This is a genomic window from Ensifer sp. SL37 (assembly GCF_026672675.1).
GTDB lineage: Bacteria > Pseudomonadota > Alphaproteobacteria > Rhizobiales > Rhizobiaceae > Ensifer > Ensifer adhaerens.
Genome location: NZ_JAPPRN010000006.1, coordinates 2,731,263 through 2,788,595 on the forward strand (window position 1 = coordinate 2,731,263; position 57,333 = coordinate 2,788,595).

At 63.7% G+C, this 57,333-nt stretch carries 52 protein-coding genes and 1 riboswitch (2 of these 53 running past the window's edge); of the genes, 35 read left to right on the forward strand and 17 right to left on the reverse strand.

Annotated elements, in window-relative coordinates:
* On the reverse strand, positions 1–354 hold the beginning of the coding sequence (locus OVA00_RS25335) for a LysR family transcriptional regulator (protein ID WP_268089815.1). It extends 864 nt beyond the left edge of the window; only the first 354 of its 1,218 coding nucleotides appear in the window; its start codon is at positions 352–354; its stop codon lies beyond the left edge, outside the window.
* Between the two features lie 215 nt (positions 355–569).
* Here OVA00_RS25335 and OVA00_RS25340 point away from each other — a divergent pair, with 215 nt between their 5' ends.
* From OVA00_RS25340 to OVA00_RS25365, 6 genes are all read left to right on the forward strand, one after another.
* A complete protein-coding gene (locus OVA00_RS25340; RefSeq protein WP_034792145.1) occupies positions 570–2,108 on the forward strand; it encodes an aromatic amino acid ammonia-lyase in 1,539 nt (512 codons plus the stop codon).
* Positions 2,109–2,126: 18 nt separating this feature from the next.
* Entirely contained in the window at positions 2,127–3,494 is a 1,368-nt protein-coding gene (locus tag OVA00_RS25345; RefSeq protein WP_268089816.1) for a dihydroorotase, read from the forward strand.
* A 65-nt stretch (positions 3,495–3,559) separates the two neighbouring features.
* Positions 3,560–4,840, forward strand: a complete 1,281-nt coding sequence (locus OVA00_RS25350) for a Zn-dependent hydrolase (protein WP_113504207.1) — start codon at positions 3,560–3,562, stop codon at positions 4,838–4,840.
* A gap of 1 nt (position 4,841) precedes the next feature.
* Entirely contained in the window at positions 4,842–5,939 is a 1,098-nt protein-coding gene (locus tag OVA00_RS25355; RefSeq protein WP_060515888.1) for a DUF917 domain-containing protein, read from the forward strand.
* A gap of 13 nt (positions 5,940–5,952) precedes the next feature.
* On the forward strand, positions 5,953–6,282 hold the full coding sequence (locus OVA00_RS25360; RefSeq protein WP_268089817.1) for a TfoX/Sxy family protein: 330 nt from the start codon (positions 5,953–5,955) through the stop codon (positions 6,280–6,282).
* Between the two features lie 223 nt (positions 6,283–6,505).
* Positions 6,506–8,164: a urocanate hydratase gene (locus OVA00_RS25365; protein WP_112984957.1), complete on the forward strand. Its 1,659-nt coding sequence runs from the start codon at positions 6,506–6,508 to the stop codon at positions 8,162–8,164.
* A gap of 58 nt (positions 8,165–8,222) precedes the next feature.
* Here the strand turns inward: OVA00_RS25365 and OVA00_RS25370 are convergent, their stop codons facing one another.
* Positions 8,223–8,666 carry a cupin domain-containing protein gene (locus OVA00_RS25370; RefSeq protein WP_029742629.1) on the reverse strand — a complete coding sequence of 148 codons (444 nt, stop codon included), beginning with the start codon at positions 8,664–8,666 and terminating at the stop codon, positions 8,223–8,225.
* 71 nt (positions 8,667–8,737) lie between these two features.
* Between OVA00_RS25370 and OVA00_RS25375 the strand changes: the two genes are divergently transcribed.
* Together OVA00_RS25375 and OVA00_RS25380 are read left to right on the forward strand one after the other, a co-directional pair.
* On the forward strand, positions 8,738–10,366 hold the full coding sequence (locus tag OVA00_RS25375; RefSeq protein ID WP_127889272.1) for a winged helix-turn-helix domain-containing tetratricopeptide repeat protein: 1,629 nt from the start codon (positions 8,738–8,740) through the stop codon (positions 10,364–10,366).
* 126 nt (positions 10,367–10,492) lie between these two features.
* A complete protein-coding gene (locus OVA00_RS25380) occupies positions 10,493–11,299 on the forward strand; it encodes a class I SAM-dependent methyltransferase (RefSeq protein WP_134887532.1) in 807 nt (268 codons plus the stop codon).
* Between the two features lie 92 nt (positions 11,300–11,391).
* Here the strand turns inward: OVA00_RS25380 and OVA00_RS25385 are convergent, their stop codons facing one another.
* From OVA00_RS25385 to OVA00_RS25405, 5 genes are all read right to left on the reverse strand, one after another.
* Entirely contained in the window at positions 11,392–12,153 is a 762-nt protein-coding gene (locus OVA00_RS25385; protein ID WP_268089818.1) for an SDR family NAD(P)-dependent oxidoreductase, read from the reverse strand.
* A 4-nt stretch (positions 12,154–12,157) separates the two neighbouring features.
* Entirely contained in the window at positions 12,158–12,976 is an 819-nt protein-coding gene (locus OVA00_RS25390; protein WP_029742634.1) for an ABC transporter permease, read from the reverse strand.
* Positions 12,976–13,842, reverse strand: a complete 867-nt coding sequence (locus OVA00_RS25395) for an ABC transporter permease (protein ID WP_029742635.1) — start codon at positions 13,840–13,842, stop codon at positions 12,976–12,978. The genes OVA00_RS25390 and OVA00_RS25395 overlap by 1 nt, the downstream gene beginning before the upstream one ends.
* A gap of 230 nt (positions 13,843–14,072) precedes the next feature.
* Positions 14,073–15,233, reverse strand: coding sequence for a polyamine ABC transporter substrate-binding protein (locus tag OVA00_RS25400; protein ID WP_029742636.1), 1,161 nt, complete (start codon positions 15,231–15,233; stop codon positions 14,073–14,075).
* 69 nt (positions 15,234–15,302) lie between these two features.
* Positions 15,303–16,385 carry an ABC transporter ATP-binding protein gene (locus OVA00_RS25405; RefSeq protein ID WP_034792163.1) on the reverse strand — a complete coding sequence of 361 codons (1,083 nt, stop codon included), beginning with the start codon at positions 16,383–16,385 and terminating at the stop codon, positions 15,303–15,305.
* Between the two features lie 244 nt (positions 16,386–16,629).
* Between OVA00_RS25405 and OVA00_RS25410 the strand changes: the two genes are divergently transcribed.
* From OVA00_RS25410 to OVA00_RS25495, 18 genes are all read left to right on the forward strand, one after another.
* Positions 16,630–17,373, forward strand: coding sequence for a helix-turn-helix transcriptional regulator (locus OVA00_RS25410; RefSeq protein WP_164475044.1), 744 nt, complete (start codon positions 16,630–16,632; stop codon positions 17,371–17,373).
* Positions 17,374–17,651: 278 nt separating this feature from the next.
* Positions 17,652–18,617, forward strand: a complete 966-nt coding sequence (locus OVA00_RS25415; RefSeq protein WP_268090368.1) for a sugar-binding transcriptional regulator — start codon at positions 17,652–17,654, stop codon at positions 18,615–18,617.
* Between the two features lie 122 nt (positions 18,618–18,739).
* Positions 18,740–20,182: an extracellular solute-binding protein gene (locus OVA00_RS25420; RefSeq protein ID WP_034792193.1), complete on the forward strand. Its 1,443-nt coding sequence runs from the start codon at positions 18,740–18,742 to the stop codon at positions 20,180–20,182.
* Positions 20,183–20,367: 185 nt separating this feature from the next.
* Positions 20,368–21,291, forward strand: a complete 924-nt coding sequence (locus OVA00_RS25425) for a carbohydrate ABC transporter permease (RefSeq protein WP_034792195.1) — start codon at positions 20,368–20,370, stop codon at positions 21,289–21,291.
* A gap of 11 nt (positions 21,292–21,302) precedes the next feature.
* Positions 21,303–22,160 carry a carbohydrate ABC transporter permease gene (locus tag OVA00_RS25430; RefSeq protein WP_034792198.1) on the forward strand — a complete coding sequence of 286 codons (858 nt, stop codon included), beginning with the start codon at positions 21,303–21,305 and terminating at the stop codon, positions 22,158–22,160.
* Between the two features lie 3 nt (positions 22,161–22,163).
* Complete coding sequence (locus OVA00_RS25435) at positions 22,164–23,282, forward strand: ABC transporter ATP-binding protein (RefSeq protein WP_060582638.1); 1,119 nt, start codon at positions 22,164–22,166, stop codon at positions 23,280–23,282.
* A complete protein-coding gene (locus tag OVA00_RS25440) occupies positions 23,279–24,403 on the forward strand; it encodes an ABC transporter ATP-binding protein (protein ID WP_034792202.1) in 1,125 nt (374 codons plus the stop codon). Before OVA00_RS25435 ends, OVA00_RS25440 begins: the two co-directional genes overlap by 4 nt.
* Positions 24,403–25,980 carry an FGGY-family carbohydrate kinase gene (locus tag OVA00_RS25445; protein WP_268089819.1) on the forward strand — a complete coding sequence of 526 codons (1,578 nt, stop codon included), beginning with the start codon at positions 24,403–24,405 and terminating at the stop codon, positions 25,978–25,980. Before OVA00_RS25440 ends, OVA00_RS25445 begins: the two co-directional genes overlap by 1 nt.
* Positions 25,977–27,014: a 2-hydroxyacid dehydrogenase gene (locus OVA00_RS25450; protein ID WP_268089820.1), complete on the forward strand. Its 1,038-nt coding sequence runs from the start codon at positions 25,977–25,979 to the stop codon at positions 27,012–27,014. Before OVA00_RS25445 ends, OVA00_RS25450 begins: the two co-directional genes overlap by 4 nt.
* 14 nt (positions 27,015–27,028) lie before the next feature.
* On the forward strand, positions 27,029–28,546 hold the full coding sequence (locus OVA00_RS25455; RefSeq protein WP_112974992.1) for a glycerol-3-phosphate dehydrogenase: 1,518 nt from the start codon (positions 27,029–27,031) through the stop codon (positions 28,544–28,546).
* Positions 28,547–28,556: 10 nt separating this feature from the next.
* Complete coding sequence (locus OVA00_RS25460; RefSeq protein ID WP_268089821.1) at positions 28,557–29,609, forward strand: class II aldolase/adducin family protein; 1,053 nt, start codon at positions 28,557–28,559, stop codon at positions 29,607–29,609.
* Complete coding sequence (locus OVA00_RS25465) at positions 29,606–30,892, forward strand: FGGY-family carbohydrate kinase (protein WP_268089822.1); 1,287 nt, start codon at positions 29,606–29,608, stop codon at positions 30,890–30,892. Before OVA00_RS25460 ends, OVA00_RS25465 begins: the two co-directional genes overlap by 4 nt.
* Entirely contained in the window at positions 30,889–31,740 is an 852-nt protein-coding gene (locus OVA00_RS25470; protein WP_268089823.1) for a TIGR01459 family HAD-type hydrolase, read from the forward strand. Before OVA00_RS25465 ends, OVA00_RS25470 begins: the two co-directional genes overlap by 4 nt.
* 14 nt (positions 31,741–31,754) lie before the next feature.
* Complete coding sequence (locus OVA00_RS25475; RefSeq protein WP_268089824.1) at positions 31,755–32,693, forward strand: sugar phosphate isomerase/epimerase family protein; 939 nt, start codon at positions 31,755–31,757, stop codon at positions 32,691–32,693.
* Between the two features lie 100 nt (positions 32,694–32,793).
* The gene (locus OVA00_RS25480) at positions 32,794–33,573 is read left to right on the forward strand and encodes a DeoR/GlpR family DNA-binding transcription regulator (protein WP_127889366.1); all 780 of its coding nucleotides are present in this window, start codon (positions 32,794–32,796) and stop codon (positions 33,571–33,573) included.
* Positions 33,570–34,337 carry a triose-phosphate isomerase gene (locus OVA00_RS25485; RefSeq protein ID WP_113504195.1) on the forward strand — a complete coding sequence of 256 codons (768 nt, stop codon included), beginning with the start codon at positions 33,570–33,572 and terminating at the stop codon, positions 34,335–34,337. Before OVA00_RS25480 ends, OVA00_RS25485 begins: the two co-directional genes overlap by 4 nt.
* 42 nt (positions 34,338–34,379) lie before the next feature.
* On the forward strand, positions 34,380–34,823 hold the full coding sequence (derI, locus tag OVA00_RS25490; RefSeq protein WP_034792218.1) for a D-erythrulose-4-phosphate isomerase: 444 nt from the start codon (positions 34,380–34,382) through the stop codon (positions 34,821–34,823).
* 211 nt (positions 34,824–35,034) lie between these two features.
* Positions 35,035–36,318 carry a low temperature requirement protein A gene (locus OVA00_RS25495; RefSeq protein WP_112771127.1) on the forward strand — a complete coding sequence of 428 codons (1,284 nt, stop codon included), beginning with the start codon at positions 35,035–35,037 and terminating at the stop codon, positions 36,316–36,318.
* A 378-nt stretch (positions 36,319–36,696) separates the two neighbouring features.
* Here the strand turns inward: OVA00_RS25495 and OVA00_RS25500 are convergent, their stop codons facing one another.
* The 6 genes from OVA00_RS25500 to OVA00_RS25525 form a co-directional block, all read right to left on the reverse strand.
* Positions 36,697–37,170: a 6,7-dimethyl-8-ribityllumazine synthase gene (locus OVA00_RS25500; protein WP_268089825.1), complete on the reverse strand. Its 474-nt coding sequence runs from the start codon at positions 37,168–37,170 to the stop codon at positions 36,697–36,699.
* 93 nt (positions 37,171–37,263) lie between these two features.
* Positions 37,264–37,413, reverse strand: a riboswitch (FMN riboswitch).
* 122 nt (positions 37,414–37,535) lie between these two features.
* Positions 37,536–38,597 carry an ABC transporter ATP-binding protein gene (locus OVA00_RS25505; protein WP_090294330.1) on the reverse strand — a complete coding sequence of 354 codons (1,062 nt, stop codon included), beginning with the start codon at positions 38,595–38,597 and terminating at the stop codon, positions 37,536–37,538.
* Positions 38,598–38,608: 11 nt separating this feature from the next.
* Positions 38,609–39,391 carry an ABC transporter permease gene (locus tag OVA00_RS25510; protein ID WP_034792271.1) on the reverse strand — a complete coding sequence of 261 codons (783 nt, stop codon included), beginning with the start codon at positions 39,389–39,391 and terminating at the stop codon, positions 38,609–38,611.
* Entirely contained in the window at positions 39,388–40,269 is an 882-nt protein-coding gene (locus OVA00_RS25515; protein WP_034792273.1) for an ABC transporter permease, read from the reverse strand. The genes OVA00_RS25510 and OVA00_RS25515 overlap by 4 nt, the downstream gene beginning before the upstream one ends.
* Before the next feature lie 183 nt (positions 40,270–40,452).
* On the reverse strand, positions 40,453–41,559 hold the full coding sequence (locus tag OVA00_RS25520) for an ABC transporter substrate-binding protein (RefSeq protein WP_034792275.1): 1,107 nt from the start codon (positions 41,557–41,559) through the stop codon (positions 40,453–40,455).
* 204 nt (positions 41,560–41,763) lie between these two features.
* Positions 41,764–42,642, reverse strand: coding sequence for a MurR/RpiR family transcriptional regulator (locus tag OVA00_RS25525; RefSeq protein ID WP_034792277.1), 879 nt, complete (start codon positions 42,640–42,642; stop codon positions 41,764–41,766).
* Positions 42,643–42,817: 175 nt separating this feature from the next.
* Between OVA00_RS25525 and OVA00_RS25530 the strand changes: the two genes are divergently transcribed.
* From OVA00_RS25530 to OVA00_RS25570, 9 genes are all read left to right on the forward strand, one after another.
* Positions 42,818–43,591 (forward strand): N-formylglutamate amidohydrolase, encoded by a 774-nt coding sequence (locus tag OVA00_RS25530; protein WP_082566243.1) that lies wholly within the window; start codon positions 42,818–42,820, stop codon positions 43,589–43,591.
* Between the two features lie 113 nt (positions 43,592–43,704).
* The gene (locus OVA00_RS25535) at positions 43,705–45,252 is read left to right on the forward strand and encodes an amino acid permease (protein ID WP_268089826.1); all 1,548 of its coding nucleotides are present in this window, start codon (positions 43,705–43,707) and stop codon (positions 45,250–45,252) included.
* A gap of 192 nt (positions 45,253–45,444) precedes the next feature.
* Positions 45,445–46,809: a glutamine synthetase family protein gene (locus tag OVA00_RS25540; protein WP_034792288.1), complete on the forward strand. Its 1,365-nt coding sequence runs from the start codon at positions 45,445–45,447 to the stop codon at positions 46,807–46,809.
* Between the two features lie 84 nt (positions 46,810–46,893).
* Positions 46,894–48,279 carry an aldehyde dehydrogenase family protein gene (locus OVA00_RS25545; RefSeq protein ID WP_112974989.1) on the forward strand — a complete coding sequence of 462 codons (1,386 nt, stop codon included), beginning with the start codon at positions 46,894–46,896 and terminating at the stop codon, positions 48,277–48,279.
* Positions 48,276–49,421, forward strand: coding sequence for an iron-containing alcohol dehydrogenase (locus OVA00_RS25550; RefSeq protein WP_268089827.1), 1,146 nt, complete (start codon positions 48,276–48,278; stop codon positions 49,419–49,421). The genes OVA00_RS25545 and OVA00_RS25550 overlap by 4 nt, the downstream gene beginning before the upstream one ends.
* A 238-nt stretch (positions 49,422–49,659) precedes the next feature.
* A complete protein-coding gene (locus tag OVA00_RS25555; protein ID WP_063891130.1) occupies positions 49,660–50,406 on the forward strand; it encodes a ParA family protein in 747 nt (248 codons plus the stop codon).
* Between the two features lie 187 nt (positions 50,407–50,593).
* Positions 50,594–51,313, forward strand: a complete 720-nt coding sequence (locus OVA00_RS25560) for a ParA family protein (protein WP_034792347.1) — start codon at positions 50,594–50,596, stop codon at positions 51,311–51,313.
* Between the two features lie 269 nt (positions 51,314–51,582).
* Complete coding sequence (locus OVA00_RS25565; RefSeq protein ID WP_268089828.1) at positions 51,583–53,103, forward strand: globin-coupled sensor protein; 1,521 nt, start codon at positions 51,583–51,585, stop codon at positions 53,101–53,103.
* A gap of 170 nt (positions 53,104–53,273) precedes the next feature.
* Entirely contained in the window at positions 53,274–53,852 is a 579-nt protein-coding gene (locus tag OVA00_RS25570; protein WP_268090369.1) for a GNAT family N-acetyltransferase, read from the forward strand.
* A 159-nt stretch (positions 53,853–54,011) separates the two neighbouring features.
* Here the strand turns inward: OVA00_RS25570 and OVA00_RS25575 are convergent, their stop codons facing one another.
* The 4 genes from OVA00_RS25575 to OVA00_RS25590 form a co-directional block, all read right to left on the reverse strand.
* Positions 54,012–54,542, reverse strand: coding sequence for a dihydrofolate reductase family protein (locus OVA00_RS25575; RefSeq protein WP_268089829.1), 531 nt, complete (start codon positions 54,540–54,542; stop codon positions 54,012–54,014).
* Between the two features lie 206 nt (positions 54,543–54,748).
* A complete protein-coding gene (locus OVA00_RS25580; protein WP_268089830.1) occupies positions 54,749–55,066 on the reverse strand; it encodes a hypothetical protein in 318 nt (105 codons plus the stop codon).
* Positions 55,067–55,328: 262 nt separating this feature from the next.
* The gene (locus OVA00_RS25585) at positions 55,329–56,618 is read right to left on the reverse strand and encodes an NAD(P)/FAD-dependent oxidoreductase (protein ID WP_268089831.1); all 1,290 of its coding nucleotides are present in this window, start codon (positions 56,616–56,618) and stop codon (positions 55,329–55,331) included.
* Positions 56,619–57,003: 385 nt separating this feature from the next.
* Positions 57,004–57,333 carry the 3' end of a L,D-transpeptidase family protein gene (locus tag OVA00_RS25590; RefSeq protein WP_268089832.1) on the reverse strand. 1,125 nt of this gene lie beyond the right edge of the window, so only the last 330 of its 1,455 coding nucleotides appear in the window; the start codon falls outside the window, past its right edge — the gene reads right to left on this strand; it ends in the stop codon at positions 57,004–57,006.

Consider the following 57,333-nt stretch of genomic DNA (forward strand, 5'->3'; position numbering starts at 1 on the left):
GCCGAGGCTGAGCGCCTTTGCCGTGGCACGGATGCTGCCGGAGCGGGCGATGCGCACGAAGCGGTCGAGCGCGACGAGGCCGATCGGCGGCACGGGGGCGGTCGTCTCCCGTCCGACGCCTTCCAGGATGGCGGTGATCTTGCCGGTTGCCTCTTCGACGTCGACGGCGCGCGCGCGCGCTACGAGCGTCACCACCAGCGCTGTTTCTTCCCGACGGAAGAGCGGCATGGAGATCGCCTGCTCGAAGCGCTTGACCGCGGCGCTCACGCTCGACGGCGCCCGGCCGCAGAGAATTGCGGCGCGGCGAACGCCACCTTCACGAAGCACCGCATCGACCAAAGCGATCGTCGCCATATCCATTCCAATGACCCCGGACGTGGCACCTTCACCAGGTGCGTTCTGAAATATGCATCACCCGTTCCGGATTTGGGATATAGCATGGATGCGCGATAAGCGCATAGCATGCATGAAGCACCCCGGCGTTTTCGAGCGTCGGGTGCGAGACATCAGAGCATCCGCGCACCGTTTCGAAACCGAAGCGCGCTCGGCGCGGAAGGATATTTATCGGCATGCTGTATCAGGTCAAAACCACCGTTCTCTGCGGGAAACCGCTGGACTTCGCGACGCTCGAGGATATCGGGGCGGGAAGGGCGCGACCGGTGGCCGACGACGGCGGCATGGAACGGGTGGCCGCCGCCCACAAGGTGGTTGCCGAACGTGTCGCGATGGGGCTTCCCGTCTACGGCTCCAACACCGGCGTCGGTTCGATGAAGGACCGGCTCTGGACCGCCGACGATCTCGCCGAATTCAACAATGCGCTGGTCAGAGCCCACCATTTCGGCACCGGCGAATTCTTTGCGCCGGCGATCGTACGCATGGCGATCGCCATCCGCGTGAACACGGCGATGCGGGGCCACACCGGCTGCAGCCCGGACCTGATCCGGGCGTTTCTGGCACTCAGCGAGCACGACATCATTCCGGCGGTGCGCCGCCACGGCTCCATGGGCTGCGCCGATATCGGGCTGATGGGCCAGATCGCCTCGGTGCTGACCGGTGTCGGCGAGGCCTATTACCAGGGGCGCCTCGTTTCGGCCGATACGGCGCTTGCCGAGGCGGGTCTCAAGCCGTTCGTCATGCAGCCGCGCGATGCACTGGCGGCTCTCAGCGTCAACGCCATTTCCTTTGCCGCTGCCGTAAACGTGCTGCGCGAGGCGGCGGCCGCGATCCGCGTGTTGCTCGTCACCGGCGTCATGTCGTCTCAGGCGCTCGGTGCCTCCGCCGACCCGTGGCGGGTGGCCGCGACGCTCTCGACCCGCGGCGAGGCGCTGGTCGGCTCCTGGCTCTATGGCCAGTCCGGCATTTCCGACTGGCCGTTACCGACGGCGATCCACGATCCCTTGAGCCTGCGCATGACCGCCCAGGTCTTCGGCGCGGTCGTCGATACGCTGCTGGTCGCCGCCGGCCGGCTGGTGGAGCAGACCTATCTCTCCGACGACAACCCTGTTGTCATCGGCGGCCAGGTCCATTCCTCCGGCGCATCGCTGCCGCTGACGACGACGCTCTATATCGAGGCGGCGCAGATCGCCTTTTCCCATGCGGCGCGCAATGTTTTGAACCGCTGCATCCTGCTGTCGAACGGCGGACGCCGCAATCTCTCGGTCAATCTGGTGGCGCCGGGGGAAGTCGCGACCGGGCTCGGGCCGCTGATGAAGCTTGCGGTCGAACTCTATATGCGCGTGCAGTCGCTCGCCGTGCCGCTTTCGGCGCAGTCGATCGTGGTTGCCGGCGGTCTCGAAGAGGAGGCGACCTTCCTGCCGCTGATCGTCGAGCGCATGGAAACCCAGGTGCGCGATCTGCGCCAGCTCGCCGCGATCGAGGCGATGCTTTCGGCCCAGGCGATCGATCTCGTCGGCGACCAGCCGCAGGGGATCGTCAAGCGCGCCTATGACCAGACCCGTTCGGTCAGCCCCATGTATCTCAAAGACCGGCCGCTCTCGAAGGAGATCGAGGCGCTGCAGGATGCGTTCACCTGCCACGACCTGTTGCGCTCCTTCGTCGCTCTGGCGCCGATGCCGGAATTCGACGACTTCTTCGCGCTCGACAAATAATCCGACTGGGAGAGCAGCATGTCCGATTTCGATCTCGTTCTGAAAGGCACCGTTGTTCTCCCCGAAAGGATCGTCGAGGGCGGCCACGTGGCGGTGCGCGACGGCAAGGTGGTGCATGTCGGGCAAGGGGCTGCACCCGCCGCGCGGGAGCGGCATGATCTCGGCAACGCGCTGATCCTGCCCGGGGCCGTCGACGCGCAGGTGCATTCGCTGTCGCAGAAGAACCAGGAGGATTTCCTGTGGTCGACCCGTTCGGCGGCGGCCGGCGGTGTGACCACCATTGTCGACATGCCCTATGACGAGGGCAATCTCGTCTGCTCTGCCGAAGCCCTTCGCCGCAAGATCGACCATGCGGGACCGCAGGCGCGCGTCGACTTCGCGCTTTATGGCACCGTGGACCCGGAGGAGGGACCGGCGCGCATCGGCGAGATGGTGGAGGCGGGTGTCGCCGCCTTCAAGTTCTCGACCTTCGGCACCGATCCAAAGCGCTTTCCCCGCATTCCGGCAGCCCTTCTCGAAGACTGCTTCCGGGCGATCGCGCCGACCGGGCTTTCAGCCGGCGTCCACAACGAGGATGACGAGGCGGTGCGTGCCGCGATCGACAAGGTCAAGGCGGCTGGCATCACCGACTACCGCGCCCATGGGCTGTCGCGTCCGCCGCTGACGGAACTGCTCGCCACCAACCAGATCTACGAGACGGGTGCCGCCACCGGCTGCCCGGCGCATGTGGTGCACTGCTCGCTCGGGCGCGGCTATGAGATTGCCGCCGCCTATCGCGCCCAGGGCTACAAAGCGACGATCGAGTGCTGCATCCACTATCTGACGCTCGACGAGGAAAACGATGTTCGCCGTCTCGGCGGCAAGGCCAAGATCAACCCGCCGATCCGGCCGCGCGCCGAGGTGGAAAAGCTCTGGCGGCACGTGGCCGACGGCACGGTGACGATGGTCTCGACCGATCACGTCAGCTGGTCTGAGGATCGCAAGGCCAATCCGGACATGCTGGCGAACGCATCTGGCGTGCCGGGGCTCGAAGTCATGGTGTCGCTCTTCGTCAAGGGCGCGCTGGAGCGCGGCATTCCCTTGACGCGCGCAGCCGAGCTGATGACGCTGAACCCGGCCAGGCATTTCCGTCTTGATCATCAGAAGGGTGCGCTGGAAGCTGGAAAGGATGCCGACATCATCGTCATGACGCCGGAGCCCTATGTCTATGATGCGGCCGAGAGCGGTCACAACGTCGTCGGCTGGTCGCCCTATAATGGCATTCGACTGCCCTGGCGGGTTTCATCGACCTATCTGCGGGGCAGACTTGCCTTCGATGGTCGCCAGGTTTTGGCCGAGCCGGGCGCGGGACAGTTTGTCCGGCCGCTCGCCACTTTGGCTCTGTAAAGCGGGATGCGGAAAAGTGCGTGCGGTTTTCCGCCCGCATCCCGCATCGAGATTTAGGAAATGTGATGAGCAAGACCGCCCACAAAGTTCCGGCCAATCTGCCCGTCAATGCCAGCCGCATTGCCGGCATCGTCAGCGGCCTGGCAGGTATCACCGAGCCGGACCGGCCCTACACACGCCGCGCCTTCACGCCGCTGTTCCTCGAAGGCCGGGCCTTTCTCGACCGGCGTTTTCGCGCGGCCGGGCTTGAAACCCGCATCGACGCCGCCGGCAACCTGATCGGCCGGCGCAAGGGGAAAAAGTCGGCGCTCGGCACCATCCTGCTCGGCTCCCATTCCGACACGGTGCCGGATGGCGGCCGCTTCGATGGCATCGCCGGCGTGGCGGCGGCGCTTGAAGTGGCGCGCGCGCTTTCTGACAACGGCATCGACCTCGACCACGATCTGGAGATCGTTGATTTCCTGGCCGAGGAAGTGTCGATCTTCGGCGTTTCCTGCGTCGGCAGCCGCGGCATGGCGGGCGTGCTGCCCGATGGGTGGCTCAGCCGCACGCAAGGGGATCTGAGCCTCAGGCAGGGTATCGTCGAAGTGGGCGGTGACCCCTCCAGGCTTTCCGGCTCGAAACGCTCCGACATCAAGGCCTTCCTCGAACTGCACATCGAACAGGGGCCCATACTGGAGACTGGGCGGCTCGATGTCGGGGTGGTCACCGCCATCTCGGGCATCACCCGCATCGAGATCATCGTCGAGGGCCAAGCGGACCATGCCGGTACGACTCCGATGGGGCATCGGCGCGACGCGCTGGTTGCCGCCTCGCATCTGGTGCTGGAGATCGAGCGGCTGGCGACGGAATTTTCTCACGGCGACGGGCATTTCACCGCGACGGTCGGTGAATTCTCGATCGAGCCGAATGCAGCCAATGTGGTGCCGTCTCGCGTCCGGCTGCTGATCGATGCGCGTGCCGAGCTGCGGCCGCAAATGGAGCGGTTTCTGGCAACGCTCGGCTCCCTTTGCCAGGGTGTCGCCGAGGCGTCGGGCGTGACGATCCCACCCGCCAATGTGATCTCGGACAACCACCCGACGCCGGGCGATCCGCTCCTGCTTTCAACGCTCGAAGAAAGCTGCGATGCGATCGGCGCCAAGCATCGGCGCATGGCCTCCGGCGCCGGTCACGACACCGCCTGGATGGGACGCATCACCCGTTCGGCGATGATCTTCATTCCCTGCCTCGGCGGGCGCTCGCATGCGCCGGAGGAGTGGGCCGAAAACGATGATATCGCGCTCGGCGCGGCCGTTCTCTTCGATGCGGTGAAGCGACTCGACAAGAAATTGCAGGAGAAGGTGTGAGATGGGCCGGATACTGAAGGAAAAGGATGTCGAGGCAGCGGTCAAGGGCGGTTCCGTCTATGCCGCCGGGGGCGGCGGCTGGGCCGATCATGGCCGCATGCTCGGCTATGCAGCGGTCTCGATCGGCAAACCCGAGCTCGTCTCGATCGACGAACTCGAGGCACAGGACTGGGTGGCGACGGCCGCCGCGATCGGTGCACCGGCCTCGACCACGCCTTGGGAGATGCGTGGGGTCGATTACGTCAAGGCCGTGCAGCTGTTGCAGGAGGCGCTCGGCGAGAAGCTCTCGGGGCTCATCATCGGCCAGAACGGCAAGTCTTCGACGCTGAACGGCTGGCTGCCGTCGGCGATCCTCGGCACCAAGGTGGTGGACGCGGTCGGCGACATCCGCGCGCACCCGACCGGTGACATGGGCTCGATCGGCCTTGCCGGCTCGCCCGAGCCGATGATCCAGACGGCGGTCGGGGGAAACCGCGAGGAAAACCGCTACATCGAGCTGGTGGTGCGCGGCGCCACGGCCAAGGTCTCGCCGGTCTTGCGCACCGCCTCCGACATGTCCGGCGGCTTCATTGCCTCCTGCCGCAATCCGGTCAGGGCATCCTATGTGAAAGCCAATGCGGCGCTGGGCGGCATCTCGCTGGCGCTGGCGCTCGGCGAGGCGATCATCGCGGCGGAAGCCAAGGGCGGCAGCGCAGTGATCGACGCGATCGTCAAGACGACCAATGGCGCGATCCTCGCCGAGGGCACGATCACCGACAAATCGGTCGTCTATACCAAGGAAGCCTTCGACATCGGCACGGTGACGCTGGGGAAGGGCGCTGACTCAACGGTATTGCACGTGATGAACGAGTATATGGCGGTTGACTCTGCGGAAGGCACGCGGCTTGCGACCTTCCCCGACGTCATCACCACGCTGTCGCCGGAGGGCGAGCCTTTGAGTGTCGGCCAGCTGCAGGTGGGCATGAGGATCTTCGTGCTGCATGTGCCGAAGACGGTGATCCCGCTGTCCTCCAGCGTGCTCGACCCGACGGTCTATCCATCGGTCGAAAAGGCGATGGGCATCGAGCTTGCCCGCTACGCGCTTTCCGGCCGTAGCTGACGGGAGCAGGGTGATGGCGCGCGATGCAGGGCTAGAGGAACTAATCCGCGAAGAGCTCGGTGACCGCGCCGGGATTTCGGAAAAGGCCATGTTCGGCGGCTGGGCCTATCTGCTTCAAGGCAACCTGCTTCTTGGCGCGCGCGAGGGCTCTCTGCTCGTGCGCCTCGGCAAGGGCAATGACGGCTGGGCGTTGGCGTTGCCGGATATCGAGCTGATGGTGATGAACGGACGGGCGATGCATGGCTGGGTGCGCGCAGGGGCGGATGCCTATGGCGATGATGCGCTGCGCCGGCGGTTGCTTGATGGGGCGATCGCGTTCGTCGAGACGCTGCCGCCGAAGTGAATGAGGCTCGCTGCCTCGGCGGCGAGCCTCATTGGCCGCTCTCGCCAGTGCGTGTCGGGCCGTCACCACCCGTCGCCACAAGCATGAGAGGCCGCGACTTGCGCGTGCCACGAATGCAAGGGAGCAGGGATCTGCCCCCGCCATAAACGAGAGGCAGCGACCCCCCGTCGCCATGAATGCGTGGGGCAACCACCCCGCCGACAAGACAAAGAGGAACGAGACGATGCCCAAGGCCAATCCCCGTCATCCCGGTTTTCCCATCCCCGGTGGAGCGGAGTTGCGCGCCAAGGGCTGGCGGCAGGAAGCGCTGCTGCGGCTCCTGGAAAACGTGCTTTCGGTCGGCGAGGATCCTGACAATCTGGTCGTCTATGCAGCACTTGGCAAGGCGGCGCGCAACTGGCCGGCGCACCGGGCTATCGTCAAGACGCTCATCGAAATGGACGAGGACCAGACGCTCGTCATCCAGTCCGGCAAGCCGGTGGGGCTCTTGAAGACCCACGCCAAGGCGCCGCTCGTCATCATGGCCAATTGCAACATTGTCGGCCAATGGGCGAAGGCCGAGGTGTTCTATGATTTGCAGCGAAAAGGGTTGATCTGCTGGGGCGGGCTGACGGCCGGCGCCTGGCAATATATCGGCAGCCAGGGCGTGATCCAGGGCACCTACGAGATCTTCATGCGCATCGCCGAACGCCGTTTCGGCGGCGATCTCTCCGGGCGTTTCGTGCTGACGGCTGGGCTTGGCGGCATGGGCGGCGCCCAGCCGCTTGCCGGCCGGATGGCGGGGGCGGCGATCCTCTGTGTCGATATCGACGCGGAGCGGGCGAAGAAGCGCCGGGAGATCGGCTATCTGCAGGAGATCGCGCCCGATCTCGATACGGCGCTCTCGATGATCGACGCGGCAGTGAAGGACAAGCGGGCGCTCTCCGTCGGCCTCGTCGGCAATGCGGCTGAGATCTATCCGGAGATCGCCCGGCGTGGCATCGTGCCCGACGTCGTCACCGACCAGACGTCAGCGCATGATCTCGTCTACGGCTATGTGCCGAAGGGTATGAGCCTCGACCAGGTGAAATCGCTGCGCGACGACGGCCAGGGGCAATTGATGGCGGCGAGCCGCGCCTCGATCGTCGAGCACGTCAAGGCGATGCTCGACTTCCAGCAAAAGGGCGCGGAAGTCTTCGACAACGGCAACCTCATCCGCACCCAGGCGCGCGAGGGCGGCGTTGCCAATGCCTTCGACATCCCGATCTTCACCGAGGCCTATCTGCGTCCGCTCTTTGCCCGCGCCATCGGCCCTTTCCGCTGGATGGCGCTTTCCGGCGAGGAGAGCGACATCGCCCGGATCGACGATCTGCTGCTCGACATGTTTCCGCACAACCGCATCGTCACCAACTGGATCAGGCTTGCGCGCCAGCATATTCCCTTCGAGGGCCTGCCGGCCCGCATCGCCTGGCTCGGCCACGGCGAACGCACGGCGCTGGCGCGGCGCGTCAACGAACTTGTGGCATCTGGCGAACTCAAAGGCCCGATCGCGTTTTCCCGCGACCATCTCGATGCCGGCGCCATGGCGCATCCGAACATCATGACCGAGCGGATGAAGGACGGCTCGGACGCGATCGCCGACTGGCCGCTACTCGACGCCATGCTGCTCTGCTCCTCCATGGCCGATCTCGTGGTCGTCCATTCCGGTGGTGGCGGTTATGCTGGATACATGACGAGCTGCGGCGTGACCGTTGTTGCCGACGGCACGGTCGAGGCCGACGAGCGCCTCGACTATGCCCTCACCAACGACACCTCGCTTGGCGTCATCCGCTATGCGGATGCCGGCTATGACGAGAGCCTTGAGGAGATCGCCGCCAAGGGCATCGGGCATGTGAAGGTGTAAGGACCTGTGAAGGTGTAAGGACCTGGCGGCGGCTTTGCCATAAGCAGTTTTGCACCTGTCACGGCACTCTGGAATCCATTTCAGGATAAAGAACAACGCTCTCCTGCGCGGTTGGCTCGTTGCGCGCCCCGATAAATACGGCTGGTTGGGCAGCTCGATTAACGGCCACGTGCAACACGTTGGCGGGGATGTACAGATAGTCTCCTGGGTGCATCACATCCCGGTGCTGGAGTTCATCGCCACTCCATAGTTCCAGCTCTTCGCCGCTCAACATGTAGAAGGCAGTTTCGTGGCGCTCATGCACATGCGCCTTGGTGCGCTTTCCGGGCGGTATCGTAGCGATACCGAGCCACAATGCGGTGGAGCCAACCGACTCTGCACTAACGCCGGGCAGGTAATCGGGGCCCTGTTCAGCCCGGTAACCGGCGTCCCCTTTGGATACGAGGGCCTTGCCCCGCGAGAAGCCTGGACGCGCGTCGGTTCGTTCTTCTGAAATCGTCATTTTTCGGTCTCCTCTGTGGTAGTCTGGTCGACCTACGCAAAGGATCGCAAGAAGACCGGCTGGAGTCCTGAATGGGAGGGCGAAAAGTTCCGAATTCTTCCGAAGACGTCGTGGCCGATAGTGTCGAGCCGCAACTGTTCGCGTTCGGGACATTCATCCTCGACATGGAGCGCGGCGCACTGACGTGTGAAGGGCGGCGGGTCGCAATTGGCCATAAGGGCTTGTTGCTGCTGCACGCGCTGGTGCAAGCGTCGATGCAGGTCGTGAGCAAGTCCGCGCTGATGGAGGCAGCCTGGCCCGCGGCTGTCGTCGAGGAGAGCAATCTCTCGGTTCAGATCGCTGCCTTGCGCAAGATGCTGGGCCCTCAACCGGAGGGGAACGAATGGATCGCCACCGTGCCGCGTGCGGGCTATCGTTTTGCCGCCCGGGTGAATAGCCTGCATCCGGCTGCCGCTGATGCGTCGCCGGCACTGCCAGGTTCGCCCGCGAACCCGGGCAGACCATCGATCGTGGTCCTACCGTTTGCAAATCTGAGCAGTGACAAGCAACAGTCGTATCTGGTTGATGGCATCACCGAAGATGTGATCACCGCGCTTACGAGATTTCGGTGGTTTCGGGTCATCGGGCGCAATTCAAGTTTCGTCTACAAGCACAAGTCGGTGAGCGCCAAGCAGGTGGGCCGAGACCTGGATGTCGATTACGTGCTCGAAGGAAGCGTGCGCCGCTCCGGCGGCCGTCTTCGGGTCTCCACGCAACTGGTCGAGACCACCTCGGCCAGCCAGGTCTGGGCCGAACGGTATGACCTGGAAATGGAAGAGGCATTCGCAGTTCAAGACGCCATCGCGGAGAGAGTTGCAGGTGCGATTGAACCAGAACTGTTGAAGACGGCGTCATTCCCCTCGCCGGCGCGGCACACGGGAAATTTGTCGGCGTGGGAGATCGTGCGGCAGGGGACCTGGTATTTTCATCAGGTTGGCCAGCAGACCCACTTAATGGCGCGAGAGCTATTCAGGGAGGCGTGTCGGCTTGATCCCGAGCTTGCCGAAGCGCATCTCTGGCTTGGTCGCGTGAGCGCAGGCATCGTCGCCTATGGATGGAGCGAGCTTCCTTCCGATGACATCAGAGAGGGTTTGGACGCCGCCTTGGCAGCCGTTCGGCTCGACGAAAAGAACCCGTACACACACTATGCGCTGGCGATCTGCAGCGCGTACGCGAATGCGCCCGAGCAGGCGGTCCTTGCCGCCGAAAGGGCGATCGAGATCAGCCCGAGTTTCGCCCTTGGCCACCTTGTCCTGGGGATGGCGGAGCTGTTCAGGGGGAACGTGTCCGGTGCCATAGCGTCACTGGAACACGGTCTCATGTTGAACGCCAATGACCCGCAGAACTTCGTCTGGCTGAATTTTCTGGCGCTCGCCCACCTGTTTGCAGGCGACGGAACGAACGCGCTCGCTGCTGCCGTGAAGGCCCAAAAAGTGCGCCCTGCATGGCGGCCGGTCCAAGAAACGCTGGCCTGCTGTTATGCGGCTACTGGGCGTCTTGCAGAGGCTCGATCATCGCGCGCGTTGATGAGCGAAATGGAGAACGCGTCAGGCGATGCTCTAGAGCCGCTAAGACAGCGCAACCCACATTGGCAGGAACGATTGGCGGAATTGTTGCAGCAAATCCCGAGCAACCCGCTTCAGACGCCTCAACGTTCCTGACTTTGCAGGCGATCTGACGACCGTTGCTCCCACCGTTGCTGCTGACGGCGCTCGAGCGTTGAGCCGGTCTCTTGGTGTCGCGCCTGCCGCACGTTACAATGCACGCCTCACTGCCCGGAGGCGATCATGACATCGAGCTTCAATGTGCAGAGTGCTGCCGGCTACGAACAGTTGATGGGCCGGTGGAGCCGGCAGCTTGCGCCGTCATTCATCGACTTTGCGGGTGTTGCCGACGGTGAGCGGGTGCTGGATGTCGGTTGCGGCACGGGCAGCCTTACCTTTGCCTTACCGCGCGCGGCCGATGTCAGCGAGATCGTTGCAATCGACTTTTCGCCTGTTTTCGTCGAAGCGACGATCCGGGCGAGTTCAGATCCGCGGATCAAAGTCCAGCAGGCCGACGCCTGCGCGCTGCCCTTTGCCGATGCATCCTTCGACCGGGCGATGGCGCTGCTGGTGCTGCACTTCGTGCCGGAATCGGGGAAAGCGGTCGCCGAGATGCGCCGAGTCACCCGGCCGGGCGGCGTGGTTTCCGCGGTCGTCTGGGATCATTACGGCGGCATGCCGGGCATGCGCATGGTGCTCGATGTGGCGGCGATGCTGGATGGAAATGCCGAGCAGGTGCGCAGTCGCTATTGTTTCCAGCCGATGATGCGGCCGGGAGAGATGACCGAGAGCTTCGTCGCGAATGGCCTCGCGGACGTCCGGCAGACCTCGCTCCTGATCCGTATGGACTATCAGTCCTTCGCCGATTTCTGGGAACCGATTGCCGCGGGCGAGGGGCCGCTCGGCAAGTATGTCGGCTCACTGGATGCAGGGATGCGGACAAAGCTCGACGCAGCCATCCGCGCCGCCTACGAAGCCGGTCAGCCGGACGGGCCGCGGTCCTTTGCGGCGGTTGCGTGGGCTTGCCGGGGTATCGTTCCCGGGCAATGACGGGCCTTTCATCCGCCGCTTCTCATCTCCGTGCTCGTCACAGAGATCCAGCAGCGCGAGGCAGCTCCTCTCTGAACTCTGGGCTCAGGCCATCACACCACTGTCTCGCCGCCGTCCACCACCAGGATCTGGCCGGTCATGTAGGAGGAGCGGTCGGAAACGAGGAAGAGGATCGACTCGGCGATCTCCTCGACGCTGGCCCAGCGGCCGAGCGGCACCTTTTCGCGGATATAGGATTCGATTGCGCCGCGGCCGCCCATTTGCGCGATGAACGGTTCGTTGAAGGGGGTGTCGACCCAACCGGGGCAGAGCGCGTTGACGCGAATGCCGTGGCGGGCGTAGTCGCCGGCCATCTGTTTGGTCATGGCGATGACGGCGTGTTTGGTGGTCGTGTAGGCGATCATCTCGCGGTCGTAGAGCACGCCCGAGGATGAGGAGGTGTTGAGGATGACGCCGCGGCCGGCGGCGCGCATCGACGGCATGACCAGCCGCGCTGCCATGAAATGGGCGCGGACATTGAGGTTCCAGGAGCGATCGAAGCCGGCGACCTCGACCTCTTCCAGGTCCCCCGCGACCTGGGCGCCGGCGTGGTTGTGCAGAACGTCGATGCGGCCGTGGCGATAGAGGATATCGGCGATGCCGTTAGAAAGGGCCGCGTCATCCGTCACGTCGATGGCGAGCGCCTCGGCGCTGCCGCCTTTGGCGGCGATTGCCTCGACGGCGGTTGCCGCGGCCGAAAGGCTGCGGTCGACGACGACGACATGGGCGCCTTCGCGCGCCATGATGGCCGCACCCGCCTGACCGATCCCGGAGCCCGCTCCGGTCACGATCGCGACCCGGTCTTTCAGGATCATGGTTTCACTCCCCGGATTTCGTTTTCTTTTCCCGCATCAGGATGCGGGCGGTCAGGATCAGAAGCAGCGAGGCGACGAGCACCAGCGTCGCGATCGCGTTGATCTCGGGCGTCACGCCGCGGCGGATCGAGGCGAAGACGTAGATCGGCAGCGTGGTCTTCGAGCCCGCGACGAAGAAGGCGATGATGAAATCGTCGAAGGAGAAGGTGAAGGCCAGAAGAAAGCCGGCAAGGATCGACGGCAGGATCTGCGGCAACACGATCAGCCGGAAGGTGGTGAGCGGTGTCGCGTAAAGGTCGCTCGATGCCTCGACGATATCGCGGCCGAGGCTGGCGATGCGGGCCTTTACGATCATCGTCACTAGCGCCATCGAGAACAGGCCGTGCGCGGCGATGATCGAGCCGTAGCCAAGGCCGAGCTGCGGCGGCTGGTCGCCGGGCCAGATCGTCGCCAGCGCCGGGTTGACGAAGGAGAAGACGGCAACGAGGGCGACCAGCGTGGCGATGCCGATGACGACACCGGGCACGACGATTGCGGCTGCAAACAGCGCATCGAAGATCGCCCGGTTGCGCGGAGCCATCCGCTCCATCCCGAGGGCTGCCATGGTGCCGAAGATTGCGGCGAGCGTGGCGCTGGTGAAGGCGATCAGCAGGCTGTTCTGCAGCGCCGAAACCAGGAAGGTATTTCCAAGCGCCTTGCCGTACCAGGCGGTCGAAAACCCGGTGAACTCGCTCGCATTGCGCCCGGCATTGAAGGAGAACAGGACGACGAGCGCGATCGGGGCGTAGAGGAAGAGGTAGACGGAGGAGATGAAGGCGCGCATCAGACGAGATCCACCTGTCTTGTGCCGGCGACGCGGAAGGCGATGCGCATTGCCACCATCAGGATCACCACGACCACGGCAACCAGCGTGACGGCGATCGCGGAGCCGAACGGCCAGTTTCGCGATTGCAGGAAGAGATCGACCAACGCATTGCCGATGAAGAACACTTTGCCGCCGCCAAGCAGCTGCGGGATCAGATATTCGCCGAGCAGCAGGATCGTCACCAGCGCGACTCCGGTCATGACACCGGGCAAGGAGAGCGGCAGGGTGACGCCGAAGAAGGTCGACACCGGCCTCCCGCCGAGGTCGGCGGAGGCTTCGAGCAGGCGGCGATCGAGTTTTTCGAGGCTCACGTAAATGGGCATGATCATCAGCGGCAGGTAGCCGTAGACGATGCCGAGAAGCACGGCGCCCGGCGTGTTCAACATCCTCACGTCCTCGATGCCGATCATCGAGAGCAGATTGGGGATCCCGCGCGAGCCAAGAATGTACATCCAGGCATAGGTGCGCACGAGCAGGCTCGTCCAGAAGGGCACGACGACGAGCGACACGAGGATCAGCCGGTAGCGCGGGTTCGCCTTGACCGCCAGATAATAGGCGACCGGATAGGCGATCAGCAGGCAGGCGAGCGCGCCGACCGGCGCGAGGATCAGCGTGTTCCAGAAGGCGGCCGCCCGTGTCGGCAGGTTGGCGAATTGGGCAAAGGTGAAGGCTGCCTGATAGCCGCCTTCCGGTGCGCGTTCGCCGAAAGCGAAGACCAGCATGGCGATGAAGGGCAGCACGAGGAAGATCATCAGCCAGGCCGCGGCCGGCGCCACCAGCGCCGCCGTCACCAGGTTTCTCTTCGTGTTCGTTGCCGCGGTCATAAATTCTTCCGTTCGCGTTTCATCAGCACTTCGATGCGAGCGGGAGGGAAAGGCCCCTCATCCGCCTGCCGGCCCCTTCCCCCCGCAGGTGGGGGAAGGGGATTTGTGGCACCCGCCCGGTCCCTTTCTTCCGGCAGAAGCAGGAGGGCGGGGAGCTTGCCGCTTGTTCCTTCTCCCCGCTTGCGGGGAGAAGGTGCCGGCAGGCGGATGAGGGGCAGTCACATGCCAGATCAAGCCGACTTGAAGCGCGCCATCAGTTCGGCGCGGCCGGGGTCGGTGAGGGTCACGGCGGCGCCGAATTCGAGCGGCGTCAGCGCGGCCTCGTCCGGATAGACGATCTTGTTGGAGGTGACGTCGACCGGCAGCAGCTTCATGACGCGGCTGTCGGTGGTCGGTGCGCCGTTGGCGATGTGCTCCTTCATGGCGTTTTCCGGCGCCATCAGATAGTTGAGCAGCGCGTAGCCGGCGGCCTTGTTGGCGGCACTCTTCGGGATCGCGTAGAAGTCCGACCAGATCTCGCCGCCGTCCTTGCCGAGCGTGAACAGGATTTCCGGCATGTCGCGGTTGAGCTGGGCGCCGTCATTGGTCCAGCACATGGTCATCCAGGCATCGGTCGCGCGCATCGACGGCTGGTAGTCGCTGTTGATGGCGTAGAGGTGCGGCTTCACCTTGATCAGCAGTTCCTCGGCCTTGGCGAGTTCGTCCGGCTTGATCGAGTTGAAGGAATAGCCGAGCGACACCAGCGCGTTGCCGATGGTCGTGAGCTGGTAATCGTGCACCATGGCGCGGCCGTCGCCTTCGGTCATGGCGATCTCGAAGAATTCCTTCCAGCTCGTCACCGGCTTCTTGATCTTCGCCGAATTGACCGCGATGCCGGTCGTGCCCCAGTTCTTCGGCACGGCATAGGTCTTGCCGTCGACGATGCCTTCGTTGGTGAAGCGCGCCGTCTCGGTCGACGCGTCGTAGTTCGCAAGCTTGGAAAGATCGAGTTCGTCGATGAGGCCAAGCTTCACATAGGTCGAGATCGTGTAGTTGGTGGGAACGAAGAGGTCCCAGCCGGTGCCGCCGGCCTGGAGTTTCGCCAGCATCTCTTCGTTGGAGCCGAAGACGTTGACCTCGACGGCAACGCCGGTGGCCGCCTGGAAGGCTTCGAAGGTCGCCGGATCATGGTAGTTCGGCCAGGTGGCGATCGACATCTGCGTGCCGAGGTCGCCGGCAAAGGCGGTGGAATTGAAGAGGCCGGGCTGGCGCGCGAGCACGGCGGTCGCAAGACCGAGGCCGGTGACGCCGAGGAAGTGGCGGCGCGTGACCGAGCCGCGCTTCAGGCGCATCAGTTCGTCCGCGAGCTGGTCGGCGGTGATAGGGGCATTTTCTCTGTACCATTTGCTCATGACGCTGTTCCCTTTATCGTTTGACGTTCATGCGTAGGCGGCAGAACCGGCTTCGGAAGCCGGGCGATGTCAGGCTGGAAAGACGTGAAGCGCGTTCGGATCGAAGGCGAGGCCGACCTTTTCGCCGGGCTCGACCAGTTCGCTGTCGCCGAGCGTGCGGCGGTCGGCCGTCACGAGGAAGTCGCCGAGACCGTCGACCGCGACGGAATATTCGACCGCTGACCCCAGGAAGATCCGGTGGGTGACGGTGCCGGCCAGCGCCGCCGTGCTGACGGCACCGTTGCGCGTCAGGCGAATCGCCTCGGGCCGGAGTGCCACCATGGCCGCCCCCCGTGTGCCGTTGATCGCGGGGGCGGCAAAACGCGTGCCGTTGGCGAGCTCGATCGAGGCGTTGCCGTCGACGGTCGCCGAGATGCGGTTGGTCTTGCCGACGAAATCGGCGACGAAGAGGCTTGCGGGCCTGTCGTAGATTTCCTGCGGCGGGCCGACCTGGACGATGCGACCGGCATTCATGACGCAGACGAAATCGCTCATCGACAGCGCTTCCTCCTGGTCGTGGGTGACGAGCACGAAGGTGATTCCGAGTTCGCGCTGCAGCGTCTGCAGCTCGATCTGCATGGCGGTGCGCAGCTTCTTGTCGAGGGCGGCGAGGGGCTCGTCGAGCAGCAGCACCTTCGGCTTGTTGACGATGGCGCGGGCGAGCGCCACGCGCTGCTGCTGGCCGCCGGACATTTCGTGGATGCGGCGCTTGCCGAAACCGCCGAGCCGTACCATCTCCAGCGCCTCCTGGGCGCGGCGAGAAATCTCGGCGCCGGCGATGCGCGGCCGCATCTGCTTCAGCCCGTAGGAGACGTTCTGCTCGACGTCGAGATGGGGGAACAGCGCATAGTGCTGGAACACCATGTTGACCGGGCGGCGATAGGCGGCAACGCCATTCATCGGCTCGCCGCTGATGAAGACCGTGCCTTCGCTCGGCTGCTCGAAGCCGCCGATCATGCGCAGACACGTGGTCTTGCCGCAACCCGATGGCCCGAGAAGCGCCATGAAGGCGCCGCGCGGCACCTGAAGATTGATGTCGGAAACGGCCGTCACGGCGCCATAACGTTTGGCGACCGAACGGAACTCGATGTCGTTCGTCGAAGCGGATGTCACGTCTGTTCCCTGCGGTTGTTATCGGATGTCGCCAGGATCTGCATCCTGGCACTCCACCGTCATTGACACACAGCCTAGTCACCGCGTGCCCTGCCGGTATATACCCCGAGAGAGGTATTTCAACGCAGATTGCTCTGTGTGAGGAGTATACCCCAGAGCAGGAACCACCGGCCGGGAGGGCGGTTTGAGCGTCGATCTCGAAGGACTTTTTCAGGTCATGGCGCCGCTGGTGGCGGGTGCCGCGATGGACGACGATGCCGTCGGCTCTACCTATCGGCGGCTGATGTCGACGCTGATGACCTTCGACTACGTGGTTGTCTTTGCCTATCGCGGCAAGGAACGGCCGATCGACCTCTACAGCACATTCAACGCCAAGGATCACGTGCTCTTCGTCAGCCTCTATCAGGCTGGACCGTACCTGCTCGACCCGTTCTACCACGCGGCGATCAAGAGTGAGCCCGGCGTCTGGCGGATGCGGGAGCTGGCGCCCGACCGGTTCTTCTCATCGGAATATTATCGCACCTATTATGTGCAGACGGGGCTTGCCGAAGAGGTCGGCTTCTTCGTGCCGATCGACGAGCAGATCACCGTCGTGCTTTCGCTGATGCGGCGCGAGGCGACGGGGACTTTCAGCGCGACGGAATTCGCGCTGTTGAAGAAGGTGGAGCCGCTGGTCTCCGGCCTGGTGCGCCATCACTGGGCCGATCTCGGCCGCCGGTTCGATGCGGCGCTGGCGAAAACCGGGCGCAGCAGGCGCAAGGCGACGCACCCGCCGGCCGACGGCGTCTGGCAGCATCTCAATCTGACGGACCGCGAAGCCTCGATCATCGAACTGGTGCTGCAGGGCCATTCGTCAGAATCGATCGGCCTCAGGCTCGGCATCTCCACCGGCACGGTGAAGGTTCATCGCCGCAACGTCTATCGCAAGCTCGGCATCTCCTCGCAGACACAGCTTCTGTCGCTCTATCTGAGAAATCTCGGGCAATAATCCTGCGATCCTTGCACCGCTGATCGGCGGTTCGATCTTCCGCCTGCGTTGCCCCTTTTCCGCTTTTGACGAGCTTACGCCGTCTGGCGCTTGCCTGCGACCGCTGCCCCTGCGTGCAGCCGCCGCAACTGCTCAACCGTCTCTTCGCAAACGTGATCGTTCATTTGTCAAACGCTATTGACAAAAATTTCACGCCATGAAATTTCTTTCATTAACGGATAAAAATATCACGCGGTGCAAAAAATATCATGCAGCGCAACAAGAGCCGGGTGGAGACAATGACGATTGGCGGGGCGGGCATTCGTGATGACGAAACCAGCATGGCGACACGGGCGGCCTGGCTGCACTATGCCGGCGGCCTCACCCAGGCGGAGGTCGCCAAGCGCCTGGGGCTCACCTCGCTCAAGGCCCACCGGCTGATCATGAAGGCCAACCAGGAAGGCCTGGTGAAGGTCTATATCGACGGCGAAGTCTCCGAATGCGTGGAGCTTGAACAGGCGCTTTCGGCGCGCTACGGCCTCGACTATTGCGAAGTGGTGCCGGACTTCGACGCCGATGACCTGCCGCTGAAGGCGCTTGGCATTTCCGGCGCACAGTTCCTGAAGCGTGAGATCGAGCGTGGCGAAACGGCGCTGGTCGGAGTCGGTCATGGCCGCACGCTTGCTGCTTGCGTCGAATATCTGCCGCGGATCGCCAGCGGCAACACCCGCTTCGTGTCGCTGCTCGGCGGGCTTACCCGCAAGTTCTCCGCCAACCCGCATGACGTGATCCACCGGCTCGCCGAGCGTACGGGGGCAGAGGCCTATGTCATGCCAGTGCCGTTCTTCGCCAACACGGTCGAGGATCGCGACGTGCTCTTCAGCCAGCGCGGCGTGCGCGAAGTCTTCGATCTCGCCAAGACAGCCGATCTCCTGATGGTCGGCATTGGCACCGTCGAGCGCGAGGCGTCGCTGGTTTCGACCGGCATGATCGAGACCAGCGAGATCGAGGACATCCAGAAGGGCGGGGCGATGGGAGAGTTGCTCGGCCACTTCTTCGACCGCGACGGCAAGCCGGTCGAGACGACGCTTTCCGACCGCACGTTTACGCTCAGCCGCGAGGACCTGAAGAACCGCCGCACGGTCGCTGTTGCCGGCGGCAAGATCAAGGTTCCGGCCATCCGGGCGGTGCTCGCCAGCGGGCAATTAAGCGGTCTCATTACCGACGAGAGGACTGCGAGGGCGCTGGCCGCCGACGGCGCATGAGGCGCTGACACATTCGAGGCCATGCGGAGGGCGGGGAGGATCTGCCATCCGGGCCTTAACGGGAGGAATACCGGTGGGGTAGCCGGCAGTCGCAATCATACCCGCAACGGAGGAGAAGACGAATGTACGAGAAGGAGAAGGACCTCATCAGCGCATTCCTGCGTGGGGAGGTGGACCGCCGCGGCATGCTCAAGGGATTGGGGGCTGCAGGCCTGGCAGCCGGCACGGCCGGCACGTTGTTCAACATGATGTCGACGCAGGCGCTCGCCGCCGATTTCGACTGGAAGGCGCATTCGGGCAAGAAGCTGAAGCTGCTTTTGAACAAGCACCCTTACGCCGATGCGATGATCGCCAACCTGCAGGCCTTCAAGGACCTGACCGGCATCGACGTTACCTATGACGTGTTTCCGGAAGACGTCTATTTCGACAAGGTGACGGCGGCGTTGTCTTCGGGCTCGGCAGAATACGATGCCTTCATGACCGGCGCCTACATGACCTGGACCTATGGACCGGCCGGCTGGATCGCCGACCTCAACGAATGGATCAAGGATCCGGCCAAGACCAACCCCAACTACAACTGGGACGATTTCCTCGCAGGCGTGAAGAATTCCTGCGCCTGGAACGGCCAGCCGGGCGGGGCGCTCGGCTCGGAAGACGCCAAGCAGTGGTGCATTCCGTGGGCGTTCGAGCAGAACAACATCACCTATAACCGCGAGATGTTCGACAAGGCCGGCGTCGAGCTGCCGAAGAACCTCGACGACATGATCACGGTTGCGGCCAAGCTGCAGAAGGACATCGGTGGCATCTACGGCATCGGCGTTCGCGGTTCGCGCTCCTGGGCGACGATCCATCCGGGCTTCCTGTCGGGTTATGCCAACTTCAACCAGAAGGACCTGAACGTCTCGGCCGACGGCAAGCTGTCAGCGGCGATGGGCACGGCCGAATCCAAGGCCTACCACGCCAAGTTCGTGCAGATGATCCAGGAAAGCGGGCCGAAGGACTGGTCGACCTACACCTGGTATCAGGTCGGCACCGACCTTGGCGCCGGCGCCTCGGCGATGATCTTCGACGCCGATTGCCTCGGCTACTTCATGAACGGTGGCGACAACAAGATGGCCGGCAAGCTCGGCTATGCCGCCTTTGCCGCCAACCCCGAAGCGACCGCCTCGACGCCGAACATCTGGATCTGGTCGCTCGCCATGTCCAACTTCTCCAAGGACAAGGACGCCACCTGGTACTTCCTGCAATGGGCTTCCGGTCCGGAGCATGCGCTGTTCGGCGCCACCAAGATGGACTTCGTCGACCCGGTTCGCCAGTCGATCTGGAAGGACGAGATCTTCCGCGAGAAGCTCAACGGCAAGTATCCGGGTTACGTCGAAATGTTCGACGCGTCGGCCGCCGGCGCCTCCATCAAGTTCACGCCGCAGCCGCTGTTCTTCGACGTGACCACCGAATGGGCGTCGACGCTGCAGAAGATGGTCGCCAAGCAGGTGCCGGTCGATGAAGGTCTCGACCAGCTCGTGGAAAGCATCAACCGCCAGCTCCAAGAGGCGGGTCTCGGCTGATAGGCCTCCCAAGCGATCCCCGGCGCCAGCACGCGCCGGGGATCCCGAGATGCCGGCTCGACCGGCCTGTTGCGACCGGTTTGAGGTCGCGCCGAAATCAACCTGAGATGCCGAGGAACTGGCGCGGCGCCTGAAGGCTGCCGCGTGCCGCGTGCTCTTCAAAGACTTCAGGAACGGAGCTCGACATGGCTTCAACAGAAACCCTCAAGAGACCAGCCTCCGGTTTCAGGATCAGCAGGAAGATGCTTCCCTATGTGCTGAGCCTGCCGGCGCTGCTCGTCTGCATCGGCATCCTCATCCCGTTCTTCACGGCGGTCATCTACTCCTTCCAGCGCTACCGGCTGAGCCAGCCCTGGGCGCGCCAGTTCAACTGGGGCGAAAACTACCTCAACTTCTTCACCGACCCGGCCTTCTGGAACACGCTGAAAGTGTCGCTGCTCTATGCCGGCCTCACCGTGACGCTGGAGCTGCTGCTCGGTCTCGGCATCGCGCTGCTGCTGCAGCGGCGCTCCGCGGTCAACAATTTCATCTCGATCATGCTGCTTTTGCCGCTGATGATCGCGCCGGCGCTGGCGGCCTTGATGTGGAAGCTGATGACCAATCCGAGCTTCGGTATCCTCAGCTATCTCGCAAGCCTGATCGGACTTCATGATTTCCGCTGGGCGTCCTCGCCGGACACAGCGCTGCTCACCGTCGTGCTCGTCGACATCTGGGTCTATACGCCCTTCATCATGATCCTGCTGCTTGCGGGCCTGCGCTCGCTGCCGACGCAGCCCTTCGAGGCGGCGGCCCTTGATGGCGTGCCGCGCAGCTTCGTCTTCTTCCGCATCACGCTTCCGATGCTCACACCCTACATCCTGACGGCAACGCTGTTCCGGTTGCTCGACAGTATCCAGCAGTTCGACATCATCTACGCGATGACCCAGGGCGGGCCCGGCAACACGCTCACCGTCTTCCAGGTCGAGGCCTATCTCAACTTCTTCCAGTCGACCAATGTCGGCCGGTCGGCGGCACTGCTGATCATCCTGTGGGCGATCACCTACACGCTGTCCAACGTCTTCATCAAGAACTGGCTGCGGCTGCGCGAACGCGCACGCGGCGAAGCGTAAAGGAGGGACCGATGGAAACCATGTCTCCGCTCGAACGGACCTTGCGCGGTCTCGCCCTCACGCTCGTCGTCGTCTTCTTCATGTTCCCGATCTTCTGGATCTTCCTGATGTCGTTCCAGACGAACGAGACGATCCTCGCGATCCCGCCATCGGTCGTGTTTTCGCCGACGCTTTCCAACTATGCGGCGCTGATCACCGGCAAGCTGCAGACGGCGGCCGGAACGCTCGACATCGCCTTCATGCGCAATCTCGGCAACTCGATCTTCCTGTCGGTCGCCTCCGTCGCCGTGGCGCTGGTGCTCGGCGTGCCAGCGGCTTATGCCTTTGCCCGCCACAAGTTCAAAGGATCGGAAGACATCGCGTTCACGCTGCTGTCCTTCCGCTTCGCGCCGCCGCTGCTGGTGCTCCTGCCGCTGACGCAGTACTTCCAGTGGCTCGGGCTCTCCAACACTTACTTCGGCCTGATCTGGGTCTACCAGCTGATCTGCCTGCCGCTGATTCTCTGGATCGTGCGCGGCTACTTCGAGGACATTTCGGCCGACGTCGAATATGCCTATCGCATCGCCGGCCATTCCTGGTTTGCGACGTTCCGCAAGATCGCCCTGCCGCTTGCCGGACCGGGCATTGCCGCCGCCGGCCTGCTCGCCTTCATCTTCGCCTGGAACAACTTCGTCTTCGCGCTGGTGCTGGCATCTGCCGACAAGCAGCCGGTGACGGTCGGCGCGCTTGCCTTCGTCACCTCCTCGGGCATCCAATACGGACAGATCGCCGCGGCCATCGTGCTTTCGGTGACGCCGACGCTCGCACTTGCACTCTACGCCCAGCGCTACCTCGTCGAAGGCCTGTCGCTCGGCGCGGTGAAAGGGTAACTCATGACCACGCTGCAACTGAAGAATATCGTCAAGCGCTACAAGAGCCAGACGGTTCTCGACGATCTTACGCTTGACGTCGCCGACGGTGAACGGCTGGTGCTCTTCGGCCCCTCCGGCGCCGGCAAGACCGTGCTGCTCCGGCTGGTTGCCGGCGTTATCGAGCCGGACGAGGGCAGGGTGCTGATCGGCGGCGAGGACATGACCGATGTCGATGCCGAACATCGCGGCGTCGGCATGGCCTTCCAGAACTTCGCGCTCTTCCCGCACATGAGTGCATTCGACAACATTGCAAGCCCGCTGACGGCGACGCGATCGTCGAAGGAGAAAATAGCGGCAGGCGTGCAGAAGGTCGCCAAGCTCTTAAAGATCGACCATGTGCTGACGCATCACCCGAAGGCACTGTCGAACGGTCAGAAGCAGCGCACGGCACTTGCCCGTGCTCTTGTCGGCTCGCCGCCGCTGCTTCTCCTCGATGATCCCTTGCGCAACGTCGACGCGAAGCTCCGCTTCGAGATGCGGCTGGAACTGCCGCGACTGCTCGCAGCGCAAGGCGCCACCGTCGTCTACGTCACCCAGGACTACAAGGAGGCGATGGCGCTCGGCGACCGGATCGCGGTCATGGCCTCAGGCCGCATCCGCCAGATCGGCACGCCGCAAGAGATCTACAACGCGCCCGCCGATATCGAGATCGCACGGCTCTTCGGCGATCCGACGATCAACCTGCTCGATGTCACGCCGCAGCGCAGCGGCGGCGACGTCTTCGTCGAGCTCTCGAATGTCCGGGTGCGGCTCGGCGACTATGGCGCCGATGTCGTCGGCAGTCCGTGCGTTATCGGGCTCAGGCCGGAGGCGATCAGTTTCGTCGATGCGGCAGCACCTGGCGCCATTCCCGTGACGGTCGAGGCGGAAACGCCGCTCAACGAAAAGACCGTGACGCTGGCGCTGACGGCACGCGGCCGCGAAATCCTGGTGTCGCGTCCGGCCGGCACGCCTGGTCCGACCGCCGGACCTGCCCATATTGCCGTCAATGGCGCGCAGGCCTTTCTCTTCGACAAGACGAGCGGCGCTCTTTTGCCGCGCGCCGACCTTGCAGCCAAGCGCAATGGAGAAGCGGCATGACCGACACCGCTCTTTTGATCAAGGACGTCGACAAGTTCTACGGCCCCGTCGACTTCGGCGTGCATGCCGTGAAGAAGCTGAACATGGATGTGCGAAAGGGCGAGATCATCGCTTTGCTCGGCTCCTCCGGATGCGGCAAGACTTCGACCTTGCGCATGATCGCCGGCTTCGAGGCGGTCTCGCGCGGAACGATCTCGCTTGCAGGCAAAGAGGTCCAGACGCTGCCGCCGGTGCGCCGCAACGTCGCCATGGCATTCGAGGGCTATTCACTCTATCCGCCGCTGACGGTGCGCGAGAACATCGCCTTTGCGCTGAAGGCCTCGAAGCTCTCGCAGGGCGTCGTCGACGAGAAGGTGGCCAGTATCGCCAAACTGCTCGAAATCGAGGACATTCTCGGGCGCTATCCGAGCTCGATCTCCGGCGGCCAGCAGCAGCGCGCCTCGCTCGGGCGGGCGCTGATCCGCGACGCCAACCTGCACCTGCTCGACGAGCCGATGGGACAGCTCGAGCCGCAGCTTCGGGCGCTGCTTCGCGGCCGCATCAAGCACTTCATCAAGGAGCGCGGGCTGACGGCGATCCTCGTGACCCACGACCAGACCGAAGCGAACGCGCTTGCCGACCGCATCGCGGTCATGGAGGGCGGCGTGCTGCAACAGTTCGATACGCCGCAGAAGATCAAGGAGCGGCCGGCCAATCTGTTCACCGGCACCTTCGTCGGCGAGCCGCCGATGAACGTCTTTGAGGCCAGCGTCACCGGCTCGGACAGCAAGATGGCCTTTGGGCTCAAGGACGGCGTGCGGCTCGAATATGCGGCGTCGGATTTCTCGCATGCGGTGCGCGACGAACTCATCAAGCGGCAGAAGGTGGTGCTCGGAATCAGGCCCTATTCGGTGCGCCGCAGCGCTGATGGTGTGACGGGCCGCGTCGCCGTCAACCAGTGGCTCGGCGACCAGACCCATATCGCCGCGGACTTTGCCGGCGGCACCATGGTGCTGGTCGAGCACGATCGCACGGAGCTCGATGTCGGCCAGCCGATCGGCATTCATCTCGATCCGTCGAGCCTGCATGTGTTCGATGGCGAGAGCGGACGGGCGATCAGTCACGGACAGGAGCTCGCCTGATGCGGGACATCCTCATCGGCATCGATGCGGGGACGTCGGTCATCAAGTCGGTGGCCTTCGATCTCACCGGCCGGCAGATCGCCACGGCGGCACTACCGAACGCCTATGAGGCCGTAGGCCGCGCCGGCAGCGTGCAGGATCTCGACCGCACCTGGGCCGACGCGGCAACGACGCTGAAGCAGCTCTCCGACAAGATCGAGAACCTCGCCGGCCGTGTCGCCGCGATCGCCGTGACCGGTCAGGGCGACGGCACATGGATGATCGACAAGGCCGGCGTGCCGGTCGGCAAGGGCTGGCTGTGGCTCGACGCGCGCGCCGGCGAGACCGTCGAGCGGCTGCGCGCCGACAGCGGCGATATCGCCCGCTTCGAAAGCACCGGCTCTGGCCTCGCCGCCTGCCAGCAGGGGCCGCAGCTGCGCTGGATGCGCGACCATGCGCCCGAGATGCTCTCGGGCGTCGCCACCACCTTTCATTGCAAGGACTGGCTCTATTTCAAGCTGACGGGCAAACGCGCCACCGATCCCTCCGAGGCGAATTTCAGTTTCGGCAATTTCCGCAGCCGCAGCTACAGCGACGACGTCATCGCCTTCCTCGGCCTTGAAAAGCTGAAGCATGTGCTGCCCGAGATCGTCGACGGAGCGGCGACCCATCATCCGCTGTCGGCGGAAGCGGCCGGGATCACCGGGCTCGCCGAGGGCACGCCCATCGTGCTCGGCTACGTCGATGTCGTCTGCACGGCCCTTGGCGCCGGGCTCTACGATCCGGGCACCGATACCGGCTGCTCGATCATCGGCTCGACCGGCATGCACATGCGGCTCGCCAATGGCGCCGACGATGTGCGGCTGAACCGGGACTTGACCGGCTACACCATGTGCATGCCGATCCCCGGCGCCTATGCGCAGATGCAGTCGAACATGGCCGCGACGCTCAATATCGACTGGATCCTCTCGCTGGCATCCGGCCTCTTGAAGGGCATGGGGGTCGAGAAATCCAAGAGCGAGTTGCTCGCTTTTGTCGACGGCTGGCTAGCCGATGCCAAGGACACGCCATTGATCTTCCAGCCCTATATCTCGGAAGCCGGCGAGCGTGGCCCCTTCGTCGACGCGACGGCGCGGGCGTCCTTCGTCGGGCTGTCGATCACCCACGGCTTTCCCGACATGGTGAAGGCGGTGTTCGACGGGCTCGCCATGGCGGCGCGCGATTGCTACGCCGAGATGGGGCCGCTTCCAGGCCGCATCCGGCTGACGGGGGGAGCTGCCCGCAGCGCCTCGCTCCGCCGCATCCTCGGTGCGGCCCTCGGCGCCAGCGTCCAGACGAGCGAGCGGGAGGAGGCCGGTGCTGCCGGTGCCGCGATGATCGCCGCCGTCTCGCTCGGCATCTATCCCTCGATGGCCGATTGCCTCGGCGATTGGGTGACGCCCTATCAGCGCCCCGCGGAGGCCGCCGATCCGGCGCTTGCCTGCCGCTACAACGAACTCTTTCCCACCTACCAGCAGTCACGCACAGCGCTCAGGCCCGTCTGGCACGCACTCTCCCAAGGTGCGACCGCGGGAAATCAACAGGAAACATCGAAATGAAGAAGATAGCCATTATCGGCGACCGGTTCATGCTGCCGGACGTGTTTCGCGACAAGATCGTCGAGGCGACCGGCAACGGCCATGACATCCGCACGCTCGAACTGCCCTGGCCGGATGTGCCGATGGAGCACGGCTATGCCGTCGAGGGCATGGACGGGCTCAAGGAATATCTCGGCAAGCCGGAGGACATTATCGACTTCATCGGTGACGCTGAGATCCTGGTGACGCAGCTGGCGCCTCTGTCGCGCGGAATGCTTCAGGCACTGCCCGGCTTGAGGCTCGTCGCCGTCTCGCGTGGCGGTCCTGTCAACATCGACATGGGGGCCGCACGCGATGCCGGCGTTCGCGTCGTCAACACGCCCGGCCGCAATGCCAACGCCGTTGCCGAGTTCACGCTTGGTGCCATTCTCGCCGAAACGCGGCTGATCCGCACCGGCCACGAAGCCTTGCGCAAGGGCGAGTGGCGGGGCGATCTCTACCGCGCCGATCGCACCGGTCGCGAGCTCTGCGAAATGACCGTCGGCGTCATCGGCTACGGCAATATCGGCACCAAGGTGGTGCGCCTTTTGCGCGCCTTCAGCACCAAGGTGCTGGTGCACGATCCCTATGTGCAGCTCTCGGCCGATGATCTGAACGCCGGCGTCGAGCAGGTGTCGCTCGACACGCTTCTCTCCCGTTCCGATGTCGTGACCCTGCATCCGCGCGTGACGGAGGAGACGCGCAACATGATGAATGCAGAGACCTTCGCCAGGATGAAGCCGGGCGCGATCTTCGTGAACACGGCGCGCGGTCCGCTCTGCGACTACGACGCCCTTTATGAGAACCTGGTGAGCGGCCATCTGTCGGCGGCGATGCTCGAAACCTTCGCGATCGAGCCGGTGCCGAAAGACTGGCCACTGCTGCAACTGGCGAATGTGACGCTGACGCCGCATATTGCCGGCGCCTCGGTACGCACCGTCACCTTCGCCGCCGAAATGGCGGCCGAGGAAGTCCGCCGCTACATCGCCGGTCTGCCGCCGGTCAATCCGTGCTGATGACAGGAGCAACGATGGTGAGTTCCGAGACCGGAATATACGATCTGTTCGTCGTCGGCGGCGGTGTCAATGGTGCGGGCATCGCGCGCGATGCGGCCGGGCGCGGGCTCTCGGTGCTGTTGTGCGAAAAGGACGACCTGGCGCAGGGCACCAGCTCGCGCTCCGGCAAGCTGGTGCATGGCGGCCTGCGTTATCTCGAATATTACGAGTTCCGGCTGGTGCGCGAGGCGCTGATCGAGCGCGAGGTGCTTTTGGAGTCTGCGCCGCACATCATCTGGCCGATGCGCTTCGTGCTGCCGCATAACCCTCAGGACCGCCCGGCCTGGCTCGTCCGGCTCGGGCTGTTCCTCTACGACCATCTCGGCGGGCGCAAACGCCTGCCGGGCACCCGCAGCCTCAACCTTGCGACGGCACCCGAGGGCGCGCCGATCAAGCGCGATTATCGCAAAGCGTTCGAATATTCCGACTGTTGGGTCGATGACGCGCGCCTCGTGGTGCTCAACGCTCTCGATGCCACCGCTCGTGGCGCCCGGGTGTTGACCCGGACCGCCTGCAGCGCGATCCGAAGGCGGGACGGGCTCTGGTTTATCGAGATGACCGACACGCGCACTGGCGCCAAGACCGAGGCGAGGGCGCGCTGTGTCGTCAACACCGCCGGTCCGTGGGTCAACGATGTCATCGGCCGGATAGGGGGCCTGAACTCCACCCGCAGCGTGCGCCTCGTCAAGGGCAGCCACATCGTCGTGCCGAAATTCTGGGAGGGGCGGCAGGCCTATCTGGTGCAGAACCCGGACAAGCGGGTCATCTTCATCAATCCCTACCAGAACGACCTGGCGCTGATCGGCACGACGGATATCCCCTACGAAGGCCGTCCGGAGGACGTGACCGCCGACGGCAACGAGATCGCCTATCTCTTGAAATCGGTGAACCGCTACTTCAAGCAGCAGCTGACGTCGGACGATATCGTCTACAGCTTCTCCGGCGTACGACCGCTCTATGACGACAATGCCGAAAACCCCTCGGCCGTCACCCGTGACTATATTTTCGAGGTCGATGCGACTGACAACCAGGCGCCGTTGCTCTCGGTCTTCGGTGGCAAGATCACCACTTTCCGCAAGCTTTCCGAACATGCGCTGGAGCGGCTGAAGCCGTTTTTCCCCAAGATGGGGCCGGCCTGGACGGCGAAGGCGCATCTGCCGGGCGGCGACATGGCGGCGGCCGATTTTGATCTGTTCCTGGGTGAGTTGAAGGCGCGCTATCGCTGGTTGCCATCGGATCTCGCCAAACACTATGCGCGGCTCTATGGCACCCGCACGCATGCGCTGCTTGCCGGCGCTACATCGCTTGATGATCTCGGCCCGGCTTTCGGTTCGCTCTTTCGCGAGCGCGAGGCGCGTTTCCTCATCGAAAACGAATGGGCGCTGACGGCGGACGACATTCTCGACCGGCGCACCAAGCATGGCCTGCACATGACGCCGGCCGAGCGGCAGGCCTTTACTCATTGGCTGGACCGCCAGCAGGCCGCGGCCTGAAGGAGAACGGATGCGAAGTCTGGAATTCGAAGCGCTTCTCGATCTTTCGGCCCGCGTCGGGGCGGATCCGCTGCTGGTGCAGGGGGCGGGCGGCAATACCTCGATCAAGGAGGGCGGTACGCTCTGGATCAAGGCCTCGGGCCTGTGGTTGGCGCATGCGCGCCAGCGCGACGTCATGGTGCCGGTGGCACTCGAGCCCTTGCTCAATGCGTTGGAAGCGAACGACCCGGCAACCGAGAAGGCGCAGGATTTCGTGATAACCGAGCGCAACCCTTCGGGCCTGCGCCCCTCGATCGAAACCACCGTGCATGCGCTGATGCCGCAGAAGGTGGTGGTGCATGTGCACTGCGTCGAGACGATCGCGACGGCGGTGCAGACCAACGGTGCGGCGATCACTGCTGAGCGGCTTGCCGGCTACCCCCATGTTTTCGTGCCCTATGCCCGCCCGGGCCTGCCGCTTGCAAGAGCAATCGCTGAGCGGATGCAGGACAACACGTCGGTTCTGATCCTCGGCAATCACGGCCTGGTCGTCGCCGCTGAAACCGTGGTCGACGCGGCGATCCTGCTCACCGACATTACCCGCCGCCTGACCGGCACGCGTCGGCAGGCGCTGGCCGCCGATCTCGCGTCGCTCGGTCGGCTTGCGGTCGACAGCGATTACCGGCTGCCGGAGGACATTGCCCTGCATTCGGTTGCCGCCGATCTCGACAGTTGCCGGCTTGCTGCCGGCGGCAGTCTCTATCCCGATCATGTCATCTTCCTCGGCAAGGGGGTGGCGGTCGCCGCGCCCGGCGAGACCGCGCTTTCGATCGAGACGAAGCGGCGTGCGAGCGGCGACAGCCTGCCACCCTTGCTGCTCTTCCCGGGCAAGGGCGTGCTCGTGCAGAAGGAGATTTCTGCCGGTGCCTTCGCCATGGCGCGGTGCCTTGCCGACGTGACGGCACGCATTCCGGCGGACGCACGGCTTCGCTACCTGACCGAGGCGGAGAATGCCGAGCTTCTCGGCTGGGACGCCGAGAAATACCGCCAGCAGCTCAACCGCGCCGGACAGGTGCTGCAATGAGCGGTGACAATCGCAAGCTGGTCGTCGGCATCGACCTTGGCACCTCGGGCGCCCGTGCGGTCGCGATGGCGGCGGATGGCACGATCGTGACATCGGGTGCAGCGAAGCTCTCGGCTTTTTCTGCGGATCACCGCGATCCGATCGGCTGGTGGAAGGCCGTGCAGGCGGCGCTCGAAGAAGCGCTTGGGGGTACCGACAGGCAGAAGGTCGTTGCACTTTCGATCGACGGTACATCGGGCACGATGCTGCCGGTCGATCATGCGGGCGCGCCGTTGGCAACGCCTATGATGTACAACGACCCGGTTGCCGACCGCGCACCGCTCGATGCGGTCTCTGCCTATGCGCCGCGCGAAAGTGCGGCCCATGGCGCCACATCCGGCCTTGCCAAGCTTCTCGCTTTCCAGACTGTGCCGGGCGTGTTCCGGGTGATCCATCAGGCCGATTGGCTGGCCGGGCATTTCACCGGGCTCTACGATGTCTCCGACGAGAACAATGCGTTGAAGACCGGCTACGATCCCGTGTCGCGGTCCTGGCCGGATTGGATGGAAAAGACCGGTGCCCGCGTCGAACTGCTGCCGGATGTGCTGCCGGCTGGTGCGCCGATCGCGACGATCTCGCCGGAAGCGGCCGGAGCCTTCGGGCTTTCAAGCGAGGTGGTGGTCGTTGCCGGCACCACGGACGGATGCGCCTCGTTTCTCGCCACTGGCGCCGATCAGCCGGGCGACGGCGTCAGCGCGCTCGGCACGACGCTGACAGTGAAGATGCTGTCCGACCGTCCGCTGTTTGCGCCGGAATACGGGCTCTACAGTCACCGCATCGGCGAGATGTGGCTCGCCGGCGGGGCGTCCAATACGGGCGGGGTGGTGCTGGCCGAGCATTTCTCGCCGGAGCGGATCGCTGCACTTTCGGCCGGGATCGATCCGGCCGTCGACACCGGGCTCGATTATTATCCGCTGGTGAAGCCCGGCGAGCGCTTCCCAATCGCCGATCCGGATTTCGCCCCGCGCATGAGCCCGCGGCCGGCCGATGACGCGACCTTCCTCAAGGCAATCTTCGAGGGCATCGCCGGCGTCGAGAGCCTCGCCTATCAGCGGCTGGCGTCGCTTGGCGGACCGGGGCTCCGATCGCTTCGCAGTGTCGGCGGCGGCGCCAAGAACGCGGCCTGGAGCGCGATCCGGGCGCGCAAGCTCGGCGTGCCGTTCCTGCCGGTCCTGTCCGAGGAGGCGGCGGCCGGCACGGCACGGCTGGCGCTGGCCGGTGCCAGAAAGGCTGGTGTGCTGTGACGTTTGCTCAAACGACCGCGATCGCGGGACTTGGCGAGATTGCCGATCGCTACGACGCCTTCCTGATCGATCAGTTCGGCGTGCTGCGCGATGGCCGCGGGCCCTATCCGGGTGCGGCCGAAACGCTGGTCAAGCTGAAGGATGCGGGAAAGCGCATCATCATCCTCTCGAATTCCGGCAAGCGCTCGGCGGAAAACGACCGTCGCCTCGTCGATCTCAGTTTCGTCGCGGGGAGCTGGGATTGGTTCCTGACCTCGGGCGAGGTCGCCTGGCAGATTCTCAGGCGGGAGGGCGAGGGTGCCACCGGTGGGCGGCGCAAGTGCCTGCTGATCAGTCGCGACGGTGACCTCTCGCCGCTGACGGGGTTAGACCTCGAACGCACGACCAGTGGTGCCGATGCCGATTTCGTGCTGCTCGCCGCGAGCGAGGGCGATGTCCATCCGCTTTCCCACTACGAGGCGCTTTTGGCGCCGGCCGCCAGACGCGGCGTGCCCTGTCTGTGCACCAATCCGGACAAGGTGATGCTGACCAAGGAAGGTACCGCCTTCGGCGCCGGGCGTATCGCCGAGCTCTACGAAGAGCTTGGCGGCAGTGTGCGCTGGATCGGCAAGCCCTTTGCCGACATCTATGCAGCCGCGCTGGAATTCCTCGGCCATCCGGATCCAGCGCGTGTCTGCGCGATCGGCGACAGCATCGAGCATGACATTGCCGGTGCCGCGAGCGCGGGACTTCGCTCGATACTGGTGACGACGGGGATCCTGGAGCGCGCCTCGGACGCGGAGCGCCGCAAGCTCTTTGCCGAACACGGCGCCAACCCCGATTTCATCCTTCCGAAATTTCTCTGGTAGCCGGGAGTAAGGTCGTGGCCTTCACGCTGTCGCTCAACACCAATCCGCTGGTCAACCGCTTCGCCGAGCCTGACGACCTGATCGACACGATCGCCGAGCAGATCCGCATCGGCTACGTCCAGCTCACCCACGAGTTCGTCAATCCCGGCTGGCCGGCGGCAACGATCGCCAAGACCGTCAGGCAGTTTCGTCGGGCGCTCGACCGTACCGGCGTGAAGATCACCTCCGGCATGACCGGCCCCTATGGTCGGCTCAATCATTTCGGCCATCCGGACCCGGATGTCAGGCGCTACTATGTCGACTGGTTCAAGACTTTCGCCGATATCTCCGCCGAACTTGGCGCCTCGGGCATGGGCACGCAGTTCGCGATCTTCACGCTTCGCGATTACGACGACCCGTCGCGGCGCGAGGCGATGATGCGGATCGCCATCGATTGCTGGCGCGAAGTTGCCGAGCACGGCAAGGCGGCCGGGCTCTCCTATGTCTTCTGGGAGCCAATGTCGGTCGGGCGCGAGTTCGGCCACACGATCGAGGAATGCCGTGCGCTCGACCGGCGGCTCGCCGAAGCCCATTTGCCGATCCCGATGAAGATGATGGTCGATATCGACCACGGCGACGTCACCTCCGACAACCCCAACGACATCGATCCCTATGCCTGGGCGGCGGCTTTCCCTGAGCGCTCGCCGATCATCCACATCAAGCAATCCTCGATGAACAAGGGCGGCCATTGGCCGTTCACCGCCGCCTATAACCGCGACGGCCGCATCACGCCGGAGAAGCTGATCGGCGCAGTCAAGGCCGGTGGCGGCACCGACAACGAGATCTGCTTGGAGCTTTCCTTCCGCGAACGCGAGCCGACGGACCACAACGTCGTCGAGATGATCCGGGAGTCGGTCGAATTCTGGGAGCCGCATATCGATACGGGCTTCAATCGCACAGAAAAATCACACTGAAAGATCACAAAATCACGTTATGCAAATTGAAATATCACAAATAGGTGTTATCTTCTCACGGTGAGCGTGGTTGAGGCTGCGCGTGATCGGGACCGAGACGATGAAGCCGGAAGACAGGCGACAGGCGATCATGGATGTGCTGATGGAGGCCGGAACGGCCTCCGTCGAAGACCTCTCCTTGCGCTTCGGCGTCAGCAAGATGACAGTGCATCGCGACCTCGACGACCTCGAGCAGGCGGGCCTCTTGCGCAAGGTCCATGGCGGCGCCTCGATCCAGTCGAGCCCGCAATTCGAAAGCGATTTCCGCTACCGCGAGAAGATCGCTATCTCCGAAAAGCGGCGGATCGCCGAACATGCGGCGAGCCTGATCGAGCCGGGGCAGAGCATCCTTATCGACGACAGTTCGACCACCGGCGCGATCGCTGATTGCATCCGCGACATCCGGCCGCTGACGGTCATCACCAACAACCTCGGCGTGATCACCAGCCTCGCGGGTGCTGCGGGCATCAACGTCATCGCGCTCGGCGGCCAATACAGCAAGAAGTTCAACGGCTTCTTCGGCATCGTCACCGACGAGGCGCTGCGGTCGTTGCGCGTCGATATCGCCTTTCTCTCGAGTTCTGCCATCGAAGGCACCACGGCCTTCCACCAGGACCAGGAGGTGGTGCAGGCCAAGCGCCTGATGGTGAAGGCGGCCAAGCGCAAATACCTTCTAGTGGACCACGACAAATTCGGGCGCTCTGCGCTCCATTTCCTGACCGGGCTCGATTCCTTCGACGCGGTGCTGACCGGCGCTGAAGTTTCGGCCGAACATGCCGCACCGCTCGAAGAGGCAGGCATCCGGCTGGTCAGGATCGACAATCTCAAGGAGAAAGCATGAGCAAGTCAGGCCTGTGGGTCGGCACCAGCTGGAAGATGAACAAGACGCTTGCCGAGGCGATGGTCTTTGCCGACGGCCTGGCGGCTGCCGACGCTTCGCGCGACGACCGCATCCAGCGCTTCGTCATTCCGCCGTTCACGGCCGTGCGTGAGGTCAAGGCGCGACTTTCCGGCACCAGCGTCAAGGTCGGCGCGCAAAACATGCATTGGGACGATGCCGGCGCCTGGACCGGCGAGGTGTCGCCGCCGATGCTTGCGGATTGCAACCTCGATGTGGTCGAGCTCGGCCACAGCGAGCGGCGCGAGCATTTCGGCGAGACCGACCGCACCGTCGGCCTGAAGACGGCAGCCGCCGTGCGCCATGGTCTGGTGCCGCTGATCTGCATCGGCGAGACGCTTTCCGAGCGCGAAGCGGGCGAGGCGGATCAGGTGCTGAAGCGCCAGGTCGAAGGCGCGCTGGCACTTCTCGAAGGCGCGGCGAAGAAGGCGACGATCCTGCTGGCCTACGAGCCGGTCTGGGCGATCGGCGTCAACGGCATTCCGGCGACGGCTGACTATGCCGACGAGCGCCACAAGCGCATCGCAGAGGTGGCGGAAGCCGCCCTCGGCCGTCGCGTTCCGGTGCTCTACGGCGGCAGCGTCAACCCCGGGAATTGCGAAGAACTGATCACCCAGGCGCATATCGACGGCCTCTTCATCGGCCGCTCCGCCTGGGACGTCACTGGCTATCTCGACATTCTGCAGCGTGTCGCCAAGGCGATCTGAGCCCCCGGCCGTTGCAGCTCAAGAAGAACGAAAGGAACAATCATGAAGATTGCAATCGGAGCCGACAGCGCCGGCAAGCCCCTGCTGGATGTCATTGCCGCCCATCTCGGTGGCCGCAGCGACGTGGAAGTCGTGGATCTCAGCCAGTCCGGCTTCTATGCGGACCTCGCACAGAACCTGGCGCAGCAGGTTGTCGAGGGCAAGCATGACCGCGGCATCCTGTTCTGCGGCACCGGCATCGGTGTATGCATCTCGGCCAACAAGGTGCCGGGCATCCGCGCGGCGCTGACGCACGACACCTATTCGGCCGAGCGGGCCGCCAAGTCGAACAACGCCCAGATCATCACCATGGGCGCCCGCGTCATCGGTCCGGAGCTGGCAAAGTCGATCGTCGACACCTGGCTCGCGTCCGAGTTCGACCCGAACGGCTCTTCGGCCGGCAATGTCGAGGCGATCAATCGCCTGGATGCCGCAAGAGCCGGTTGAGGAAAGGGGCGGGCGGCTTGCTGTCTGCATCCGGTTCCCGGTTCAAGCCCTACCTTATCTCGCGATGCCGTTGATCCTCCCTCAGGCATCGTGACGACACGCCCGGCAGCGATGCCGGGCGTTTTCATGTCCGGTCTCCCGCTTCGCCTTGACGAGGCTTCTGCAAATATTTGAATATTCTTGCGGATCGTCAATTGAAGGGCGTCGCCGCATGAGTGAAACCACCCCGACCGAACCGCATCAAAGCGCGCACCACCATGTGGCGCGCATGAGCGGCCGCGACACGCATGAACATCACAGGACGGCGACGACGCTCGAACTCTTGTTCGACCTGACCTTCGTCATCGCCTTTAGCCTGGCGGCTTCGCAGCTTGCTCATTTCCTGGCCGAAGGGCACTTCTTTTCCGGCCTCTTCGGCTTCGCGCTTGCGACCTTCTCCATCTGCTGGGCCTGGATCAATTTCAGCTGGTTTGCCTCCGCCTACGACACGGACGACTGGGTCTTCCGCATCGTCACCATGGTGCAGATGGTCGGCGTGCTGATCCTTGCAATCGGCCTGCCGCCAATGTTCGAATCGATCGACAAGGGTGAGCATCTCGACAACGGCATCATGGTGCTCGGCTATGTCGTCATGCGGGTGGCAATGCTCTTCCAATGGCTGCGCGCCAGCCGGCAGGACCCGGCACGACGGGATGCCTGCATGGCCTATGTCAAAGCAATCAGCCTCGCCCAGCTCGGCTGGGTCGTCCTGATCTTCTTCGATTTCTCGCTGCTGGTGACCTTCGTCATGGTCGTGGGGCTGACGGCGATCGAGATGCTCGGCCCCTATGTCGCCGAGATGCGCTACGGCGGAACGCCCTGGCATGCCCATCACATCGCCGAGCGCTACGGGCTGCTCGCGATCATTGCGCTTGGGGAAGGGGTGGTCGGCACGGTCGCCTCAATCTCCGCCGTGGTCGAAGGGCAGGGCTGGAACCTCGATGTCGCGCTCGTCTGCCTCGCCGGTACGGGGCTCACCTTCGGCATGTGGTGGATCTATTTTCTGCTGCCGAGCGCCGAGATCCTGCACCGGCACCGTCAAAAACGCTCCTTCGTCTGGGGCTACGGCCACATGCCGATCTTCGCCTCGATCGTCGCGACTGGCGCCGGCCTGCATGTGGCGGCCTATTACATCGAGCACAAGGCGCATATCGGCTCGGTCGCAACGGTGCTGACCGTTGCGGTGCCCGTCGCGTGCTACATCGGGCTGCTCTATGCGATGTACGCCTATCTTATGCAGCAGGTGGAGCGGTTGCATCTCTGGCTGCTCGCGGGCACGGCGGTGGTGCTGGCCGCGTCAGTGGTCGCGGCCATGGCCGGGCTCGACATGGCCAAGTGCCTGATCATCCTGATGCTCGCGCCCGTCGTCACCATCGTCGGCTACGAGGTGGCGGGGCACCGGCACCGCGTGGCGGCACTGGATCGCAGCCTGCGCAAGAACGAGGCTGCGCATTGATTTTGCGAGCCGAAACAGCGCGTTGCCGGCTCAAGCTGGTGAGCCGATTCAGGTGGTTCAGAGGTTGATTCAAGCGCAGCGTTCGGCGCTGTTCGCCCCTGCCGCTGCCCCCTCACGCTAACCTTCTCCCCGCGGCGGGGAGAGGGAACGAGAACGCAAGCTGCCTCGGAGTTTGTGATGGACCCGGGTGGAAGGCCGTTCTCGGTAGCCCCGGGGAGAGAGTTTGCGCGACAAGGGTGCCGCTTGTGTCCTTCTCCCCGCCCGCGGGGAGAAGGTGGCGGCAGGCCGGATGAGGGGCATTCCCCTCACCGGGCGGATGAAGGGCAAGACTTCACCGGGCGGATGAGGGGCAAGCCAACCTCAACCGCATCTCGCGGATCAGGCGTTGACGAGCGCCAGCTTGGCGCGGGCGTCGAGGATCTGGGCGCAGGCGTTGGCCGCCTCCGTACCCTTGGTAACGAAGTGCTCGCGGAAGAAGTCGATCAGCGGTTCGCTTTCCTGGAAATTGTGCGGCGTCAGTACGGCGGAAAGGACCGGGACATTGGTGTCGAGTTGCACGCGCATCATGCCGTCGAGCACGGTGCCGGCGACGAAATCGTGGCGGTAGATGCCGCCGTCGACGACGAAGGCGGTGCCGAGGATCGCGGCATAGCGGCCGGTCTTGGCCAGCGTCTGCGCATGCAGCGGGATTTCGAGCGCGCCGGGTACGTCGAAGATCTCGACGTCGGCTGCCGAGCCGCCAAGCTTCGTCCATTGCGTGACGAAGGCATCGACGCAGCGGTCGACGATATCGGCATGCCAGCGGGCACGAACGATCGCGATCTTGGCGGCGGGGTGGGAAAGAATGGTCATGGTCTCAAGCCTTTCAGGGTTTGGCGTTTTCCAATGATCCCGTCGGGCGAACATGCATGCGCGCGAGGTCCCGTCGCGGGGACCCACGTTGCTGCTTGCTCTCTTCCATCCGGACTGTGACCGTCGGCTCCGGATTCTGACCGGATCTGCTGACCCCCAGGGCGAAACCCTGAGGCGCTCGCGGGCTTCGGCCTTTCGGCCGCTACCGCCGGTGGGGAATTTCACCCCGCCCTGAGAACAACGCGACTATATAGCGCGACCGCGCGCGGTCAAACGCACGGTGCGACGAAAATGCCGGAAATCACGACAGATTTTTCCAGTGTTTGGAGCCATCGGAAGAAATCGTTCCGATGGCGTCAATCGGCCTACTCCCGAATGACCAGCAGGTCCTTGGCGGCAAAGCGCAGCGTGACATTGTCGCCGGAAACCGGCGGGGCCACACCCGGATTGTTGAACATGTCGAAGGAGATGACGTCGCCGCCGACGCGAAGGCGCGTGCGGATGACCGAGCCGAGGAAGCTCGTCGAGACGACCTCGCCGGAAAGCGACGTGTCGCCCGTGGCGCCCTCGGCGATCGAGCCCGCTTCGGGACGAAGCGCCAGCGAAATGCTGTCGCCGCCCTTCATGCCGGCAATCGGATCCTTCAGCGCGATCTGCTGGTTGCCGATCGTGACGGCACCCGCGGCCGGGTCCGCGACCTTGCCTTCGATGATGCTGAGCGTGCCGACGAAGGAGGCGACGAAACGCGTTGACGGCGTGTTGTAGATCTCGAAGGGGGTGCCGATCTGGTCGGCGCGGCCGGCATTCATGACGACGATGCGATCGGAGATCGACAGCGCTTCTTCCTGGTCATGGGTCACGAACACGGTGGTGATGCCGAGCTGTTGCTGGATCTGCCGGATTTCCTCGCGCAGCGACACGCGGATCTTGGCGTCGAGCGCCGACAGCGGCTCGTCGAGCAGCAGCACCTGCGGCTTGACCGCAATGGCGCGGGCAAGCGCAACGCGCTGCTGCTGGCCGCCGGAGAGCTGGTAGGGGAAGCGGTCCGCCAGGTGCTCGAGCTTGATCAGCCCGAGCATCTGCTTCACCCTCGCGTCGATCTCCGACTTGTCTGTACCTGCGACCTTGAGGCCGAAGGCGACGTTGTCATGCACGTTCATGTTGGGAAACAGCGCATAGGCCTGGAACACCATGCCGATGTTGCGCTGGTTGGGCTTCAGCGAGTTCTGGTCGCGGCCGTTGATGACGATCTTGCCGCTGGTCGGGCTTTCGAAGCCGGCGATCATGCGCAGGACCGTGGTCTTGCCGCAGCCCGATGGCCCGAGGAACGAGACGAACTCGCCCTTTTCGATGTCCATGTTGAAATCGTGCACGACGTGAACCGGGCCGAAGGACTTCTTGATGCTGGTGAGTGACAGGAAACTCATGGGTGCGGTCCTCAGGCCTTAGGAGGCGCGCTTTTTTGAAAGCGCGAGACGAGCTGGATGAGGCCGAGGCAGCCCCAGGTGATGCCGAATGCAATGACGGCGAGTGCGGCCGGTTCATAGGCGCGGTTGGCGCCCAGGAGCTGCATGTAGGGGCCGAAAGCCGGGCGGTTTAGCAGGGCCGCCATGGTGAACTCGCCGATGACGATGGCAAAGGTCAGGAAGGCGCCCGAGAGCACGGCGACGAGCACGTTCGGCAGGATGATCTTGGCAAGGATCGTCGTCCATCCGGCGCCGAGGCTTTGGGCGGCCTCGGTCAAGGTGGCGACGTCGATGGTGCGAAGGCCGGTGTCGACCGCGCGGTACATGTAGGGCAGCGCAAGCGTCGCATAGCCGAACATCAGAAGGATGTTGGTGCCGGTGAGCGAGCCCGTCAACGGCAGCCAGCTCGAGGTGTTGTAGAGCCGGATGTAGCCGAAGACGATGACGATCGCTGGGATGACCAGCGGCAGCAGCGTGATGAACTCGATGACGGGGCGCAGCCGCGGCAGCTTGAGGCGGACCCAGTAGGCTGTCGGCACGACGAGGAGAACACCGAAGAGGATGGTGAACAAGGCCTGCAGCACCGAATAGGTGAAGGTCTCCTGGAAGCGCGGGTCGGCGAAGACCTTCTGGTAAGCGTCGAAGGAGTATTCGCCGCGGCGCATCTTCAAGGAGAAGTTGGTCATGCCGATGAGCGGCAGGGTGAAATAGAGGAGGCCGAAAACGAGGGCTCCCCAGGCCCAGATCTTCTTCATTTCAGCCACCTTTCGCTGCGGCTGCGCAGCCAGATGTAGATCGCGTTGGCGATACCGGTGACGACGATCATGCCGAAGGCGAGCGCGTAACCGAGATGCGGGTTGCCGAGCACGTCGCCGCGGATCTGGGCAAAGAGCAGGATCGGCACGATCGAGAGCGACGAGCCGGTGAGTGCGATCGCGGTCGCAACGGCGCCGAAGGCATTGGCGAACAGCAGCGCCAGCGTGCCGAGCAGCGACGGAAGCAGGATCGGGAAGGCGACCATGCGCCAGTATTGCAGGCCGGTGGCGCCGAGGATCTCGGCGGCCTCGCGCCATTCGCGCTTCAGGCCGTCGAGTGCCGGCGTGATGATCAGGATCATCAGCGGGATCTGGAAGAACAGATAGGTGACCGTCAGCCCCCAGAAGGACAGCAGGTTGAAGCCGAGCATCCGGAGGTCGAGCCCGAAGTTCGAGCGCAGGAAGACGGTGACGATGCCGACAGGTCCAAGCGTCGCGAGAAAGGCAAAGGCGAGCGGTACGCCGGCAAAGTTGGAGGCGACGCCGGAGAAGGTCAGGAGCGGTCCGCGGATCCCCTTCGGCAAGCCGCCGAAGACGATGGCGGACGCCATGGCAAAGCCGATCAGGCAGCCGAGAAGCGCCGAGGCGATGCTGATCTTGATGGAGATCCAGTAGGCAGCCAGAATCGAGGGCGTGAACAGGCCGCGGATGTTGTCGAGCGTGAAGCTGCCATCGGGCGTCTGAAACGCGCCGACCACGATCTTCATCGTCGGCAAAAGCAGGAACAGCGTCACGAAGGCGGCAAAGGGAAGAATGCCCAGCCAGTGAAGCGGTAGGCGACGCGCCGGCGGGCTGGCGTCGGGTTTAGCAGATGACATTCCGTTCGCGCCCCTGAAGCCGCGTTTTCCACGCGGGCGTTATCGATTGTTGCAAGCAAGAAGCGGGAAACCGACGAAGCCGCGCACGGCTCCCAGTTCTCGCTCCAAGGACTTGAATTTCTTACGAATAACCTATGCGCCCCGACCGGAAAACCGGTCGGGGCGACATGTCTGTGGAAAGGCTTACTGAACGTTCGCGCCGACGACGGAATCCCAGCCGCCGGTGACGGCAGCCTTGTTGGCGTCGACTTCTTCGAGCGTCGGGAAGTAGGCCTTCTCGTAAGCGGCTGCCGGCGGCAGGGCGTCGATCAGCTCCTGCGGAACCTTGCCGGCCTTGACCATGGCGTTGAAGCGGGTCGGGTGGCAGAAGCCCTTGAGCCAGCCGAGCTGACCTTCGTCGGAGTAGAGGTGCTCCATCCACAGCTTCGCTGCGTTCGGGTGCGGCGCGTAGGCGGAGATGCCCTGAACGTAGACGCCGGCGAGAACGCCGCTGGCCGGAACGACGACTTCGGTCGGCGGGTTGCCGTTGAGCGTCTTTGCCCAGCCGAGCGCGTTGTAGTCCCAGGCAACGACGATCGGGGTCGAGCCCTGGGCGAGCGTGCCCGACTTGCCGATAACCGGAACGAAGTTGCCGGCCTTGTTCAGTTCGGCGAAGTAGCCGAGACCAGCTTCACCGGCTTCCTTGCCGGACTTTGCACCCTTGGCGAGGCCAGCGGCGAGAACGCCGAGGATCGCCTGGTTCGAGGCGCGCGGGTCACCGGCGAGAGCAACCTGGCCGGCATATTCCGGCTTCAGCAGATCAGCCCAGTCCTTCGGTGCGTTCTGGACGAGGTCCTTGTTCACGAGGAAGGACATGACGCCGTAGTAGTCGCCGTACCAGTAGCCTTCGGCGTCCTTGACGCTGTCCGGGATCTCGTCCCAGGTGGAGACCTTGTAGGGCTGCAGCAGGCCTTCGGCCTTCATCTGCGGGCCGAAGGCGAGACCGACGTCGACGACGTCAGGAGCCTGCGGGCCCTTGTTGTCCTTGTTGGCCTTGACGGCTTCGACTTCGTCGGCCGAGCCTGCGTCCGGGTTCAGTTCGTTGACCTGGATTTCCGGATACTTGGCCTTGAAGGAGGCGATGACGTCGCCGTAGCCGCACCAGTCGTGGGGCAGGGCGACGGTCGTCAGCATGCCTTCCTTCTTGGCGGCTTCGATGAGCTCGGCGCTCGGTTCGGCAGCGGCGATTGCCGTCGTCGCCAGGAAAATGGCGGTGGAGAGCGAAAGCAGGCGTTGGGTTTTTGAAATCACTGGAGTTCTCCTTATGGGTTTAGTCAAATTCGTGGGGTTTCAGTCGATTTCGGCGAAGCTGTTAAAGAGATGCGATGAAAGTAATGTGACAGGGGTTTATCCGTTCGCGCCGCGTATGTCGTTGGAAGAACATTTCTTTTTTGGCTTCGGCGGGCCACTGTCGCATAACTGCATGAAATCCTGTGAACGTGTCGGCGAATTCTCCTAGACCGGTTTGCGAAAGATGCGGGTGGAATCGAACAGGCCCTCGAGCGTCTTCATCCGATCCCGGGTTTCGTCCCAGTTCGAACTCTGAACGGCCTCGATCAGGGCCTCGATCAAGAACAGGATGACGACGGAGCTGTCCCAGGCGGACGGCACCTCGATCTGCGAGCGAAACACCCTTGAGGCGGACTTGGCGACCGGCGAACTCCAGCGATCGGTAAAAAGGATGATCTCGACACCCCGCTCGCGGGCGGATTTGGCAAGCGTCACCATCTCCTGCTCGTAGCGGCGGATGTCGAAGAGAATCAGCACGTCGCCCTGGCGCATGTCGAGCACATAGTGCGGCCAGGCGCTGGCATTGGTGGCGATTTCGGTGACCCCCGGCCGAATGACCTGAAGGTGGGTGAAGAGATAATCGGCGAGCGAGCGGGTGATGCGGCCGCCGAGCAGATAGATGCTGCGCTTGCGGTCGGCGATCAGCGCGGCCGCCTCGTCGAATTCCTGCGGCTCGATCTGGGTCAGAGTCTCGCGTAGATTGCTGGTGATCGCGTCGGCAAAGCGGTTGAGCGTGTGGGTGCCGGGTGCATTGGCAGCCCAGCGGTCGTGCTTGGTGATCGGATTGGAAATCGTCGCTTCCAATTCCTGATGCAGCCTTGCCTGGAAATCCGGAAAACCGCGGAAACCGAGCTTCTGCACCATGCGGGCGACCGTCGGTGTCGAAACGCCGGCGTTCTCGGCAACCGTGGTGATCGAACCGAGTCCCGAAACGGGATAATTGTCGAGAAGCGTCTCTGCCAATTGCTTCTCCGCGCGGGTCAGCACGGTGAAGTGGGCGTTGATCACATCCGACACGGTGGTGGACGTCGCCTTGCTGCTCAAATTGTCTCCCCTGAACCGATCTTAAGCCGGTTTGTGACAGATTAAACATCGCTGTCACAATTGGAGTCAATCGCAATTTTGAAGAGATCGTTTCAGATTTTGATTGACATGCGTCATCCTCTGAAGAATTCTTTTCATTAACGAACGTCTAACGGGGCAAGAGGGGATGCCGGTGTTGACGCGACTTTTGACCGAAGCAGATGGCGATCCGGTTGCGATCGAGAACGCCGCAGGCAAGGGCGATATTGTGCTCGTCTGCGAGCATGCCTCGCGCCTCGTTCCCGAACGCCTGGGCACGCTTGGCCTCAGCGAACAGGCGCTCGAAAGTCATATTGCCTGGGACCCGGGTGCGCTTGCGGTTGCCAAGCTGCTCGCAACAAAGCTCGACGGGTCCCTGATCTACCAGCGCTTCTCCCGCCTTGCCTATGACTGCAACCGCCCGCCGGAAGCGGACGCGGCGATGCCTGCTGTCAGCGAGGTCTACGAGATCCCGGGAAACCGGACGATGTCGGCCGACGAGCGCCAGGCGCGGGTCGACGAGATCTATCGGCCGTTCCACGATGCCGTCGCCCGGTTCGTATCCGACCGCAAGGCCGCGGGACGCCCGCCTGTTCTCGTGACGATGCACAGTTTCACGCCCGTCTATTTCGGCAAGCCGCGCGCCGTCGAAGTCGGCGTTCTTCACGATGCCGACAGCCGGCTTGCCGACCATATGCTCGCGACCGCCACCAAGGGGCAGGTTGCCTACGACATCCGGCGCAACGAGCCCTATGGGCCGGCCGACGGCGTTACCCATAGCCTGATCGAATATGGCGTCCACAACGGGCTGCCGAATGTGATGATCGAGATCCGCAACGATCTCATTCGCAATGACATCGGCCAAAGGGTCATGGCCGATTACCTGGAAGGGCTGCTGCGCAAAGGCGCTGCGGCTGTTTCAGCACAATAAAAGACCCTGGGGAGCGGCGTTGCCGCGGTCCTGTTCCGGCCAGCCGGGGCAGGTGGTTGATGGGACCCTGCCGCAATGGGGCGGTGTGGTCTGAAGAAATCAGGGGAAGAAAAATGTCGGACTACAGTGATTCAGACAAAAAGCAGGACATGAGCGTCCTGCACTCGATGGGCTATGCCCAGGAGCTCGAGCGGCGCATGAGCCAGTTCTCGAACTTCGCGGTGTCGTTCTCGATCATCTGCATTCTTTCGGGCGGCATCAACTCGCTCGCCCAAGCGACCGCCGGCGCGGGGGGCGCCGCGATCGGCATCGGTTGGCCGCTTGGCTGCTTCATCTCCTTGGTTTTCGCCGTTGCCATGGCACAGATCAGCTCGGCCTATCCGACGGCGGGTGGCCTCTATCACTGGGGTTCGATCCTCGGCAACCGCTTCACCGGCTGGCTGACAGCATGGTTCAACCTGCTCGGTCTCGTCACCGTTCTCGGTGCGATCAACGTCGGCACCTATTATTTCTTCATGGGTTCCTTCGGCACGCCCTATTTCGGCCTCGCCGATACGACGCTGACGCGCATCGTCTTCCTGGCCATCATCACCGGCGGGCAGGCGCTGGTAAACCACATGGGCATCGGGCTGACAGCCAAGCTCACCGACTTTTCGGGCTACCTGATCTTCGCGACGTCGATCCTGCTGGCGCTCGTGTGCCTGGTCGCAGCCGACAGCTACGACATCGCCCGTCTCTTCACCTTCTCCAACTATTCCGGTGAAGCCGGCGGCAACGTGTGGCCTCAGACCTCGGGCACCTGGGTGTTCCTACTCGGCCTGCTCCTGCCGATCTACACGATCACCGGCTATGACGCTTCGGCGCACACCTCCGAAGAGACGGTCAAAGCCGCCCATTCGGTGCCGCGTGGCATGGTCTCGTCGGTGCTCTGGTCGGCGCTTTTCGGCTATATCATGCTGTGCTCGTTCGTGCTGATGATCCCGAACATGGACGAAGCCGCCAAGCAGGGCTGGAACGTGTTCTTCTGGGCAATGGATGAGCAGGTGCACCCCATCATCAAGGACATCCTCTATCTCGCCATCCTCGTCAGCCAGTGGCTGTGCGGCCTGGCAACGGTGACCTCGGTGTCGCGCATGATCTTCGCGTTTTCGCGTGACGGCGGCCTGCCGGCCTCCAAGGCGCTTGCCAAGGTGAGCCCGACCTACCGCACGCCGGTTGCCGCGATCTGGATCGGCTCGATCCTGTCGGTCCTGTTCGTCTGGGGCTCGTCGCTGGTCTCGATCGGCGAGACGCCGGTCTACACCATCGTCGTTTCGTGCACGGTCATCTTCCTGTTCTTCTCCTTCGCGATCCCGATCACCCTCGGCCTGTTCGCCTGGGGCACTTCGAAGTGGGACAAGATGGGTCCGTGGAACCTCGGCGAGAGCATGTTCAAGCTGTTCGCGGTGCTCTCGATCATCGCCATGGTGCTGATCTTCATCCTCGGCGTGCAGCCGCCGAACGACTGGGCACTCTACATCACCGTGGGCTTCCTGGTGCTGACCGGCGCTGTCTGGTTCGGCTTCGAGAGCCGCCGCTTCCGCGGCCCGCCGATCGGTGACGAAGTGGCACGCCGCCAGGCAGAGATCGCCGCTGCAGAGAAGGCCGTCGGCCAGATCTGATCAACGACAAAAGGGCGGAAGCGCGACCGCGACTTCCGCCTTTTCTTTGGGGCCGGACGAAATCGAAAACAATGTGCGCGGCTTCCGGCCCGCACTCCGCGCCAGACAATTCGAGCTGATCACGTTCACGCGGCCAAAAAATATCGTGACCTCAAGGGAACGGCCGCGTGACAAAACATGGGATGGAAGTTGATGAGCTATACGTTTGACGAGTTGAAGGAAGACGTCGCCGCCGGCCGCATCGATACGGTGCTCGCCTGCCAGGTCGACATGCAAGGCCGGCTGATGGGCAAGCGCTTCCACGCGCAGTTCTTCGTCGATGGCGCCTGGAAGGAAACGCATAGCTGCAACTACCTGCTGGCGACCGACATGGAGATGGAGACCGTTCCCGGCTACAAGGCGACAAGCTGGGAAAAAGGCTACGGCGACTATACGATGAAGCCGGACCTTTCGACGCTTCGCCGCATCCCCTGGCTCGAAGGCACGGCGCTGGTTCTCTGCGACATGCTCGACCATCACACCCATGAGGAAGTGCCGCATTCGCCGCGGGCGATCCTGAAGAAGCAGGTGGCGCGTCTCGAGAAGATGGGCCTCAAGGCCTATATGGCGAGCGAGCTCGAATTCTTCCTCTTCGACCAGTCCTATGACGACGCCCGCCAGTCCGGCTATCGCGATCTGCAGCTCGTCAGCGGCTACAACGAGGACTACCACATCTTCCAGACGACCAAGGAAGAGGACGTGATGCGGGCGATCCGCAATGGTCTCCAGGGCGCAGACATTCCGGTCGAGAATTCCAAGGGTGAGGCGTCGGCCGGCCAGGAAGAGATCAACGTACGCTATGCCGACGCGCTGACGATGGCCGACCGGCATGCGATCATCAAGAACGGTTGCAAGGAAATCGCCTGGTCGCGCGGCAAGGCCATCACCTTCCTCGCAAAGTGGAACTATGCGGCCGCCGGTTCGTCCTCGCATATCCACCAGTCGCTCTGGAGCGCGGACGGCAAGTCGTCGAAGTTCTACGACGAGAGCGGCAAATACGGCATGTCCGAGATGATGCGCCATTACGTGGCCGGGCTTCTGACCCATGCGAGCGAGATCACCTATTTCCTCGCCCCCTACATCAACTCCTACAAGCGCTTCATGGCCGGTACCTTCGCGCCGACCAAGGCGGTCTGGAGCAAGGACAATCGCACGGCCGGCTACCGTCTCTGCGGCGAAGACACCAAGGCGATCCGTATCGAATGCCGCGTCGGCGGCTCCGATCTCAATCCCTATCTCGCTTTCGCCGCTTTGATCGCGGCGGGCATTTCCGGTATCGAAAACAAGATGGAACTGGAGGCGCCCTTTGTCGGCGACGCCTATGGCGGCAAGGACGTGCGCGAGATCCCGCGCACGCTTCGCGATGCGACGGCCGCGCTGACGGAATCGAAGATGCTGCGCGCCGCCTTCGGCGACGAGGTCATCGAGCACTATGCGCGGGCGGGGCGCTGGGAGCAGGAAGAATATGATCGCCGCGTCACCGACTGGGAGGTCGCACGCGGTTTCGAACGGGCCTGACCCGCGACATAATCATTCACAAGGATGGCCGTTCCTGACCGGAGCGGCCATCGCATCATTCGCAATGAAAGCAGGAAGACGATCATGAGCATGATCAAGTGCATTTCGCCGGTGAACGGCGAGGTCTACGCAGAACGCCCGGCGATGCCGCTGGACATGGCAAAGCAGGTGGTTTCCCGCGCCCGCCAGGCGCAGAAGACCTGGGCGCGCCGTCCGCTCGACGAGCGCGTCAATCTGGTTCTGGCCGGTGTCGCGCGCCTCAACGAGATGGTCGACGAAGTCGTGCCGGAGCTTGCCTGGCAGATGGGCCGGCCGGTGCGCTACGGCGGCGAATTCAAGGGCTTCAACGAGCGCTCGAACTATGTCGCGACGATCGCCGCCGATGCGCTGAAGCCGCTGGTGATCGAAGAGAGCGACCGCTTCGAGCGCCGCATCGCCCGCGAGCCGCACGGTGTCGTCTTCGTCGTTGCACCTTGGAACTACCCTTACATGACCGCGATCAACACGGTCGCGCCGGCGCTGATGGCCGGCAACACGGTCATCATCAAACATGCGAGCCAGACGATCCTCGTCGGCGAGCGCATGGTGCGCGCCTTCGTCGAGGCCGGCGTTCCCGCCGACGTCTTCCAGAACATCTTCCTCGACCACGAAACAACGGCGGCGCTGATTGCGGCCAGGAGCTTCGACTTCGTCAACTTCACCGGTTCGGTCGAAGGCGGGCGTTCGATCGAACGGGCGGCGGCCGGTACCTTTACCGGTCTCGGTCTCGAACTCGGCGGCAAGGATCCGGGCTACGTCATGGACGACGCGGATCTTGACGCGGCCGTCGACACGCTGATGGACGGCGCCACCTACAATTCCGGCCAGTGCTGCTGCGGCATCGAGCGCATCTACGTGCACGAAAAGCTCTACGACGCCTTCGTCGAGAAGTCGGTCGCCTGGGTTTCCAACTACAAGCTCGGCAATCCGCTCGATCCGGAAACGACGCTGGGGCCGATGGCCAACAAGCGTTTTGCTGCCACCGTGCGCGAGCAGATCGCCGACGCCGTTGCCAAGGGCGCCAAGGCTCTGATCGACCCGAAGCTTTTCCCTGCCGACGACGGCGGCGCCTATCTCGCGCCGCAGATCCTCGTAAATGTCGACCACTCCATGGCCTTCATGCGCGAAGAGACCTTCGGCCCTGCCGTCGGCATCATGAAGGTGAAGAGCGACAGCCAGGCGATCGAGTTGATGAACGATAGCCAGTATGGCCTTACCGCATCGCTCTGGACCAGGGATGCCGAGCGTGCCGCGCGCATCGGCGCCGACATCGAGACTGGTACGGTGTTCATGAACCGCGCCGACTATCTCGACCCGGCGCTCTGCTGGACCGGCGTCAAGGAAACCGGCCGCGGCGGCTCGCTTTCGGTCATCGGCTTCCAGAACCTCACCCGTCCGAAATCCTATCATCTGAAGAAAGTCACCGCATGACCATCACCGCCAACTGGAGCTATCCGACGTCCATCAAGTTCGGTGCCGGCCGGATCAAGGAGCTTGCCGACCATTGCAAGGCGGTCGGCATGAAGAAGCCGCTGCTGATTACCGATCGGGGCCTCGCGCCGATGGCGATTACGCAAAATGCGCTCGATATCCTCGAGGCCGCCGGCCTCGGCCGCGCGATCTTTGCCGACGTCGATCCGAACCCGAACGACATCAATCTCGCCGCGGGCGTGAAGGCGTTCAAGGATGGAGGCCATGACGGCGTCGTCGCGTTCGGCGGCGGCTCTGGCCTCGACCTCGGCAAGTGCGTCGCCTTCATGGCCGGGCAGAGCCGCCCCGTCTGGGACTTCGAGGATATCGGTGACTGGTGGACGCGGGCGAGCGTCGAAGGCATTGCACCGATCATTGCAGTGCCCACCACCGCCGGCACCGGCTCTGAAGTCGGCCGCGCCAGCGTCATCACCAATTCGGCAAGCCACGTGAAAAAGGTGATCTTCCATCCGAAGTTCCTACCGGCAGTCACGATCTGCGACCCGGAACTGACGGTCGGCATGCCCAAGGTGATCACGGCGGGCACCGGGATGGACGCCTTTGCCCATTGCCTGGAAGCCTATTCCTCGCCCTTCTATCATCCGATGTCTGCGGGCATTGCGCTTGAAGGCATGCGGCTGGTGAAGGAATACCTGCCGCGCGCCTACAAGGACGGCACCGACATCGAGGCGCGCGCCAACATGATGAGTGCGGCCGCCATGGGTGCCGTCGCGTTCCAGAAGGGCCTTGGCGCCATCCACTCGCTGTCGCATCCGGTGGGCGCGATCTACAACACCCACCACGGCATGACCAATGCGGTCGTGATGCCGCCGGTGCTGCGTTTCAACCGTCCGGCGATCGAGGGCAGAATAGTGCGTGCTGCCGCCTATCTCGGCATTTCCGGTGGCTTCGACGGCTTCTACGACTACGTGCTGAAGTTGCGCGAGGAACTCGGCGTTCCGGACAAGCTCGCAGCCCTCGGCGTTGGCACCGACCGGATCGACGAAATGTCGGAGATGGCGATCGTCGACCCGACGGCCGGCGGCAACCCGGTCGAGTTGACGCTCGACGCCGCGAAGAAGCTCTTCCGCGAGTGCATCTGACCAATTCCCGACGCCTTTGCCCCCAGGCGAAGGCGTCGGCCTCTCGGTTTAGTTAGCCCAAAAATACCACTTGCCATTGCGGCGGATCTGTCACCTAATCGTCATCGAACTGTCACGTTTCGGGCTCGCGGAGCGTTTTCTTTACGCTTTGTTTACCGCGGTCTGGAACGCTTGCATTAGGGTGTGCGTATGTATCGGCCCGCGAAAAGCCGGGCCTGCGTTGAGTTAGGGTCGACCGATGGCGATTGTATCCCTCGCGAATGCGAAGGGGGGAGCCGGCAAGACAACGGCAGCCTTGCTGCTTGCCTGCGAATTCGCCCGGCGCGGCGATCGCGTTGCGGTTCTTGATTGCGATCCACTCGCCTGCATGACCGACTGGTTCCGCCACGGCCGCAACGATGGCAATCTCTTCGTTCTCTCAGGTGTCGCGACAACCACGCTCAGCGATCATCTCCGGCGGCTGCGCGGTCAGGTCGAGCATGTGATCATCGATCTCTCCGGGGCGGCCGACGTGCTGGTGGCGCTGGCGATCGGTCTTTCGGACCTGACGCTGATCCCGGTGCAGGGCTGTGTGATGGATGCGCGCGGCGCCATCCAGGTGCTGGACCTGATCCGCCACATCGAGAACAACGCGCGCGCCAACATCAACCACGCGGTTCTGCTGACCCGGGTCAACCCGATCGTGACGACGCGGGCGATGCGCCGGGTCAAGCTGCTGCTTTCGGAGAACCGGATCCGGCTCGTCGATACCCCGCTGGTGGAGCGTACGGCCTTCCGCGAGCTCTTTGAGCGGGGCGACACGCTTTCCTCTCTCGACCCCGCGAAGGTCAGCAACCTTGCCAAGGCGCAGGCCAACGCCCAGGCGTTTGCGAATGACGTGCTGACCCTGCTCAGCCCGACAGGCGAGGCGGTGCGGCACGGGCCGTTCTCGTCGATGTGCTATCGATCACAGCACGTAAGCGAACCGGCAGTTTTGCCGGTCTGAGGCCAGAACTCCAGCATTTTCATCACCATAGCAGTGTCGCTGGCACGCAGCCTTAAGGCCGACTGTCAGGTTTGACGTGCCGGCGTTACCGTTTCGTTAACCAAATTCTGTAAGGTTTCGTTAAGAAGCGAACCACCGGCTGTGGCCGTCCGGTTCAGCGCGATACAGGCATAGAATGGGGAATATCATGGCGGTCATCACTTTCGCCAATGCAAAGGGTGGTGCGGGCAAGACGACCGCGGCGCTGATCCTGTCGACGGAACTGGCGCGGCAGGGGCACCGGGTGGTCGTCCTCGACGCTGATCCGCAGCGCTGGATCACCAGCTGGGCGGAGGCTTCCGGCCATATCGCCAACCTCACCGTTATTTCGCACATCACGCCCGGCTCGCTCGAATGTCATATCCGCGAGGCGAAGGACGAAGCGGATTATATCGTCATCGATCTCGCGGGCGCCAAGGACCAGATCGTAGCACTTGCACTCGCCATCTCTGACCAGGTGCTGATCCCGGTGCAGGGCTGCGCCATGGATGCCAAGGGTGCGGCTCAAATTCTTGAGCTGATCCGCCAGATCCAGGACCGTTCGGGCCTGCGCATCAACCATTCTGTGGTGCTCACCCGCGTCAATTCGCTGGTCACCACGCGTGCGCTGCAGACGATCAAGGCGATGCTCGCCGAGCGCGGCGTCTCGGTTCTCGACACGCCGATCGTCGAGCGCGCCGCCTATCGCGAGATCTTCGATTTTGGCGGCACGCTGCAGACGATGGATCCGAACCGCGTCAGCAATCTCGACAAGGCGCGCGAAAACGCAGCAGCCCTCGCCAAGGAAGTGCAGGCGCTGATGCCGGTCAAGACGCGCCGCTCCTGGGCTGCGCGCATGCCGTCCTGGGCTTCGCGAAACGCCGCCTGATCCTTTGCCGTTCCACCGTTTATTGCGTATCAACCGGAATTGATATTCGTCAGTTCCGGTTGAGTTGTATTTCAGGCCTCGCGAAATAGCTGTTTCGCGTAAGGCTTCCTTTACCCTGCGCTTCTATCAGTGGCCCAGGACACAGCTTGCCCCTGCGATCGACTGAACAGGGCAACCAGCCGCCATGATTGCGGCCATGATCTCAGACGCTTCAGCGCCCTAGATCCTGTCTCCATGATCCAGAAATGAGCATGCAGGGAAGTTCGCGCATGAAAACGGAACACGCCGCTGCCGGCACGCAAGACGTTGCCGGTCGTCTGAATTTCATGGCGCTCGATGACGCCGCCAAGACGAGCCTGAAGGCGCTGAAGCCGATCCTCGAGAAGGAACTTAAACTCGCGCTCGACAAGTTCTACGTCAAGGTCAAGACGACGCCCGAGACCAAGCGCTTCTTCTCCTCCGACGCTCATATCGACCGCGCCAAGGGCGCCCAGGTCGGCCACTGGGCCAATATCGTCGATGCCAATTTCAACGAGGATTACAGCGCCAAGGTTCGCACCATCGGCCTGGTGCACGCCCGCATCGGGCTCGAACCACGCTGGTACATCGGCGGCTATGCGCTGATCGCCGAGCATCTGATCACCGAAATCGTCAAGGCGCACTGGCCGAAGGCCGGCCTGTTCTCGCGCAAGGGGACCTCGGCCGAGGACATGGGCGCGATGCTGTCGAGCCTGATCAAGGGCGTCTTCCTCGACATGGATCTGTCGATCTCCGTCTACATGGACGCCTCCGACGTCACCAAGCAACGTGCGGTGCAGGAAGAAGTGCTGGCTGCCGAACGCGCGCTGATCAGCAAGACCTTCGGCGCGGCGCTGAAGAAGATCGCCGATGGCGACTTGACGGCACGCATCGGTGCGGACCTGCCGGTTGCCTATCAGGAGCTTGGCGAAAATTTCAACCACGCGATCGGCGAGCTTGCACGCGCCATCGGCGGCATCGAGGCCGGCGCCAGCCAGATCCATACGAGCGCCAAGGAGATTGCGGCGGCTGCCGACGATCTGGCCCGGCGCACGGAACGGCAGGCGGCCAACCTTGAAGAGACGGCCGCTGCCGTCGAGCAGGTGACGCGCACGGTCAAGCAGACGGCCGAAGGCGCCAACCAGGCGAATTCGACCGTGATTGCCGCCCGCGCCAATGCCGAACAGAGCGGCGAGATCGTCAGCCACGCGATCGAGGTGATGCAGGAGATCCAGACGTCTTCCGCCAGCATCGCGCGGATCGTCGACGTCATCGACGAGATCGCCTTCCAGACCAACCTCCTGGCGCTGAACGCCGGCATCGAAGCGGCCCGCGCCGGCGAGGCGGGCAGGGGCTTTGCGGTCGTCGCCTCCGAAGTCCGGGCGCTGGCCCAGCGTTGCGCCGAAGCGGCCAAGGACATCCAGGGCCTGATCGCCAAGTCGCGCGGCCAGGTGGACGACGGCGTCAATTCGGTCAATCAGGTGGCGCAGTCGCTGCAGCAGATCGTCGCCCAGGTCGTCGAAGTCAGCTCCGTCTTCGGCGCCATCCGCGCCAGCACCGCCGAACAGGCAACCGGCCTGCAGGAGGTCAACACCGCCATCACCCAGATGGACCAGATCACGCAGCAGAACGCCGCCATGGTCGAGCAGGCGAACGCCGCAAGCCAGGCATTGACGGGAGAGGCCGAGCACATCGCCACGCGTCTGCGGGCGTTCCGCACGTCGGGTCAGGTGCAGGTCAGCGCCGGCTCGGGTTACCGCGCAGCGGCGTAATCGCGCCTTCCGTTCGAGAGACAACGCCTCGGGTCAGGGATGATCCGAGGCGTTTTGCTTTGCTGATCGCGGCGCAGTGATGTTGGGGGCAGCTTCACCGCGCGGCCAGGGACTTTCTACGCCGGAAGCGATCGATGGTGGCTTTCGCTCTTTGTCCCGATGGAATTAAGATGTCCGCGCGCTCTGCCCCGCCCGGACACCTGAAGTTGATCACGCCGCCCGTTGAACTAACGACAAGCCGCCTTCACCTGCGTGCAGCCCGCTCTGAACACGCAGCGTCCGTGTTTACGGAATACACCGGCAACAACATGGCAGCACGATTTTTGCCGCGCGGCGCTCATCCCGCACAATCCAGCACCGAGGCGGTCATCCATGCGTGGGGAGAAAGCAGCTGGGCGGATGGTGACCGCTTCATCTGGAGCATCATCGACCGCAGCGACCAGCGGCCGATGGGCCTCTTCCTCATGTTTGTGGATGGGGACGGCGCGGAAATTCACTATGGCATCGGTCCGGCCTATTGGGGACGGGGGCTGGCGACGGAAGCCGGTCTTGCGATTATGCATTGGGTCAAGCAGCAGTCACCCCTATCCGAGGTTCATACCATATGCGCGGCAGCACATGAGAGCAGCTGCCGTGTTCTCGAAAAGATTGGCCTGGTGCGTGGCCAGTTCCTGCCTGACGCCTTGTTGCTGAAGGCCACCGGGGAACGGATCGACGGTTGGTCATATCGCTGGAGACGCTCCGAGTGAGGGCAAAGGCAGCGCCAACTTGCCGCCGCAGTTCGCGGCGCGCTCACCTGGCTTGAAAGCCAAGGTCGCAGCTGAAAAACGAACCGGGTCGAATGCGGATTTCACGCCGTTAGCGCGAAGCACAGAGCCGCGCGCTGACGGGACCGGCAAGTCCGGCGACTAAGCGGGAACGTAGACCAGCCGCACCACGTCCTCGCCGATCCGATCATGAGCGATCAGGCGGAGCCGCGGGCGGGGGCCGGCGAAATAGGGGTTGCCGTGACCAAGGACGACCGGGTGCAGGTAGATCCGGTACTCGTCGATCAAGCCCAGTTCGGTGAGGCTGTGCGCGAGGACGGGGCCCGCCACCTCGATCTCGCCGTCGTGCTCGGCCTTCAGCTTGCGCACGGCGCCCGCAAGATCACCGTCGACGAGCCGGGCATTGGGGCCGACGGACGCCGAGGAGCGCGAGACGACCCATTTCGGCTGCTTTCGCCACGCGGCTGCGAAGGCCTGTCTGTCCGCATCCCATTCCGGATGCTCGTCGTCCCAGTAGCGCATGATCTCATAGATCCGACGGCCGTACAGGCTGCCCGTCTGCTGTTCGACCTCCTTGATGAAATGGCGGAAGAGCGTGGGACTTGGCGCAAACTCCATGTGGTCGACGTAGCCGTCCAGCGACTGGTTCATTCCGAACACGAGCTTAGCCATGGCTAGTTCCTTGTCTCGAACGACCCGTTCGCACGGGTCTGCTTGCGACATGCAATCGGTCGAAGCTAAGCCGACTGATTTCAAATCGCAAGCGGTTTTTGGGCTTTGCCATCGATGGTCTCTGCCGTGCGCGGGCCACCGATGGTCGCTGGCTGCGCTATTGCGAATTGGCCGCTGTCGGCCGTCTGCGTTTCGTCACGGCCTTTTCAAGGTGCTGATCGTACCAGTGGTCGGGGGAATTTTATGTCCCACATCAGGTGGCGCAAGTCTCCGGCGTCGATATCTCGGTATCCCAGTTCCTCCAGCCGAAGCAGAAGCAACATATGATCGGTGATGACGATCAGCCGGGCGTGGTTGCCGACCTGAAGCAGCGCCGGGCGCAATGCCGCATGGGATTTGAAGCCGAACGACGCGGCGATTGCCTCGTCCAGGTGGGATGACTTGATGTGCGGGTAACGATCCCGGAGGGACTTCTTCAGGGCGGCGATATTGGACGGCGAGAACCTGACCTGCGGGTGCAGCATGAGACGATCCGATGCTCCTGGTCGAAGTCTGCCGATTACGCTTCGACGTTGATGAACATGGTCGTCGAGTAAAGTTCCGCGGCCCTTCAACCCGGCAGCAAGTTTGGAGGGGCACCCGCGGCGGACGCTACACCTCAGGGTTTCAACATTCAAGATAGGTCAGCATGGGCCGGCGCAGTCCGGCTGGCGCGCATTTCACCCCGTGGCGAAACCGCATGGCATGGTCGCGAACCGAAATGAACGGTTCGCACCGTGCGCTACCTCAGAACCGACGGTCGATGAAGTGCTTGGCCTGGGCGCCTGCGTGGTAGAAGGCGGACTTCACGCCGCGCCAGGTGTCCGGGGTCACGGGCGTTTCGGCGAGCGGGATCGCCGAGGTTTCGCCGGTGACGTGGCTGGCGAGTGCGCGGCCGAAGACGGTGCCCGGCGCGATGCCGCGGCCGTTGTAGCCGCTGACGGAAACGACGTTGGGGGCGAGCGTGTGCATGGCCGGCAGGTTGTTGGTGGTCATGCCGATGCGGCCGTCCCACCAGTACTCAAACCGGAAATTGCCGATGAAGGGGAAGAGCTTGCGCAGCGAGCGGGCGGCAAAGGCGCGGTGCGTGCCTTCAGCGATCGCGTCGAGCCGGCCGATCGAGCCGAAGATCAGCCGGTTCTGCTGGTCCATGCGGAAGGAGGTCATGACGAGGCCGGTGTCCCAAGTGCCCTGGCGCTCCGGCAGGATGCGCTTGGCGACGGCGTCCGGCAGCGGATTGGTGGCGAACTGGAAATAGGGCAGGATCGTCAGTTCCTGCGTATGGGCCTGCCAGGGGCTCTCGGCGAAGAGGCCGCCATAGGCATTGGTGGCGAGGATCACCTGTTTCGCGCGGACCGTGTTGTTGCGGGCCTTCAATACCCAGCTGTCGCCCTGGCGCTCAGCACCGGTCAGCGGCGTGTCGGTGTAGATCTCGGCACCGGCGGCAAGGGCAGCGCGGGCGAGCCCGCGGGCATAGGCGAGCGGCTGGATGGTGCCGGCGCGGCGGTCGAGCAGGGCGCCGGAAAAACCTTCAGCGCCGGTGAGCGCGTGCGCCCGCTCGGCCGAAAGCGCCTCGACCGGCGCGCCGCGCTTCTGCCACTGCGCTTCGCGGTCCTTGATCTCGGTGACGCCCTCGCTGCCGACGGCCATGTGCAGCGTACCGTTGCGCACCGCCTCGCAAGGCATCCCGTGTTTTTCCACGAGCGCATAGACCATCGAAGGGCCGTCGCCGAGTTCGGTCAGCAGCCGGTTGCCGGCCTCGGGGCCGAGCGTCGAGATCAGGTCGTCGGGCTTCACCCACATGCCGGCATTGACGAGGCCGACATTGCGGCCGGAGCCGCCAAAGCCGATCATCTTGGCTTCGATGACCGTTGCCTTCACGCCTTTTTCGGCCAGGTGCAGCGCTGCCGAGAGGCCGGTAAAGCCGCCGCCTATGATCGCCACATCGGTCGTCAGGTCCTGGCTGAGCGGCCTGGTCTCAGGGGCGGCCGGTGCCGTCGCATGCCAGAGGTTGGGCAGGGTGCGCTCCGTCGCCATTCAGGCCATCCTTCAAGTGCGGCCGCAGGTCGGCCATTGTCGTTGAGATATCCGGTGATAGCCGATTGCCGGAAAAATTCTCATGACAATGTTTCATGAAGTCATGATGGACGGGGAGAGCGGCGGGAGGGCTTTTGCACCCGGCGCTCGAAAAAAAACCGCAGCTGGGTCGTCGGCAGCTGCGGTCTTCGTAAATGGATAGGTCTGAAACGATTTAGCCGACGGGTCGGCGCAAAGAAATTTAAAAAAGAGTGCCTCGTCGTGGATGGTCGGCCAGGCAACTCCATCATCTATGCTGCAGGCGCGAAGTCACTCACCCAATTGGGGGAAGCCTCAAGAAAAATGCCAAAAAAACAAGGGTTCGGTTAACGGCGGCCGGCTTCGCTCAGTCGACGAACTCGACCGTGACGCCCGTGCCCACCATCTTGGCAAGCTCGGTCGCGTCCCAGTTGGTCAGGCGCACGCAGCCATGGCTCTGGGTCTTGCCGATCTTCGAGGGTTCCGGCGTGCCGTGAATGCCGTAGGTGGGCTTTGAGAGCGCGATCCAGACCGTGCCGACGGGACCGTTCGGGCCCGGCTGCAGGGTCAGAATCTTGTCGTTGTTGCCCTGCTTGAAGTTGATTTTCGGATTGTATGTGTAGCCCGGATTGAGCGCGATGCGCTCGACATTGACCGTGCCTGACGGAGACGGCGTGTCCGACGAGCCGATCGTTGC

What these genes read in the sequence shown, in the direction of transcription:
- OVA00_RS25450 (WP_268089820.1), top strand. Translation starts at nt 25,977, where the DNA reads ATGAAGAAGATAGCCATTATCGGCGACCGGTTCATGCTGCCGGACGTG.
- OVA00_RS25535 (WP_268089826.1), top strand. Translation starts at nt 43,705, where the DNA reads ATGTCGGACTACAGTGATTCAGACAAAAAGCAGGACATGAGCGTCCTG.
- OVA00_RS25345 (WP_268089816.1), top strand. Translation starts at nt 2,127, where the DNA reads ATGTCCGATTTCGATCTCGTTCTGAAAGGCACCGTTGTTCTCCCCGAA.
- OVA00_RS25460 (WP_268089821.1), top strand. Translation starts at nt 28,557, where the DNA reads ATGCGAAGTCTGGAATTCGAAGCGCTTCTCGATCTTTCGGCCCGCGTC.
- OVA00_RS25425 (WP_034792195.1), top strand. Translation starts at nt 20,368, where the DNA reads ATGGCTTCAACAGAAACCCTCAAGAGACCAGCCTCCGGTTTCAGGATC.
- OVA00_RS25585 (WP_268089831.1), bottom strand. Translation starts at nt 56,618, where the DNA reads ATGGCGACGGAGCGCACCCTGCCCAACCTCTGGCATGCGACGGCACCG.
- OVA00_RS25565 (WP_268089828.1), top strand. Translation starts at nt 51,583, where the DNA reads ATGAAAACGGAACACGCCGCTGCCGGCACGCAAGACGTTGCCGGTCGT.
- OVA00_RS25550 (WP_268089827.1), top strand. Translation starts at nt 48,276, where the DNA reads ATGACCATCACCGCCAACTGGAGCTATCCGACGTCCATCAAGTTCGGT.
- OVA00_RS25355 (WP_060515888.1), top strand. Translation starts at nt 4,842, where the DNA reads ATGGGCCGGATACTGAAGGAAAAGGATGTCGAGGCAGCGGTCAAGGGC.
- OVA00_RS25350 (WP_113504207.1), top strand. Translation starts at nt 3,560, where the DNA reads ATGAGCAAGACCGCCCACAAAGTTCCGGCCAATCTGCCCGTCAATGCC.
- OVA00_RS25380 (WP_134887532.1), top strand. Translation starts at nt 10,493, where the DNA reads ATGACATCGAGCTTCAATGTGCAGAGTGCTGCCGGCTACGAACAGTTG.
- OVA00_RS25545 (WP_112974989.1), top strand. Translation starts at nt 46,894, where the DNA reads ATGAGCATGATCAAGTGCATTTCGCCGGTGAACGGCGAGGTCTACGCA.
- OVA00_RS25510 (WP_034792271.1), bottom strand. Translation starts at nt 39,391, where the DNA reads ATGAAGAAGATCTGGGCCTGGGGAGCCCTCGTTTTCGGCCTCCTCTAT.
- OVA00_RS25420 (WP_034792193.1), top strand. Translation starts at nt 18,740, where the DNA reads ATGTACGAGAAGGAGAAGGACCTCATCAGCGCATTCCTGCGTGGGGAG.
- OVA00_RS25385 (WP_268089818.1), bottom strand. Translation starts at nt 12,153, where the DNA reads ATGATCCTGAAAGACCGGGTCGCGATCGTGACCGGAGCGGGCTCCGGG.
- OVA00_RS25500 (WP_268089825.1), bottom strand. Translation starts at nt 37,170, where the DNA reads ATGACCATTCTTTCCCACCCCGCCGCCAAGATCGCGATCGTTCGTGCC.
- OVA00_RS25375 (WP_127889272.1), top strand. Translation starts at nt 8,738, where the DNA reads ATGGGAGGGCGAAAAGTTCCGAATTCTTCCGAAGACGTCGTGGCCGAT.
- OVA00_RS25410 (WP_164475044.1), top strand. Translation starts at nt 16,630, where the DNA reads ATGGACGACGATGCCGTCGGCTCTACCTATCGGCGGCTGATGTCGACG.
- OVA00_RS25560 (WP_034792347.1), top strand. Translation starts at nt 50,594, where the DNA reads ATGGCGGTCATCACTTTCGCCAATGCAAAGGGTGGTGCGGGCAAGACG.
- OVA00_RS25505 (WP_090294330.1), bottom strand. Translation starts at nt 38,597, where the DNA reads ATGAGTTTCCTGTCACTCACCAGCATCAAGAAGTCCTTCGGCCCGGTT.
- OVA00_RS25480 (WP_127889366.1), top strand. Translation starts at nt 32,794, where the DNA reads ATGAAGCCGGAAGACAGGCGACAGGCGATCATGGATGTGCTGATGGAG.
- OVA00_RS25365 (WP_112984957.1), top strand. Translation starts at nt 6,506, where the DNA reads ATGCCCAAGGCCAATCCCCGTCATCCCGGTTTTCCCATCCCCGGTGGA.
- OVA00_RS25465 (WP_268089822.1), top strand. Translation starts at nt 29,606, where the DNA reads ATGAGCGGTGACAATCGCAAGCTGGTCGTCGGCATCGACCTTGGCACC.
- OVA00_RS25495 (WP_112771127.1), top strand. Translation starts at nt 35,035, where the DNA reads ATGAGTGAAACCACCCCGACCGAACCGCATCAAAGCGCGCACCACCAT.
- OVA00_RS25440 (WP_034792202.1), top strand. Translation starts at nt 23,279, where the DNA reads ATGACCGACACCGCTCTTTTGATCAAGGACGTCGACAAGTTCTACGGC.
- OVA00_RS25580 (WP_268089830.1), bottom strand. Translation starts at nt 55,066, where the DNA reads ATGCTGCACCCGCAGGTCAGGTTCTCGCCGTCCAATATCGCCGCCCTG.
- OVA00_RS25435 (WP_060582638.1), top strand. Translation starts at nt 22,164, where the DNA reads ATGACCACGCTGCAACTGAAGAATATCGTCAAGCGCTACAAGAGCCAG.
- OVA00_RS25445 (WP_268089819.1), top strand. Translation starts at nt 24,403, where the DNA reads ATGCGGGACATCCTCATCGGCATCGATGCGGGGACGTCGGTCATCAAG.
- OVA00_RS25390 (WP_029742634.1), bottom strand. Translation starts at nt 12,976, where the DNA reads ATGCGCGCCTTCATCTCCTCCGTCTACCTCTTCCTCTACGCCCCGATC.
- OVA00_RS25395 (WP_029742635.1), bottom strand. Translation starts at nt 13,842, where the DNA reads ATGACCGCGGCAACGAACACGAAGAGAAACCTGGTGACGGCGGCGCTG.
- OVA00_RS25555 (WP_063891130.1), top strand. Translation starts at nt 49,660, where the DNA reads ATGGCGATTGTATCCCTCGCGAATGCGAAGGGGGGAGCCGGCAAGACA.
- OVA00_RS25340 (WP_034792145.1), top strand. Translation starts at nt 570, where the DNA reads ATGCTGTATCAGGTCAAAACCACCGTTCTCTGCGGGAAACCGCTGGAC.
- OVA00_RS25570 (WP_268090369.1), top strand. Translation starts at nt 53,274, where the DNA reads ATGTCCGCGCGCTCTGCCCCGCCCGGACACCTGAAGTTGATCACGCCG.
- OVA00_RS25430 (WP_034792198.1), top strand. Translation starts at nt 21,303, where the DNA reads ATGGAAACCATGTCTCCGCTCGAACGGACCTTGCGCGGTCTCGCCCTC.
- derI (WP_034792218.1), top strand. Translation starts at nt 34,380, where the DNA reads ATGAAGATTGCAATCGGAGCCGACAGCGCCGGCAAGCCCCTGCTGGAT.
- OVA00_RS25455 (WP_112974992.1), top strand. Translation starts at nt 27,029, where the DNA reads ATGGTGAGTTCCGAGACCGGAATATACGATCTGTTCGTCGTCGGCGGC.
- OVA00_RS25370 (WP_029742629.1), bottom strand. Translation starts at nt 8,666, where the DNA reads ATGACGATTTCAGAAGAACGAACCGACGCGCGTCCAGGCTTCTCGCGG.
- OVA00_RS25415 (WP_268090368.1), top strand. Translation starts at nt 17,652, where the DNA reads ATGACGATTGGCGGGGCGGGCATTCGTGATGACGAAACCAGCATGGCG.
- OVA00_RS25360 (WP_268089817.1), top strand. Translation starts at nt 5,953, where the DNA reads ATGGCGCGCGATGCAGGGCTAGAGGAACTAATCCGCGAAGAGCTCGGT.
- OVA00_RS25400 (WP_029742636.1), bottom strand. Translation starts at nt 15,233, where the DNA reads ATGAGCAAATGGTACAGAGAAAATGCCCCTATCACCGCCGACCAGCTC.
- OVA00_RS25575 (WP_268089829.1), bottom strand. Translation starts at nt 54,542, where the DNA reads ATGGCTAAGCTCGTGTTCGGAATGAACCAGTCGCTGGACGGCTACGTC.
- OVA00_RS25540 (WP_034792288.1), top strand. Translation starts at nt 45,445, where the DNA reads ATGAGCTATACGTTTGACGAGTTGAAGGAAGACGTCGCCGCCGGCCGC.
- OVA00_RS25515 (WP_034792273.1), bottom strand. Translation starts at nt 40,269, where the DNA reads ATGTCATCTGCTAAACCCGACGCCAGCCCGCCGGCGCGTCGCCTACCG.
- OVA00_RS25485 (WP_113504195.1), top strand. Translation starts at nt 33,570, where the DNA reads ATGAGCAAGTCAGGCCTGTGGGTCGGCACCAGCTGGAAGATGAACAAG.